Below are 57,671 nucleotides of genomic sequence, written 5' to 3' on the forward strand. Positions count from 1 at the left end.
TGCGCCACGAGCGCCGCTGCCGCCGACCTGATCCCGACGGCTGATTTTGCCCGTCGGCTGCCGATGACCATGCCCCGCCTGTCGCCGGACGGCAAGCATTTCTCCGTGGTCTACCACGATGCCGACGGCAAGACGCACGCCATCGCCATCTATGCCATCGAAGACCCAACCAAGCCGGTGGGCCTGATCCGGATGCCTCCGTACGAGCTGCCGGCCAATATCGTCTGGGCCAGCTCCACGCGCCTTGTCGTAGCCCGTGGCAAACAGGACGGCTCGATCGGCAACACGTCGTACACCGGCGAAATCATGGCCATCGACATCAATGGCAAGAATCCCGATTACCTCTACGGCTACGAGGCCGTCGGCAAGCGCTCGGGCACGCGCCAGACCGACTCGGGCTGGGGGGAGATCGAGGGTGCGCCGGTGCAGAGCAACGGCCACTTCTACATGCGCGCCACATCGTGGTCCGACAAGGATCGCAGCACGCTGTTCGACGTCGACGCCACCACGAGCACCCGCAAGCAGATGGCCGACATCGGCATCGGCGACATGAGTTTCCTGATCTCTCCCGAAGGCGTCGCCAAGTTTTCCTACGGGACGGACTCCGACTTCAAGTACGTAGTTTTTCACCGCGAAGGCAGTGGCTGGGCCAAGGTGCCGGAGAACGGTGAACTGCAGCGCTTCGTGCCCATCGCCTCGGTAGCCGGCAGCAATCGCATCTACGCGCGCTACAGCCCCAACGGCATGGGCGGTGAGTTCGTCGAGCAGGACGAAGACGGCGGCAACCGCCGCGTCATCAGCAAGGATGATTTCAGCCTCGTCACCTCCAACGGACTGTGGACGCCCGTTCCGCTGCGTCCGTTCGGAACCTATGCCGAGAGCGGTATCCCCAAAGTGACTTACGTCGATCCGGAGGAGCCGATCTCGAAGCTGCATCGGGCGCTGTCGCTTAAATTCCCCGGCAACTTCGTCAACTTCATCGACTTCAGCGAGGACGGTAGCCAGCTCATGTTCGGCGTCTCGGGTGATCGCGACCCGGGCCGCTACATGCTGATCGACACCAAGACGTACAAAGTGCGCAACCTGTTCACGGTAGCGCCCTGGATCGATCCAGCGAAGATGGCAGAACGTCGCCCGGTGCGCTTCAAGGCCAGTGACGGCACCGAACTCGAAGCCATCCTAACGTTCCCCAAAGGCAAGTCCGAGGCCAGCCTTCCGATGGTTCTGCTACCGCACGGTGGGCCGATCGGCATCAAGGACGACTGGTTCTACGACGAGGACGCCCAGTTTCTGGCAAACCGTGGCTATCTCGTGTTGCAGGTGAATTATCGCGGCTCCGGAGGCCGCGGCAACGGCTTTGAGCAGTCCAGCTACCTGAAATGGGGCACGCGCGTCCAGCAGGACCTCACCGACGGCGTGAAATGGGCCATCGACCAGAACTACGCCGATCCCAGGCGCATCTGCGTCTACGGGGCCAGCTTCGGCGGCTACTCGGCCATGATGACCGCCATCCGGGAGCCGGGGATGTTCAAGTGCGCCGTGGGCTACGCCGGCATCTACGACCTCGACATGATGTTCAACAAGGGGGACATCAAGACGACCAAGTTGGGCCGCAGCTACCTGACCACCGTGATCGGCCGGGACGAGGCCGAGCTTGCAGCAAATTCGCCGGACCACCTTGCCGACAAGATCACCGTACCCGTGCTGCTGGTTCACGGCGAAGACGACGAGCGTGCGCCGTTCGCCCAGTTCAAGGCCATGCGCGCCGCCATGGACGCCGCACACAAGCCCTATGAGGTCCTGACCAAGTCCGGTGAAAAGCACGGTTTCGTCAAGCCGGAGAACGTCGAGGAGTTCTATAACAAGCTGCAGGCATTCCTCGACAAGAACATCGGTGGTGGCGAGAGCACCACCGCGTCGAACTAAGCGATGGGTTGGCCGGCGGGGGTCCCATGACTTCCGCCGGTTGCCCCCGTCACGCCCCCCGCGTTATCTTCGGCGGATCGTCGACCCCGGGTGGGGTATGGCGGGGCTTGGGAGGCTTCAGGGTATGCACGTCAGTTCCGGGCACAAGCGCCTCGTCGCAGGGCGACGCGTAGCGCTTGCCGTAGCGCTCGGAGCCTGCTTGCCCACGACCTGGGTGCATGCCCAGGAGGCCAGCTCATCGGCGGAAATGCTGGCGCCGGTAAATGTCAGCGTGACGGGTTCGCGCATCCGCGGTACCGACGTCGAAACCGCGCAGCCCGTTTTCACCATGGATCGCCAGGCGATCCGCGATACGGGGCTGACCAGCCTGGCCGATATCATCGGCCGCATCCCGTCCGCCGGGACGCCGGAAGTCACCCCGCAGGACACACTTTCCTCCAGCACCGATGCCGGCGGCCGCTACGCGAACCTCCGTAACCTCGGCGCGGTGCGTACGCTGGTGCTGGTCAACGGGCGCCGCTGGGTCACCACGCTCAACGGCCTGACCGATCTCTCGACCATTCCCGTGGCGATCGTCGAGCGCATCGAAGTGCTCAAGGATGGCGCCTCCTCGATCTACGGCTCCGACGCCATTGGCGGTGTGGTCAACATCGTGACGACCGAGCGCTTCGAGGGCGCATCCGCAGACGTGTTGTACGGCGTGAATGGCAAGGGCGACGGCAGCCAGAAGAACGGCACGTTCACCTGGGGAAAGAGTACGGAGCGATCCTCGATCATCCTCGGTGCCAGCTATGAGGACGCCGACGACATCGACGACAGCAAGCGCGCGCTCACGCGCACGGACGATGGCCCGCGGCATCCGGACGATGGTTTCGGCATGGGGCCGTATGGCGGCGTTGTCGATCCCAGGGCGCCCGGCAACCGCTACGTCATCAACCATCCCGGTGGCGTGGTCGGCAACACCGCCGATCTGGCCAACTATCACCTCTACGACGTCAACAGCAACGCGGATAAATATTCCACGGCGCAGGACATGACGTTCCGCGCAGGCAGCAAGCTACGCAACCTGTTTGCGACAGGGCGCTACAACATCACCGACGATATCGCCCTGCGCGGCATGGCGAGCTATGGCGTGCGCGATACGCGCAGCCAGGCCGCCGGGTATCCCTTGCAGAGTGGCGCGGCCCGGAACAGCGACCTCGTCATCGACGCCGACAACGCGTACAACCCGTTCCCCGGCTACGACACGGACTTCTTTCGCCGCACGACGGAAATGCCACGCATCAGCTGGGCGAAGAGCAAGACCTTCCACGTGGATGCCGGTGCCGAAGGCAGTTTCCTCTGGAACGATCGCACCTGGAACTGGGATGTGACCTACGGTTATTCCGAGGCGAGTGACAGCCGGACCGACAGCGGCAACATCAACCTGGTCAATGCGGCGAAGGCGCTCGGACCCACGGCGGTCGTTAATGGCAATGTCGTCTGCGCCAACGCAGCGGACCGCGCCGCGGGTTGCGTACCCTGGAATATTCTCGCCGGTCCGGGCGGCACGCCCGACGCTGTCTGGAACTACGTGCAGTCGACGACGACCGCCCACCAGGTGACGCGGACCAACGACATCGTCGCGAACCTTACCGGGGGTGTATTCGACTTGCCCGCGGGTACGGTGCGCGTGGCGGGTGGCCTTGAGCATCGCGATGAGAATGGGCGTTACGAGCCCGATCCCTCCGACTCCGCCGGCCTGACCACCCAGCTGGCAAGCAATCCCACCAACGGTGGCTATATCGTCAACGAGGCTTACCTCGAGCTCGACGTTCCCTTGCTGGCGGACCTGCCGCTGGCGCGCGAACTCGCGGTGAACGCTTCGTCGCGTTACTCGCACTACAGCGCGTTCGGCGGTCGTACCAACAACAAGTACAGCTTCCGCTGGAAGCCGTTCGATGACCTTCTGCTACGCGGCACCTACGCCGAGGGTTTTCGCGCTCCTACCGTCGCGGACCTCTACGCAGGCTCGGCCGAGAGTTTCGAAAGCTTCCTCGATCCGTGCGATAGCGCCTATGGTGCGGCGGCTTCCGACGCCGGCGTGCGCGGGCGCTGCGCTGCCGCTGGCGTGCCGGCGAATTACCGGCAGATCGACCAGTCGGGCGCGCAGGTCAATTCTTCCACTGGCGGCCAGAACCCGGTCGCGTTCCGCACGGGCGCCAATCCCGCGTTAAAGCCGGAGTCGTCAATCACGCGTACCGCCGGCCTCGTCTATAGCCCCAGCTATCTCGATGGCCTCGACGTCACGCTCGACTATTACAAGGTCGATATCCGCGATGTGATCACGCCGCTCCTTGCCGGTGACATCCTCAACTTCTGCTACGTGAGAAACGATCCGACTTACTGCGGACGTTTCACGCGCGCAGCGGATGGACACATCACGTCGCTGGACGAAAGCCTGGCCAACCTGGGCTCGCTGCGTACGGAGGGCTACGACCTGGGCGCGCACTATCGTTTTCCAGAGACACGCTACGGCGAGTTCACGCTGCTCTCCGATAGCACGTACCTGAAAGACTTCACCCAATCGAGCAGCCCCGGCAGCCCGCCGCGTCAGCTGGCCGGCTACATGAACGGTGTGCAGGGGCTGTACCGCGTGCGCTCCAACCTGTCGCTCGACTGGTCATGGCGGCGCTTCGGTGCGACGTGGACCGTGCGCTATTTCGACGGGCTGAAGGACTCGTGCTGGTCATCGACGGTCGAGTGCAATCGCCCCGACGAAATCAACGCGATCACCGGCGTCACCGGCGTGAGCCGCAAGGGTTCGGTCGCCTTCCACGATGCACAGCTGCGTTGGCAGGCGCCGTGGAACGGCAACTTCCGCCTGGGTATCAACAACGTGTTCGCTCGCAAGGGTCCGTTGTACTACAACGTGTCCAGCGCCGGCGGTGGCAGCCCGCCGTACAACCCGGGCTTCGACATCGACCGCTACTTCTACTTTGGGTACCAGCAGAAGTTCTGACGGGTGCTTACCTGTCTCAGCGTCCCGAAGAGGCAGGGGAAGCCTCAACGCGACGAAGCATTCTCAGCAGTTCGCCCCCTACGCCGCCTTCCGCCCCGAACATCGCAACCTGTACCCCGATGGCCAGCGGCATCGCCTGGCCAAGGGAGCGCAGGCCCAAGCGCGTCAGCGCGATGACCTTTGCGCGCACGTCGGTCTGGCTGCGCGTTCGCGAAATCATTCCTTTCTGCTCGAGAGCCTTGAGCATCAACGAGACCTGCATGGGATGCATTTCGGCCGCCGACGCGACCGCCGCCTGGGTCGTTGGCTCGCCTGACTGGCAGAGCCAGGCCGCCATGGCCAGGGTCGTGAACTGCAGATGGGTCAGGTCGACCGGTGCCAGCACCCGGTCGATCTCGCGTTGGTAGCGGTGCACGACCCGCCACAAGACGAATCCGACAGCGCTCTCCGGTGCGCCAAGCGACACGTTTGCGAAGAGCTTCTTGAGGGCAGCGGCGTCTGCATTCATGGACGGAATCGTAACACCGTCTTTATATAAATGTATTTACTATTAGCGCACCTTCCTTCCGACTCGCGAGGAACCAGCGCATGACCGCAACGAAGCTCGATATAGCCTTCTGGAACTACGACCGCACGCGTGCACTGGCCGATGGCACAGTGGCGATCGACGGCGCGGATGCCACCTTTCACAGTTCACGTATCGTCACCGATATTTTTGAAGGAATGATTCGAAAGCGCAGCTATGACGTGTCGGAGCTGGGCATGACGTATTTTCTGCGTACTTTCGACGCTCAGCACTCGCCATTCCTGGCGCTGCCTGTCTTTCTGGTCCGATCGTTTCGGCACGGCGCCATCTACATAAACAAAGCGAGCGGTATCAAGCGGCCTGAAGATCTCGCGGGCAAGCGCATTGGCGAACTGGCTCTTTACGGGCACGACGCTGGTGTGATGCCCAAGGGCATCCTCTCCGACGAATTCGGTGTGAAACCGGAACAGAGTCGCTGGCTTGTCGGCGGTATCGACTTCCCGATGGATCCGGTGGACTTTGTCGCTCGCCCGGTGCCGCCGGGCGTGGAGGTCGAGTATGCCGCGGCGGGCACTGATCTGGGCAAGATGCTGGAGGCGGGCGAGATCGATGCGCTCATCTCGGCGGATATTCCTAAATGCGTGCTCGATCATTCGCCTCGGGTCGGCCGTCTGTTCGAGAACTATGAGCACGTCGAACGGGATTATTTTCGTCGCACCGGCATTTTCCCGATCATGCACGCGGTGGTGGTGAAGCGGGAATTGGCCGAGGCCGAGCCTGACCTGGTCAAGTCCATCTACAAGGGGTTCTGTGACGCGAAGAATCACGCGATCGACGGGTATAGAAAGGGAATGACGTTCAACAACATGGACATGATGCACCCGTGGCTGACGGGGCTAATCGGCGAGAATCGCGAGTTGATGGGGAGCGATTGGTGGCCCTACGGGGTTGCGTCTAACCGTGCGGCGATCGATGCCGTGCTTCGTTACCATCATGAGCAGGGGCTCACGGAGCGCCGGTTCCGCGTTGAGGACATTATCGCCCCCGGGCTACTGGACACCTGATCCGGTCGCGCACCGAACGTTCACGGTGCGTGCGCTCCGGCTTGATGCGGTTCATTCCATGGTGCACGGATTCCAGGGAGACCGACCATGCCCGCGACTGCCACCCAATCCTTTAAGCGCACGGTGATGTCCGCCGTCAACGGCTTCAGTGACGATGAACTCATGACGCGTGCCGCGGCGCTAGCCTTCTTCGCCGCACTCTCGTTTGCACCGGTCCTGCTGTTGCTGGTCTGGATCATCTCGATGCTGCACGCCGGTTGGCAGGATCAGTTGTCGGATGCGCTCGCGAGCGTGGTCGGAAGCAAGGCCGCCGAGGCACTGGATGGCGTGATCAAGAGTGCGAAGGAACACCCGCGCCTGGGCGACATCGCGGGGATCATCGGGCTGGGGGTAACCATCTTCGGTGCGTCGGCGGTATTCGCCCAGTTGCAGGGCACCCTGGACCGCGTCTGGCGCGTGAAGCCTAAACCGGGCGCGGCGGTCACCGCGTGGTTGCGAGCGCGCGGACGTGCCTTCGCGCTGCTGGGTGGCCTCGCTTTCGTGCTCGTGGTGTCGTTCATCGTCAGCGCGGTGATCCAGACCTTGATCCGCGGCGATGGAACCACATGGAAAGTCATCGAGTACGCCGTCTCGGTTCTGGTCTTCGTTGGCGCGTTCGGCATCATGTACAAGGTGCTGCCGGACGCCGTGATCGACTGGAGCGATGCCGTCATCGGTGCCGTTTTGACGACTGTGTTGTTCCTTGGCGGAAAGTTCGTCATCGGTCTCTATATCGAGCACAGCAACGTGGGCGGCGCCTATGGTCCGGCCGGAGCTTTTGTCGTGCTTTTGACCTGGATGTATTACTCCTCGCTCATCGTGCTGATGGGCGCGGAACTGACACGTGGAGTAGCAGACGCGCGAGGCAAGCCGATCCGGCCGAGTGTGCATGCAGTGGAAATTGAAGCGGCTCCCGCAGAGGTGGGGAACGTTCAACGCCCCGCTGCCACCGCGGCGGCGCGTACCGGTCGCCGGGCAGTCTCCCGCACCGTCACGCCGGTAGGCGCGGCCGCTTGCCTGGTTGGCGCGGGAGCCCTGGCTGGTGCGATTGTCGCTGGCCGGCTGCGTCGCCGCTAGTCAGGAGACGGCCGGGCAGCGATCAAATCGTCCGCGTTGCCTCGACGGGTGGCACACGCGACGCACGCCGTGCTGGTGACAATACCGAGAGCTGGCCGAGTAGCAGAAGAATCAGCATGCCGCAGCCGACATAAAGCAGTGAGAGGCGCGAGGTCTCAAAGGCACGCATCATCCACGCATTCAGGACAAAGGCGAGCACGACGCCGGCAAGGGCGCCGGCCGCGCTGATAAGCCCGTTCTCGGTAAGGAAGTACACGAGGATGTCGCGCCGCGTCGCGCCCAGCGCACGACGGATGCCGATCTGCCTACGTCGCTGACCCACCCAGAAACTCGTAAGTCCGACGATGCCGGCGGCCGTCACGATAAGCAACGTAACGCAGATACCGGCGAGCATCCAGGCCAGGCCGCGATCGCTTCGGTAGGCGATCTCACGGACTTCGCTGAAAGGCATGACGCCGTGTGGCTGCGGGATCACGCGGCGGGTGCTGAGTGCCTTGAGTGCATCGGGCACGGTGTGCAGCAGTGGCTGAAGTCGGCCAGGCTGAGCCCGGATCACGAAGAATGCGCTGTTATCGGTGATCCGCAAGGGGACGAAGATGGCGTCCTGCCAGCGAATGTCCTCGGTGGCGTTGGTTTCCGGTGTTTGCACGTGCTCGACGATGCCGATGATCGTACTCGGCCGCGCGTCGCTTGCGCCGATGTAGATCGCTTTGCCCAGGGGCATGCCCGTCGGGAAACGCGCGCTGCGCGAGTGCCCGCGTCACGATGATCGTCGGGCTGTCCGCGCTGGAGCTGATGGCTAGCGCGCCGATTTCATCCGACCGGAAGTTGCGTCCTTCGGCAATCCGGACGCCCAGGGTGTTCAAGGCATGGTCGTCGACGAAATAGAGCGAAGCGCCGTCGCTGACGAAATGCTTGCTCGTCGGGTCCAGCCGGATGCCGCTCTGCCAGCTTGCACCGAGTAGCGGAAAGGCGTTCGTCGCATAGGCATCTGCCACGCCAGGCAGTGCGCGCAGCATCGCCACATCGGCCGCCTGGCGTGCGGGCACTTCCGCAGCCGGTGCGACCCATTTGTTGTTGACGACCATGAGCTCGCTTTCGGCGATGCCGGTGTCGCGCGAGAGGCGTTGCAGGCGCTGCTCGATGACGAAGAGCGCATTGCAGACCACGGCAAGGGTCAGGGCTATCTGCAGGGCGATGAGAATGGCACCGGCCTTGTGATAGCGCAGTGCGGCGAGGATCGGGCGGAAAGGTGGCATGAGGGGCTCCGGGTCAGCTGGCTTTGAGCTGCCATGCCGGCTGCACCCTAGAGGCGCGCCAGGTGGGATAGAACGCCGCGACCAGGGTGCTGGCCAGGGCGACGAGGACGGTGAGACCAAGCAAGGGCAGGCTCATGTGGACGAGGTCGGCAATGGCCGGGTCAAATACGACGCCGATGCATAAGGTGCCCAGGCCGGTGAGGATCACGCCGAGGACGCCACCGGCAAGGCCGACTGAGGCGGCCTCGAGCAGGAACTGCGTGTAAATGGCGCCGCGTGATGCACCGAGTGCGCGGCGGATGCCGATCTCCGGCGCACGGCGCATGAATTTCGCCAACAGGAGACCGATCACGTTGACCAGGCAGATGACGAGGAAGGCGGCGGAGACCAGCAGGCTCATGCGTGCCTCCGGCGGTACGACATGGCGGACGTCCAGCCATTCCATGACGTTACGCAGTCGTACGTTGGGTGGCCATGAGAATCGGCCGCTACGCGTTTGTTCGGCCGAGTAATCGTGCAGGAATTGCCGATACGCCGTAGCGCTCGCCGCATCGGGCAGCTCGGCCCAGAACGTCACGAAGATGCACTCGGAATGGTAGAAATTCTCCCAGCCGGGCTTGAACGGCGTGTTGCATATGTTGCCGCCCGCCGGCCGGAGGCCGTCGGCAATCGCACGTGCGAACGGCATGTAGATCTCACCGAGATCACCGAAGCCGCGCTTTGCGTCGAGGTCGAAGAAGCGTGGACGTGCGTCCCAATGGTCGGTGACGCCCACGATGCGGAATCGCTGGCCGTCGAGGTCGATGTCGCGCCCGACGCTGTTGGCACCGCCGAACACGCGATCGTTAAGGCTTTTGCCGATCACCACGACACGGGCGCTTCCGGCATCGTCGGCTGCGGACCAGGGGGCGCCGAAGAGGAAGGGCACGTCGAACATGGGAAACATGTCCGCCTGCACGGCATAGCCACGTGCAGGCGAGGCCATCGCGTTCGGATCGTCGGGAATGATCGAGACGCCGATCGGATAGAGCGCTGTCTGCCGCTTGGCTTTGTGCGCATCGACCAACGCCGTCGCGTCGCGCCAGGTGAGCCAGTTGAGTAGCTCGCCATCGCCAACTCCGGGGCCATAGTTGTCGATCTGCGCGATAAACAGTTGAGACGACTTCTCCGGAATGGGATCCCCCGACGTCGCGCGGAAGACGGCGTAACTGGTCATCGACGCCGCGACGCCCACCCCGATCACCAGCACCATCAACAGGGTGAGGACCGGATTGCGCCTTAGGCTGCGAAGCCCGAGTTGCACGTAATAACCGAACATTGTTGGCGATCCCTGTGGTGTCGTTCCCAGGGGAGGGTAGCAAGGTGCATGCCACTCACTTTGCGGGGCCGTACGGTCATCGGCGCCCCGGCGGCCCTGTCCGCGGACAAAAAGCCGGCGGACAGGCCGGACGTGGCGCCCGCTCGGGAGCGAATCAAACGGCCGTTAGTTTCTTCATCACACGCGGAGGACTACTATCCGGTCCGCAAGGGCCGCCGTGTGCGCCCGCTTTACCTCTCATCCGAAGGAAGCTACATGTCCGTTCACCTGGTTGCCGCGCTCGACGAAAACTTTGCCATCGGCAAGCAGGGAGGCCTGCCCTGGCACCTCCCCGAAGACCTGCGCCACTTCAAGCGCCTGACCACCGACAAGTCCGTGCTGATGGGCCGCAAGACCGCCGAATCGATCGGCAAGGCCCTTCCGGACCGGGTCAACTACGTGCTGTCGCGCAAGGGCGAGGCGCCGTTCCCGGGCCAGATCACCGTCCGCTCGGTCGCCGAAGCACAGGCCAGCTGCAACCACGCCGGCCTGATGGTCATCGGCGGCGGCGAAGTCTTCCGTGAGGCGCTGCCGTACGCGCGCACCCTTTACCTGACCTGGGTCTACGCTGCCGTCGACGGTGCCGACGTGTTCTTCCCGGGTATCGACTTCAAGGAATGGGCCGAAGTGTCGCGCGTGCACCACAAGGCCGACAAGGAACACGCCCACTCCTTCGACATGGTCGAATACGTCCGCAACGTATGATGCATGTGGTTGCCGGCGTCCTCGTCGACGGCGCCGGACGCATCCTCATCGCGCAGCGACCGCCGGGCAAGCACCTGGCGGGCATGTGGGAGTTTCCCGGCGGCAAGCTGGAGCCGGGAGAAACGCCGCTCATGGCGCTGGAGCGTGAACTCGACGAGGAACTCGGCATTGCCGTGGATCCGCTGTCGTTCGAGGCGCTGATTCGTATTCCCTGGAACTACGGCGAGCGCGGGATGCTGCTGGAGGCGATCCTCGTGCGCGCCTGGACGGGTGAGCCGAAGGCGCTGGATGCGGCGGAGATTCGCTGGCTGGATCCCCGGGACATCGATCCTGCCTTGCTTGCCCCGGCCGACCGGCCGATTCTGGCCGCGACGCGACTGCCATCGCACTATCCGATCACGCCGCCCGAGGTGTCGGCCGATGAGGCCTTGGGCCTGCTGACGAGCGCGTTGGCTCGGGGCGAGCGGTTGCTTCAGCTGCGTGTGCCTGGATTACCCGTGCATGTGGCGCGCGCGGTGGCTGCCGGGGTGCTGCCGGCGGTGAGGGCCCACGGCGCGACCTTACTGCTCAATCGGGATATCGAAGGGGCCCTCGAACTTGGCGAAGGCGCAGGCGTCCATCTGACGGCATCGCAACTTCACGGGCTTGAGGCCAGGCCCTTGCCGCTGTCACAAATCGTCGCGGCGTCCTGCCATGACGCAGCGGAGCTTGCGCGCGCCTCCGCGCTGGGTTGCGACTTCGCCACGCTATCGCCGGTGAATCACACGGCGAGTCATCCCGATGCCGAACCGCTCGGATGGCCGCGCTTCGCGCAGCTGGCGGAAGCGGCCTCGTTGCCGGTGTATGCGCTGGGTGGGCTGGGGCCGGAAGACGGGATGGATGCGCAGCTGCATGCGGCGCAGGGGGTTGCGGGGATTAGTGGGTTTTTGTGAGGCGATAGGATCGCGAAGCGATCCTTACTTCGACTTCAACCGAGCCACCAGCGCCTTCAACACCCCCTGCGTCTCCTCCGCAAAGAAGTCGTCGATGAACCCCGGATCGAGCAGATCGGTCGTATCGCCCCAGACCTCGACCAGATCCGCCCGCGCGATCGCTCGCGTGCGCAGCATGGCCTTCGGCGGCAGCTTCAGCATGTCGGTCATCCAGATCACCGCGCGCTGCACCACCTGCTCGACCGTGGCCAGTTCGTCTACCAGACCGATGGCGTGCGCCTGCTCGGCATCGACCATGGCACCGGCGACAAGCAGGCGCTCGGCCCGGTAATTACCGACAATGCGGCGCATGGCGAACTGAATCGGCTCGGGTACCGACAGGCCCACCTGCACCTCGTTGAGGCCGATCTTGTATGGCCCGTGCGCCATGATCCGGTAGTCGCAGAACAACGCGACCACGGCGCCACCGGCAGGGCTGTGCCCGGTAACGGCGGCAACGGTAGGAATGGGTGACGCAGCGATCGCGCCGCAGAGCGCGAAGAATTCGTTCCAGAACTCCTGCACGCCCGCACGATCGCGCTGGATCAGCGCAGGTACGTCGACGCCCGCGGAAAACATGCCTTGCGCGCCCGAGAGCACGATGCCGCGCGCACCGCTGGATGGTGCTTCGACGATCGCTTCGCGCAGCGCGCGCACGAGGTTGATGTCGAAGGCATTGACCGGCGCGCGTGCCATCCGGATTTCATGGATGTCGCCGTCGTGGGGAAGGATGTCGAGCATGGGCACGTGTCCGTGATGGTGTTGAGGCGATTATGACCGGGCAGTGCGGCAAGGGCATGCCGCACTGCGGTCGTGCCGGGCCTTACGGGTGCGGAAGGTCGGCGTCCGCCCAGATGTAGCGCAGGGCGTAATCGAGGTTGACCGAGCCGTTCGCGGGTACGTCGACCTGAAACTCCAGCAAGTCCGGCGTCGACTTGGTCGGTTTGACCGACGAGGACGTGACGGTCCACGCACGCCAGCGGCTCGGGTGCTCTCGCACCGTGATCGTGCGCTTGCTATCCCCTGCATTGGTGAGGGTCAGGCGGGTGCCTTCGTCGATCCGGCGGGAGGCAGCGTCCGCGCTGAACGAAGTCTGCTCGCGCGTGGCGGTGAGGTCGATCGCGTTCCCGAGTGAGATGGTCGCGTCCTTGTTCTTCGGCGTGTCGTCCAGGCGACCCTCGCCGAGCAGCTCGGCATTGCCGTCGCGGTCGGTGGTCAGGACGCGCACGTAACCCGACGGCAGGGTATCGAACGCCTTGAAGCGCAGGTTCGAGACAATCTGCGTGGTCGGCGGCATGCCGATGTCGCGCTCCATGCGCGGCTGGTTGCCGTAGTAGCGCATGTTGGTGTCGTACACGGCCTCGCGTTCGCAATCGAGCACGCGACTGTCGTACAGCGGTGTCTGCGTCACGCTGCCGTCGGGCAGGTCGACCGCGGCGGGAAGCGTGTATGTACGCAGGTCGCCGAGCGTTGCCTGGTGCGGTTCCGCGTAGCCGGCATCCATGGCCATCGGCGCCGGTGCAGCGCGGGCCATGAAGACCTTCGGCTGCGGTGGGGCCTTGGCGCGTTGCGCATCGCCGGCAACCAGCTTCAGGGAGACATCTTTCCAGTCCCGGCCGCTGCGGTTGGCGATGCTCGCCGAGGCGTCGAAATTCATCTTGCAGGTGGCGCCGGGAGCGATGGTCGCGACGTACGCACCGCGCCAGCCCAGCCCGGAGGTCGGATAGTCCAGCTGTGCGGTGGTGTTGCCTGCGCTGCCGCCGGTCACGCGCACCTGCAGCGTGGAGCCGCGGGCGAAGTCGGTGGCGTCCGCCGCGCGCAGTGCCGAGTAGTTCTTGATCAGGCTGGCCTGACCGCTGGCTTCGCGGATCACCAGCGTGTCGCCACCGCGTACCAGCGTGCCGCTGGCGATAGGTTGGCCCGTACTGCCGATGGCTGTCACGTTGTGGCCGACGAGGCCAGCGACGGCGCCCTCGAAGCCCTGGCCGAGCAGCAGGCGCTGCGAAACCACCCGCGTGCCCTTGCCAGGGAAGCGCAGGGAGAGCGCTTCGCTGTCCAGGGCGGAAGGGAGGCCGTCGATGGAAAGGTCCTGCGCGCCGCCTTTCAGCTCGAAACTGCGGCGTTCATGGACGACGGCGTAGCCGTCGCCCGATACCGCTTCGCCGTTGGTGGCGAAAAGCTGGTCGCCCTCCGCGCGGTAGAGGGTGAGCGCGGTGCGCTCGTCGGTGGCGGCGAAGGCCGGCAGCACGATGGCGCTGGCGATCGCGAGAACGAGTAGGCGACGCGACATAAGGTCTCTCTCCGTGATGAACCCGCAAGATCATACCGGGGAGAAATGAACGCTGTAGCATCGGGCAATGTGGGAGCCGCTTCAGCGGCGAAAAGCAATGTGGGAGCCGCTTCAGCGGCGAAAAGCCAACGAAGCGGTGACGCCGTAAGGTCTATCGCCGATAAATCGGCTCCCACAGAAAACTCTCAGCCGCCCTGCGCTTCGGCGACGGCGTCGCGGATCACCTGCGGCAGCGGTACCGGCCGGCCGGTCTTGGTGTTGATCCAGACCATGGTGACGCTGCCGTCCGCGTGGATCTTCGTCGCATCTTCGGAATTGACGATACGGTGGCCGACGGTCATCGAGCTTGTGCCGAGACGGTTGACGAACAGCTCGATCTGGATATCCGCCGGCCATTCGATCGGCAGGCGGTAGTTGATCTCGCTGTGCGCCATCACTGGCGCGCTCTCTTCGCTGTACCAGCTACCGGGCAGCGTGCGCAGCCACTGCAGGCGTGCTTCCTGCAAGTAGACCAGGTAGTTCGCGTTGTTGACGTGGCGGTAGGCATCCAGGTCCTGCCAGCGGACGTCCATGGGCGTGATGAAGAGCGGAACAGGCGTGTTCGAGGCGTCGGTGCTCATGCGGTTTTCTTCTTCTTTGCGGCCGGAGCCGTCTTCGCTGTGGATTTGGCAGGTGCGGCTTTCTTCGCGGCAGCAGGCCCGGCTGCCTTGGCTGGCGCCTTAGCGGCTGCCTTAGCTGGCGCCTTGACGGAAGCCTTCGCGCCGGCCGCCTTTGCAGGCGGCTTGCCGCCACCCTTCGCCACCGGCGCGGCAATCGGCACCAGATGTGACTTCAGGAAACGGCCGGTGTGCGATTCCTTTGTCGCCGCGACCGTTTCCGGCGTGCCGCTGACCAGGATGCGCCCACCGCCAGAACCGCCCTCGGGGCCGAGATCGATCAGCCAGTCCGCCGTCTTGATGACGTCAAGGTTGTGCTCGATGACGACAACCGTATTGCCGTGCTCGACCAGCTTGTGGAGCACGTCGAGCAGCTGTTCGATATCGTGGAAGTGCAGGCCAGTCGTCGGTTCGTCGAGGATATAGAGCGTGCTGCCCGTGTCGCGCTTGGACAACTCCTTCGACAGCTTCACGCGCTGCGCTTCACCACCGGACAGCGTCGTCGCACTCTGGCCGAGCTTGATGTAATCCAGACCGACCGCGCGCAGGGTTTCCAGCTTGCGTGCGATCACCGGCACAGGCTCGAACAGTTTGAACGCGTCTTCCACGGTCATGTCGAGCACGTCGGCGATGGTGTGGCCCTTGTAGAGCACCTCCAGCGTCTCGCGGTTGTAGCGCTTGCCGTGGCAGACATCGCAAGGCACGTACACGTCCGGGAGGAAGTGCATCTCCACCTTGATCATGCCGTCGCCTTCGCAGGCCTCGCAGCGGCCACCGCGCACGTTGAAGCTGAAGCGACCCGCCGAGTAACCGCGCTGCCGCGACTCGGGCACCTGCGCGTATAGCTCACGCAGTGGCGTGAACAGGCCGGTGTAGGTGGCGGGATTGGAACGCGGCGTGCGGCCGATCGGCGACTGGTCGATGTCGACCACTTTGTCGAACAGCTCGAGGCCCTCGATCGACTCGTACGGTGCCGGCTGCTCGCCCGCGCCGTTGAGTTCCATCGCCGCGAGGCGATAGAAGGTGTCGTTGATCAGCGTGGACTTGCCCGAGCCTGAGACGCCGGTGACGCAGGTGAACGTGCCGACCGGAATGCGGACGTCGACGTCCTTCAGGTTGTTGCCCGTCGCGCCCTTGAGCTCGATCCACTGGTCGTCGCGGGGCTGGCGGCGTGTCTTCGGCACGCGGATGCCGCGCTCGCCGGTCAGGTACTTCGCCGTGACCGACCGCGGCGAGGCGAGGATGTCTTCCAGTGTGCCCTGGCCGACGATCTCGCCGCCGTGCACGCCCGCGCCGGGGCCGATGTCGAGGACATGGTCGGCCGCGCGGATGGCATCCTCGTCGTGTTCGACCACGATCACCGTGTTGCCAAGGTCGCGCAGGCGGGTGAGGGTGCCGAGCAGGCGCTCGTTGTCGCGCTGGTGCAGGCCGATCGACGGCTCGTCGAGCACGTACATCACGCCCACGAGGCCGGCGCCGATCTGGCTGGCCAAGCGGATGCGCTGCGCCTCGCCGCCGGACAGCGAGTCCGCCTGGCGATCGAGCGTGAGGTAGTTGAGGCCGACATCGTTGAGGAAGGTCAGCCGCTCGCGAATTTCCTTGACGATCTTCACCGCGATCTCGCCGCGCCAACCGGGCAGCTTCAGGCCTTCGAAGAAGCCCAGCGCGTTGTCGATCGCCAGCGAGGTGATCTCGGGAATCGCGCGGTCGGCGACGAACACATTTCGGGCCGACGGGTTCAGTCGCTGGCCGCCGCAATCCGGGCAGGGATGATCCGCGATGTAACGCGACAGTTCTTCGCGCACGGCCGCCGACTCGGTTTCGCGATAGCGACGCTCGAGGTTAGGCAGGATGCCCTCGAACTTATGCTCGCGGGTGACCTTGCCGCCACGGTCCGTGATGTAGCGGAACGGAATCACATCCTTGCCCGATCCGTTCAGCACCGCGTTCTGCATCGGCTTGGCCAGCTCGCGCCAGGGGGTCTCGGGATCGAAGCCGTAGTACTTCGCCAGCGAGATGATCAGCTGGAAGTAGTGCGCGTTGCGGCGATCCCATCCACGAATGGCGCCGCCAGCGAGGCTGAGCTCGGGGTGGCCGACCACGCGCGACGGATCGAACACCTGGGTCACGCCCAGGCCGTCGCAGGTCGGGCAGGCGCCGACCGGCGAATTGAAGGAGAACAGGCGCGGCTCGAGTTCGGGCAGCGAGTAGTCACACATGGGGCAGGAGAAGCGCGACGAGAACACCTGCTCCGGCGCCTTGGCATCGTCCATGTCGACAAGAACGACAATGCCTTCACCGAGACGCAGCGCGGTCTCGAACGACTCGGCCAGACGCTGCTTTATGTCTTCGCGCGGACGGAAGCGATCGATGACCGCTTCGATCGTATGTTTCTGACGCAGGGTCAGTGGCGGCACGGCATCGAGGTCATACACCTCACCGTCCACGCGGGCGCGGACAAAACCCTGGGCACGGAGCTGGTCGAAGACCTGCACATGCTCGCCCTTGCGCTCACGGATCACGGGCGCCAGGAGCATCCAGCGCTTGTCGGCGTCCAGCGCCATCGCGGTGTCGACCATCTGGCTGACGGTCTGTGCTTCCAGCGCGATGCCATGGGTCGGGCAACGGGGCGTGCCGACGCGCGCATACAGCAGGCGCAGGTAGTCGTACACCTCGGTGATCGTACCGACGGTGGAGCGAGGATTATGGGAAGTCGACTTCTGCTCGATCGAGATGGCCGGGGAGAGGCCTTCGATCGTGTCCACGTCCGGTTTTTCCATGATCGAGAGGAATTGCCGCGCGTAGGCGGACAACGACTCGACATAGCGACGCTGGCCTTCGGCATAAATCGTGTCGAAAGCCAGCGAGGATTTACCGGACCCGGACAGCCCCGTGATCACGATCAGGCGATCGCGGGGCAGGTCGAGGTCGATATTCTTGAGATTGTGCGTGCGGGCGCCGCGGATGCGTATGCTGTCCATGTGCCGACATAAATGGGGGAAGCCGCTGACTATACCAAGGGTTTTCCGCCTTCATTCCGCCTCGACTTGTGACGGTTCAGCACAGGTGATTTGCGGGATCGGTACCCGGCCGTGAAGGCGTACCCGGATGCCCCTGACGCGGCTACCATGGCCGTCACCCCGGGGAGGGGTGTGCCATCCATCCCAATGAGGAACGTGACGCATGCGTAAGTGGACAGGGATCGCCGCCGGCCTGGTGCTGGCGGGTTGTACGGGACAGGCGCTCGCGGCGCAGCCCAGCGATCAGCAGGTACGCCAGCTGATGGACGCCGTGGGCATGGGCCGCATGCTCAGCCAGATGAACAGCCAGATGGCGGGCGTCATGCAGAACGCGCTGCCCTGCGTGCCGGCCAGCTACTGGCAGGGCTTCGTGGACGCCAACGCCACCAACCAGCTGATCGGCCGCATGGTGCCGGTGTACCAGAAGCATTTCACCGCCGAGGACATCGACGGCCTGCTCAAGTTCTACCGTTCGCCCCTGGGCCAGAAGGTGATCACCCAGATGCCGGCGACCATGGCCGAAGGCATGCAGATCGGCAAGGCGTGGGGCCAGGAGCGCGGCCAGCACATGATTTCCCAGCTGCAGAGCCAGGGAACGCTGAACCCGCAGGGGCAGTGCCCGGCGACCGGCACCGCCGCAAAGCCGGCGGGTTCCGCCCCGGCGCCGGCCCCCGCACCCGCGAAGAAGAAGTAAGTACACACCTTGTGGGAGCCGCTTCAGCGGCGATCCGCGGCAGCGGGCCGGGTTGAGGTGAACCCTGTCGCCGCGGAAGCGGCTCCCACAGAAATCGATACCTGAGTATCCTGTTGATCTATATGGAATTATGGCGAGTCGTCGACCGGCCGCAGAGCCGGCTCCGCTTCGCCTTAACCATCTGATTGACCTTGCCTTTTCCCCTTGGCTATAATTCGCAGTTCGCAACACCCGCAAGACCCTAAAAAGAACTACATAATCAGCAACAGGAAACAACCATGAGCTACGCAGTCATCAAGACCGGTGGCAAGCAGTATCGTGTGATGGCAGGCGAAATCCTGCGCGTCGAACTGCTCACCGCCGAAGTCGATTCCACCGTCCAGTTCGACCAGGTCCTCCTGGTAGGCGAAGGCGAGTCGGTCACCATTGGTGCCCCCTTGGTCGCCGGTGCCACCGTCAGCGCGACGGTTCGCGCCCACGGCCGCGCGGATAAGATCCGCATCGTCAAGTTCCGTCGTCGTAAGCACTACAAGCGTACGCAGGGACATCGTCAGCATTACACCGAAATCCAGATCACTGGCATCAACGCCTGATCTGCGGAGGATATGAGTCATGGCACATAAAAAAGGCGTAGGTTCCAGCCGCAACGGTCGCGATTCGAACCCGAAGTATCTCGGTGTGAAGATCTATGGCGGCCAGGCTGTTGAAGCCGGCAACATCATCGTTCGTCAGCGTGGCACCAAGTTCCACGCTGGCGTGGGCGTCGGCCTCGGCCGCGACCACACCCTGTTCGCCCTGATCGACGGCACGGTTGCCTTCAAGGTCCGTGGCGAAAAGGGTCGCAAGTTTGTCGACGTCGTCACGGCGTAAGCCTGTTTCGACGCGATGACGAAGGCCCCGCCCACGGCGGGGCTTTTCGTTTGTAAAGCAGTATCACTTCTTCACCAGGTTCCCTTCCCATGAAATTCGTCGACGAAGCACAGATCAGGGTCACGGCCGGTACCGGCGGCAACGGCTGCGTCAGCTTCCGTCGAGAGAAATTCATCCCCTTCGGCGGCCCCGATGGCGGCGACGGCGGCAATGGTGGTTCGGTCTGGCTCGTTGCGGACGAAGGCCTCAATACGCTCGTCGACTTCCGCCACATGCGCGCCTTCAAGGCTGAGCGCGGGCAGGGTGGCATGGGCAGCCAGATGTACGGCAAAGGCGGCGAAGATTCCGAAGTCCGCGTGCCGGTCGGTACGATCGTGATCAACGTCGACACCGACGAAGTCATCGGTGACCTGACGGCGCATGGCCAGCGCCTCAAGGTGGCGCAGGGCGGTCGCGGCGGCCTCGGCAACATCCATTTCAAGAGCTCGGTAAACCGTGCTCCGCGCAAGTTCACGCCCGGCACCCCCGGTGAAGTGCGTGACATCAAGCTCGAGATGCGCCTGCTCGCGGATGTCGGTCTGCTTGGCTTCCCCAATGCGGGCAAGAGCACCTTCATTCGTGCGGTATCGGCAGCGACGCCGCGCGTGGCGGACTACCCGTTCACCACGCTGCACCCGAACCTGGGTGTGGTGCGTATCGGCTACGACCAGAGCTTCGTGATCGCAGATATCCCGGGCATCATCGAAGGCGCGGCTGAAGGCGCGGGTCTGGGCATCCAGTTCCTCCGCCATGTGTCGCGCACCAGCCTCTTGCTGCACGTGGTCGACATCCAGCCGATCGACGGTTCCGATCCGGTGGAGCAGGTGCGCACCATCGAGAAGGAGCTGGCTGAATTCGATGCCGAACTGGTTACCCGCCCCCGTTGGCTGGTCATCAACAAATCCGACGTATTCTCCGACGAGGCCGAACTCCATCGCGTGGCTGACGACATCGTCGCTCGTCTGGAGTGGAAGGACCCCTGGTTCCTCGTATCCGCCGCCGGTGAACTCGGCACCTGGGACGTCTGCCTCAAGGTGCAGCAGTTCTTCGATGCGGAGCGCGAAAAGCAGCGCGAGAACAAGGAAATGTCCGACGACGTGCGCATGCGCGGCGAATAAGTAAATGTAGGAGCCGCTTCAGCGGCGAAAAGCCAACGAAGCGGTGTATCAGGGGCTATTGTTCCCCTCGTGTGGGAGCCGCTTCAGCGGCGATGGGGTGCTTGCCACAGACTGGCCCGCTGCCGCGGGATCGCCGATGAATCGGCTCCCACAAAAATCGGGTGCCCCAGAAATCGGCTCCCACAAAATCGGAAGCAACAAAAAAGCCGGCTTGCGCCGGCTTTTTTGCGAACAACGATGTCGCGCAGGCAATTACGCCAGGTCGCGGATCTTCGCGTTCAGGCGGCTCTTGTGACGGGCAGCCTTGTTCTTGTGGATGAGGCCGCGTGCAGCATAGCGGTCCATCACCGGCACGGCGACGGCGTAAGCCGTGACTGCGCTGGCCTTATCCTTGGCGTCGATCGCCTTGACGACCTTCTTCAGTGCGGAACGCACCATGGAACGCGCGCTGACGTTGCGCAGACGGCGCTGCTCCGACTGACGCGCACGCTTCTTCGCGGACTTGATGTTGGCCAAGGTGAAGCTCCAGAGTTCTGTTGGTTTTAAGAAAGACGCCCATTTTGAGGCCAAAGACGGGTCGCGTCAATAGCTTAGAGCCCGCGTGAGCGGGTCTGTTGGGCGGGGCGGGCACACTGCCCGTGAAATTCCAGACCGCAGACTGTCCTCCGCTAGGCCGCCGCTGTCAAACTAGGGGTTTGCAGTCACCCGGACACGGATGAAAACCCCCAGCCTTCTTCGCGGCGCGCTGTCTTTCAGCGGCATGACCATGGTTTCGCGCGTGCTCGGCCTGGTCCGCGACATGGCGATCAACCACTCGTTCGGCGCCAACGCCGCCACCGACGCTTTCTGGGTGGCCTTCCGCATTCCGAATTTCATGCGCCGGCTGTTTGCCGAGGGCTCTTTTTCCACGGCGTTCGTGCCGGTGTTTACCGAGGTCAAGGAGACTCGTCCCCACGACGACCTCAAGCAACTGATGTCGCGCACGGCGGGCACATTGGGCGGGGTGTTGCTCCTGGTCGTGGCACTGGGCGTGATCTTCGCGCCGCAGGTGACCGCGCTGTTTTCGCCGGGCGCTGTGGAAACACCCGAGAAATTCGAGCTCACCGTCAACCTGCTGCGGCTGACTTTTCCTTTTCTCCTGTTCGTCTCGCTGACGGCCCTTAGCGGCGGCGCACTCAACAGCTTCCATAAGTTCGGGCTCCCAGCGCTCACCCCCGTGATTCTCAACCTGTGCATGATTGGCGGCGCCCTGTGGCTCGCGCCGCGGCTGCACACGCCGATCATGGCGATGGGCTGGGCCATCCTGGTCGCCGGCATGCTCCAGCTGGCCTTCCAGTTGCCCACGTTGCGCCGCCTCGATCTGCTCGCGCTCCCGCGGTGGGGCTGGAGCTCGCCGGACGTGCGCCGGATCATGCGGCTGATGGTGCCGACCCTGTTCGGTTCCTCAGTGGCGCAGATCAACCTGCTGCTGGATACGGTGATCGCCTCCCTGCTGGTAGCCGGCTCGCAGAGCTGGCTGTCCCAGGCAGACCGTTTTCTCGAGCTGCCCCTGGGCGTGTTTGGCGTTGCGCTCGGCACCGTGATCCTTCCCTCGCTGTCGCGGCATCACGTGGGTTCCGACAAGGAGGGCTTTTCGCGCGCGCTGGACTGGGGCCTGCGCACGACCCTGCTGATCGCGGTGCCGGCGATGTTCGCCTTGATGATTCTTTCGGTGCCCCTGGTAGCGACGATCTTCCAGAACGGCGCCTTCACCGCCTTCGATACGCGCATGGCCTCACTGTCGATTTCGGCCCTGAGCTTCGGCCTGCCTGCCTTCGCCCTGGTCAAGGTGATCCTGCCGGCGTTCTACGCCCGCAAGGACACCCGCACCCCTGTCCGTGCAGGTGTCGCCTCGCTGGTGGCCAACATGGTGTTCAACGTGGCCTTCCTGGCCCTACTGTTCTACCTGTGGGCGAGCCCGGCGCAGAAGGCTGGTTCCTGGTTCGAGGCGATCTCCACCATTCCCGGCCTGCACATGGCCCTGGGTATGGCTAGCGCGCTAGCCAGTTACCTCAACCTGGTGCTGCTCTGGCGCTGGTTGGGCAAGGCAGGTGTCTACGAGCGCCAGCCCGGATGGGCACGCCATCTGCTTCGCCTGGGCGTAGCCTGCGCGGCGATGATTGCCGTCCTGCTGGCCGGTCTGGTCCTGTGGCCGGAGTGGACCGATGTCGAGAAATGGCACCGTGTCTGGCGTCTCGTCACACTGGTCGCGGCCGGCGGCGGCACCTATGTCGTGGCGCTGCTCGCGATGGGCTTCCGCCCTCGCGACCTGCGCACCCGCTGAGCCACGCAAGGCGAGCCGGCGCGTCGCATTGTGCGGCGCAATGGCCCGGCTATACTGGCCCGATGGCTTTTATTCCGCATCGCATCCAGGACGCCCACGCATGACGCTGCGACTCCATCGCGACGTCGACGGACCCTGCCTTGCACCCGAGGGCAGCATCGTCGCGATCGGCGCTTTCGACGGCCTGCACCTGGGCCACCAGACCATCCTCGACGAGGTGCGTCGCCGCGCCGAGGCACGGGGTTTCGTGCCCGCCGTGATCACCTTCGAACCCCTGCCGCGTGCCTTTTTCTCGAAGGAACCGGTGCCGCGCCTGTCTGGCGTGCGCGAAAAAGCCGAAGGCATGGCCGCCGCGGGCATCCGTGAGCTGCTGTCGCTGCGCTTCGACGAGGCACTCACCGCGATGTCCGCCGAGGACTTCGTGCGCCGGGTGATCGTCGGCCGGCTCGCTGCCCGCGAAGTCTGGGTCGGCGAGGATTTTCGCTTCGGTCACCGCCGCGGTGGGGATTTCGCGTTGCTGAAGAGCATGGGTGCCGAGCTGGGCTTCACGGCCCACGCCGTGCCGCCGGTGCTGGTCGACGGCGAGCGCGTGTCCTCGTCGAAGGTGCGCACCTTGCTCGGCGAGAGTCGTTTCGCCGAAGCGGCGCGCCTGTTGGGTCGGCCCTTCGTGATCGACGGTCACGTCGAACACGGCCAGCAACTCGGTCGCACCCTTGGATATCCGACTGCTAACGTCCATCTCAGTGAGAGGGTCAGCCCGGTGCAGGGCATCTTTGCCGTGCGCATCGGCGTCGGTGAGGGTCCCTGCAGCTGGCCGGGCGTGGCCAGCCTGGGCTATCGGCCCACGGTGAACGAGGTGCGCGAGCCCCTGCTCGAAGCGCACCTTTTCGACTTCTCGGGCGATCTTTACGGCCAGCGTATCGGCGTGGAGTTCGTCCGCAAACTGCGTGACGAAGAAAAATTCGACGACCTCGATGCCCTGACCGCGCAAATGCGCCAGGACGAGATGGCCGCCCGGCAGGCTCTTGGGATGAACCCCATACTTGCCCCAGAAACCCACGGTTGACAGCGATGACCCAGGATTACAAGAACACCATCAACCTGCCGCAGACGGCCTTCCCGATGCGCGGCGACCTGCCCAAGCGCGAGCCGGGCTGGCTGGCCAACTGGGAGCGCGTGAACCGCTACGCGCAGATCCAGGAAAAGGCCGCCGACCGCGACAAGGTGTTCGTGCTGCACGACGGCCCGCCGTATGCGAACGGCGCGATTCACCTTGGGCATGCCGTGAACAAGGTGCTCAAGGACGTCGTGGTCAAGTCGAAGCTCATGGCCGGCTACCGTGCGCCCTACGTGCCGGGCTGGGACTGCCACGGCCTGCCGATCGAGATCGCCATCGAGAAGAAGTTCGGCAAGGCGGGCGACAAGCTCGACGCTGCCGCCTTCCGCCAGAAGTGCCGTGAGTACGCGATGGCGCAGATCGACCTGCAGCGCGTCGACTTCAAGCGCCTCGGTGTCCTCGGCGACTGGGAAAAGCCGTATCGCACGCTGGATTTCACTTACGAAGCCGACATGATCCGTGCGCTCGCACGCATCGTCGAGAACGGCCACGTCGTGCGCGGCGCGAAACCCGTCTACTGGTGTTTCGATTGCGGATCGGCGCTGGCTGAAGCCGAGATCGAATACGCCGACAAAACCTCGCCTGCCGTGGACGTCGCCTATGACGCGGTAGATCCGGTTTCCTTCGGCGCGCTGTTCGGCATCGCCGCCGGCGACGCCATGATCGCCGTGCCGATCTGGACGACTACGCCGTGGACGCTGCCGTCCAGCCAGGCCGTGTCGCTCGGTGGCGAGATCGAGTACTCGCTGGTCGAAGGTCCCGCGCGCAACGGCAAGCCGCTGCTGCTCGTCGTCGCCTCGGCGCTGGCGGAGAAGGCGCTTGCGCGCTACGGCGTGGAGTCCGTGAACGTGCTCGGCCGCGTGCAGGGCGCCGTGCTCGAGAACCAGCCGCTGCGTCACCCGTTTTACGACAAGCACGTGCCGGTGATCCTCGGCGAGCACGTGTCCGACGAAGACGGTACCGGTGCGGTGCACACCTCACCGGACCACGGTGCGGAAGACTTCACGGTCAGTCAGCACTACGGCATCGGCACGCTCAACTACGTGGATGGCCGCGGCGTCTATCGCAGCGACCTGCCGCTCGCGGGCGATGTCTCCTTCGCCGGCATGCATATCTGGAAGGCCAACGACGCCATCGTGGACCTGCTGCGCGATCGCGGCGTGCTTCTCGCGTCGGCCAAGCTCACGCACAGCTACCCGCATTGCTGGCGCCACAAGACACCGGTGATCTTCCGCGCCACGCCGCAGTGGTTCATCGGCATGGAGCAAGCCGGCCTCCGTCGTACCGCGCTCTCGTCGATCAAGTCGGTGCGCTGGGTTCCGGGTTGGGGTGAGGAACGCATCGCCGGCATGGTCGATGGCCGTCCCGACTGGTGTATCTCGCGCCAGCGTACGTGGGGCGTGCCCATCGCGTTGTTCATCGACAAAGACACCCACGAGCCGCACCCGGACAGCGTGCAGCTGCTGGAGAAGGTCGCCCAGCGCGTCGCTCGCGAAGGCATCGACTCCTGGTTCTCGCTGGATGCACGTGAGCTGCTCGGCGACGACGCGGACAAGTACGAAAAGGTCACCGACGTCCTCGACGTGTGGTTCGACTCGGGCGTGAGTCACTTCGCCGTTATCGGCGCACGCCCCGAGTTGCAGGCCGGCGACGCCAGCGAATACAAGGTGATGTACCTGGAAGGCTCCGATCAGCATCGTGGCTGGTTCCAGTCCTCGTTGCTCACCTCGGCGGCGATTCATGGCCGTGCGCCTTACGACCACGTGCTCACCCACGGTTTCACCGTGGACGCGCAGGGCCGCAAGATGTCGAAGTCGATGGGTAACGGCATCGAGCCGCAGGACATCATGAAGACCCTCGGCGCGGACATCCTGCGCCTGTGGATCTGCTCGACCGATTACCGTAACGAGATGTCGCTGTCGGACGAGATCCTCAAGCGCGTGGCGGACACGTACCGTCGCGTACGCAACACGGCGCGCTTCCTGCTCGGCAACCTCGACGGTTTCGATCCGGACAAGCACCTGCTGCCGACCGCCGGCTGCCTCGACCTGGATCGCTGGGCCGTGCAGCAGGCTGCCGATACGCAGGCGGCGATCGTTGCCGCGTACGAGCGCTACGACTTCCCGGAAATCATCCAGCGCGTGCAGAATTTCTGCACCAACGAGCTGGGTGCGCTGTACCTCGACATCACCAAGGACCGCCTGTACACGATGCCGACGGACAGCCGTGGCCGTCGCAGTGCGCAGAGTGCGATGTATCGCATCCTCGAAGCCATGGTGCGCTGGCTGGCACCGGTGGTCACGTTCACCGCCGAGGAAATCTGGGCGAGCATGCCGGGTTCGCGCAGCGAGTCCGTTCTGTTCGAAACCTGGTACGACGGCCTCGACGTGCGCGTCGATGGTGATGCCCGTGGCTGGTGGTCGACCCTGCTGGGTGTCCGCGCCACGGCGTCGCAGGTGCTGGAGCGCATGCGCAAGGATGGCCAGATCGGCGCCTCGCTCGATGCCACGCTGACGATTCATGCCGACATCGCCACCCAGGCGGCGCTGGCCGAGTCCGCCAGCGAACTCCGCTTTTTCTTCATCACCTCGGAAGTCACGCTTGCGCCGTTGGAAGGTCGCCCGGCCTCGGCGGAACGCGTCGAGCTCGATGGTGGCGAGGTTTACGTCTCGGCAGCGGTGAGCGACGCCACGAAGTGCATCCGCTGCTGGCAGCATCGCGCGGATGTCGGCGTGGATCCCGCACACCCCGAGATCTGCGGGCGTTGCGTCGAGAACGTGACAGGGCAGGGCGAAGATCGCCGCTGGTTCTGAGGAAAATACCTGAATGACCGTACGCCCCAAACCCAACGCGCTTTCGTGGCTCTGGCTTGCCGCCGGGATGATCGTGCTCGACCAGCTCACCAAGTGGTGGGCCCTGAGGGCGCTGCAGCCGGCGGAGACCCCGCACCCGGTGATCCCGGGCATCCTCAACTGGACGCTCACCTTCAACACCGGCGCGGCTTTCAGCTTCCTGGCCGATAGCGCCGGCTGGCAGCGCTGGTTCTTCGTGCTGCTGGCGGTGGCGATCAGCGGCACCCTGAGCGTGTGGCTGTCGCGCACCCCGCGCGGCGACTGGCGTACGGCAGCCCCGCTGGCCCTGATCGTGGGCGGCGCGTTGGGTAACGTCATCGACCGGCTTCATGCGGCCAAGGTGACGGATTTCATCCAGGTGTTCCTGGGGAGCTATCCGTTCCCGGTCTTCAACGTGGCGGATTCGGCGATCAGCGTCGGGGCGGTTTCGATGATCTTGTTCAGTTTGCTCAGTGGGCAGGACAAGCCGGCGACAACCTGACGGTTGAGCATTCGGGCCGCGCTGGCGCGCGGTTCGCCGCTGAAGCGGCTCCCACAGAAAGCCGGCTCTTTGTGGGAGCCCCTTCAGCGGTGATGCTCTTGCCTGATATGAGCCGATTCATCGGCGATGGCCCCGCAAACGCGCCCACCTGCCACCCATGCGATAATTCCCGGGTCCCGGCGCCCAGGCGCCACAGCTCATTCGAGGTCCCCCTTGGACATCCTGCTCGCCAATCCCCGCGGTTTCTGCGCCGGTGTCGATCGCGCGATCGCCATCGTGGAGCGCGCTCTCGAGTCCTACGGTGCGCCGATCTACGTGCGGCATGAAGTCGTGCACAACCGGTTCGTCGTCGAGCGCCTGCGTGCCGATGGCGCCGTCTTCGTCGAGGAACTGGACGAAGTGCCCGATGGCTCCACAGTCATCTTCAGCGCACATGGCGTGCCGAAGGCCGTACGCGAGGAAGCCGATCGTCGCCGCCTCAACGTGTTCGACGCGACGTGCCCGCTGGTCACCAAGGTGCATATGGAAGTCGCACGCCTCGGCCGTGCGGGCCATGACGTCATCCTGATCGGCCACGCCGGGCATCCGGAAGTCGAAGGCACGATGGGGCAGTGGAACCCGGCCAACAGCGGCAATATCTATCTGGTCGAATCGGTAGAGGATGTAGCCGCCTTGGCGCCGACGCAGCCCGGCAAGCTGGCCTTCGTTACGCAGACCACTCTGTCGGTGGACGATACGATCGCCATCATCGGCGCACTCCGCGCGAAGTTCGTCGCCATCGAAGGCCCGCGCAAGGACGACATCTGCTACGCCACGCAGAATCGCCAGGACGCCGTGCGTCGTCTCGCCGAAGCGGTGGATCTGGTCCTCGTCGTGGGTTCGGTCAATAGCTCCAACTCGAACCGCCTGAAGGAACTGGCTGAAAAGCAGGGCGTCACGTCCTTCCTGATCGACGGTGCGGAGCACATCGAACGCAGCTGGCTCGAAGGCAAGACGCGCATCGGCGTGACCGCTGGCGCCTCGGCGCCGGAGAAACTGGTGCAGGAAGTGATCGCGCGCCTGCAGTCGTGGGGTGCCGGCAACGTCCGCGAACTCGACGGCGAGGCCGAAAACATTACCTTTGCGCTGCCTAAAGAGCTCCGTCTGGCCGGTTAAGGCTTGCGCCCCGCTCCAAGCTTCCCTAAAATCCCCGTTCTCGCCGAAATAGCTCAGTTGGTAGAGCGCGTCATTCGTAATGATGAGGTCGTAGGTTCGATTCCTATTTTCGGCACCACCATTTCTCCCGAACTGCCGTCGAGCGGTCCCGGAGGCACAAAAAAACCCGCCGATGCGGGTTTTTTTGTGCCTCTCATCCGGGAAACATCAGGCAGCGAGTCGCGCGTCCTCCGCGAGGTAGCGCAGCCCGATGGACAACGCCATGTCGTAGCCGGCGCCGGCATTACCGGGTACGACCACGCTGACCAGGGACGGATGGCCCGGCACCAGCGCCGACGCATCGGCCTCGTCACTGCCGTCGTGAATTTCGATATAGGGCACGCCGAGGTGGGCGAGGGCATCGCGCAGCGCGGCGACGTCTTCCGCTGGCACGTCGTTGGCGTCGACATCGAGCAGCACGAGTTCGGCGTGATCGCCGGTTGAACGGTCAAGGTATCCGGTGAGCTCGACGAAGTCGTGGCAGGGTCGCCAGAGCAGGTCGATGCCCGCGGCTTGCGCCCGCTCCCACAGTCGCCACATGGCATCGTCCGCCAGGGTTGCCTCGACCGCGTCATGACGCGGGCCCGTGATCACGACGATCGACATCGTTCGCTGCTCCAGTAAGTCGGGAATGCAGTATCGGACGGCGATGCGTAAAAACGCTGCGTCAATCGGGCGCTTTCGGGGTAACGACGGCGTAAAGAAATGCTAACGTCCTTTGGAAATCCATCAGGGAAGCATCGTGGACGGAGCACAGGACATCGCCATCGTTACCGCACGCCTGCGGCTCGATCGGCTCGTCGAGGCGGACGCGGCCGCACTTTTCGCTTATCGCGGCGACGATGCCGTCGCCCGCTATCAGGGCTGGAAACCCGCGGATGTCGCAGCAGCCGCGGCCTTCATCGCCGATCAGGCGCTGCTCGCCTTCGGCACCGCCGACAGCTGGTGCCAGCTGGCAATCAGGGACAAGGCCACCGGCGAGTTGTTCGGCGACTTCGGCGTGCATTTTCCCACCAGTACGGACGATCCGATCGAATTCGGGATGTCGCTGCGGCCCGAGCGGCAGAGCCAGGGTTTCGCCCGCGAGGCCATGGCAGCCGGGCTCGAACTGGCCTTCGGGGAATGGGGCTACCGGCGCGCTGTCGGCTCGGTCGACCCGCGCAACGTGTCCAGCATGGCCCTGCTGCGGTCTCTGGGTTTTCGGCAAGAAGCCCACCACGTGGAGAGCTATTTCTTTCGGGGTGAATGGGTCGACGATGTCATTTTCGCCATGTTGGCGCGGGAATGGCCGCCAGGCGGCTGAGTCTGGCGCCACCGGGGGCGCCCGCTGTTGCACACACGGTCTTCATCGGCAGGGTGCGACATAAGCCGGAGCCTTGCGCGGAAACCACCATGAGCGAGCGGTACGTGCGCATCTATGTCGTCCAGCCCCCCGAAGTCGGGGCGGAGTGGGCGGTGCGTGTCGACTCGGACAAACCCGTGCGTTTCCGCCACGAGAAAGACGCCTTGAGCTATGCGCTTCGGCAGGCGCGGTCCCACACCGGGCAGGGTGTGTCAGTGGAACTAAGGGTAGAAGACGACCATGGCCACTGGCGGTCCATGGCGCTCTGACCGACAGGAACGGACATGCACACACCAGTTGAGCACTACAGGGGTTACGACATCCTCTGCAGCGCGAGTGGCTACACGCTCCTGCGCAACGACGTTGAAGTCCTGACCGTCGGCCACCATGACGCGAGCAAACCGTTGCAGGACTGTGCCCACCTCGCTCGCCTGCTAGAACAGGCCAAGCTAAGCGTGGATCGCCTTCTCGAACGAGCCTGACGGATGCCGTCGGTCAGGCCGCCGCGAGGCGGGCGAGGGCGGCGGCGCTGGGTGGTGCCAGATGGCCGAGCGCGGCAGCGGGCAGGAAGCGCCAGTCGGACAGGCGGCGTGGCAACCGCGCGCTGGCGAATGCTTCGCGCAGGCCGGCTACGGCAAGGTCCGGGGATTCGAAGCGACCGACCTCGACATCACTGCGCAGCGCGCGCCAGCGATGGCCGTGGTGAACGATGCGGAACAGACCTTCCGTCGATGTAAAGACATATTGCGCAAGCACCGGAACACTCCTTCGTGACCGGTGTATTGTCGCCGCGCGGTCGTGACCGCTTTGTTATCCCGAGGCTACGGTGTGGTGTCGGTCGTGGCCACACTGAGCCGAAGGTTATTTCGCCGACGCTGCCATCACATTGTTGATGGAGACGAGCACTTCGCCACAGCTGCTCTGCGCCAGCTCAGTGAGGTCGTCGTTGTTGTTACGCAGCTTCTGAACGAGGTCGCGGGCATTCTGCTGCCCTCTTACGTAATCGCCACTGCCGGTGCCGCCGGGCACCAGCACGTTCACCTTGGCCCGGAAAGCGTCGATGGTCGAGCCGGGGAGACCGCAGACGAACTGGCCGATCACGTCGGTGCGGCCGGCTTCGCCCAGGGTCAGGCCTGGCAGGGTTCTCGCGGAAACGGAAGCGACGGGAGCGAGCAGGCAGGCTGCAATCAGAAGTGCGCGAACGGAACGCATGAATTTTCCCCTTAGAGAAGCTGGCGGCGGCTGAAGCATGAGACCGCGCCGGGCGCCGCGCAAGCCCGGCCCCGTGGGGAATGTGCGCTGCTCCACAGACCGCTCCGCTTGTCGGATTTCGCCTACCGCTCGTCGTCGGGCGCTTGATTGACGCCCCCGGGTTGCTAGCCTGAAGGTAGGGAATAGTAGGGGGACGCCTTCGTGGCAAAGATGCAATTCCCGTCGCGCCGAGCGCGGCGTGTCGCTGATCGAGGTTCTGATGGCCGTGCTGATCTTCAGCATCGGACTCATCGGCTTGGCCGGGTTACTGATTGTTTCGACCCGGTCCAACCAGTCGGCCTTCGTCCGTACCCAGGTGACCTTCCTGGCCAATAGCATGGCCGACCGTATGCGTGCCAATCCTTACGGCCTGTGGGAGGGCGACTACACGGATACCTTTCCTGTGACAGGCACCCTACCCAAGTGCGACGCGACGAACGCTTGCGTTCCTAAGGATGTGGCCCTGCGCGACAAGATGCTTTGGGGTACTCAGTTGCAGACCTTCCTACCCGGCCTGGGCACGACATCCATTGCCTGCACGGCTGCCTCCGGCACGTCATACAACCCTACCGCGCAGATTGGCCTTCGGCCTCCCTACGGCGGTAAGTGCACGATGATCATCACCTGGGCCGAACGCGGCACCAGCGGTGCCGACGACAACACGGACAGCGCCAGCCTGCAGTCCTTCACCTGGGTGTTCGAGCCATGATGACGCGTTCCCTTTTTCGCCGGGCCGCGCGCGGCGTCACCCTTATCGAACTGATGGTCGCGATGGTACTGGGCATACTGGTAGCGGGCGGCATCATCACCATCTTCCTGTCGACCTCCAGCAGCAACCGCGTGCAGACCCAATTGGCGCGTATGCAGGAGGACGGTCGTTTTGCCATCGGGCAGCTCGACGACGACCTTGCGATGGCCGGTGGCCTTTATTGCAACAACACGGGCGGTATCGCGCAGGTCTCCTCGTCGAATGTTGCCCTTGACGGCCTGCGTGCGCCGAAGATTTTCGCGTCGAAGTTCATATCGGCGCTGTACGAGAACACGACGAGCTGGGGCGCTACTTCGGGAAAGAACACGTATCCCGCCGCGCCCACGACGCCCTATACGATGCCGTCGTTCATGTTCATGCGCGGCTACAACTGCACGGGTAGCGTCGCTTGCACGCCGATCCCGGTGGGCTTCCTGGGCGGCACGCTGAACACGGCCGGTACTGCGGTCGGCAATCGCGTCGTGGGCACTGACGTACTCACCGTGCGCTATCTGAATGCGGCACGTGGCTGGCGCCTCGGTGCGACGAGCACCGTGCAGGCCAACACTGACGGAACCTTGAAGACGATCACGCTGAGCCCGGCGGCCGGCGAGCCCCCGAAGTCGCAGTTCGTGGGGCCGATGGCGATGATGGCGGACTGTTCGACATCCCAGGTCTTCCAGGTCACCGGTGCGGGCACTAACACTCTCACGCCGGACGCGACCAATAACATGGCAGCGCCGCTCGCCCTGCAGCCCCAGTCGGCGCCGCGGCTGTACGACTTCAACACCGACATGCAGAACGTCACTTACTACGTGCAGGTCGTGACGGACGACGGCACGGCGACGGGCGTGAAGACGGGTGCGCTGATGCGTCGCATCAACGGTACGACCTCGACGGTGCCTGACCAAGAACTTATTCGCGGTGTCGAGCGGCTGACCTTCCGCTACGGTATCGAAGATACGACCGGTGGTGTGCGCTTTCTTACCGCCGACCAGGTCGACTCGCGCAATAACGGTGCGATCACCTGTCCTCCGACTGTCGCCAGCAGCAACCTGACGATCACCGACCCGGGTTGCCTGTGGCGGGCTGTGAAGAGCATCGAGGTATCGCTGCTGCTGTCGAGCCAGATAACGATGCCGACCATGACGACGCCGGAAACGGCCTTCCTGTACACACCCGACACGGCTAGCGGAAACCCAGCTCCGGTTTACCCGACCGAAGCCAGCACAGCCAAGCTCGCCATCCAGCCCGTGACCCAGGGCTTCGACAATAAGCGCCTGCGTCGCCAGCTCACCTCGCTGGTGATGGTACGCAACTACAACCCCTGATACCGATGCGTCACGGAGACACCATGAAACATGCCCGATTCCGGCCCCTGCAGCGCGCCCCGCGGGCGCAGCGCGGCGTCGTGCTCGTCGTTGCGCTCATCTTCCTGATATTGATCACGATTCTTGCCATGTCGGCATCCGGTACGTCGTTGATGCAGTTGCGTCTGGTGGGTGGCCTGCGTAGCTCGCAGATGGCTGACTTCGGTGCGGAATCTGCGGCACGCGGCGCCGAATGGCGGTTGTGGACAGCGAGCATCAATACGCCGCTGGCCTGCACGACGACGGGCCCCAATTGCTACATCTACGACGCATCCACCCCGAACACCACCGTGGATACGTTCCGCAATTCGCCAGGCTGGATCGCGACCGGCGGCACCACGTACTCGGCGGGCACGATGACCACCGTGAGCACCGATAAGACCTTCAAGCTAACCAAGGATCCGGTCTACGTGATCGAGGATCTTGGCGTCGAGGTGCCTCCCGGTCTTGGCTCGCAGCACGAATCCGGGCAGACGGCTGCAGGTACGGGAAACACCAGCGTCGATAGTCATGTTTACCGCATCACCGCCCGCTCGACCGGCGCGAACGACAACACCGTTCGCGTGCTCGAGACGACGTTCGCGGCCAAGGCCAACTGAGAGATTCCGTCATGAGCGCATCCCATCGCCTGCTAACGCTCGCCACCGCCATGGCCCTCACGGGCATCGGTGGATTCTCCGGTCAAGCCGCCGCCTCTGCGACCAACCTCAGCACGACGCCGCCCGACCTGACGACGTCCGTCGCGCCGAACATCGCGGTGACCTTCGATGACTCAGGCTCCATGCAGAGTTATTACATGGGTGATAACCGTCCCTTCGACCAGAAAGGCTGGAGTACTACTAGTCCCTGGATGTGCGCAGGTGTGATCGACCCGCGGATCAAGGACACCAAGAACAACGCGTCCAAGCCGATGAATGGCGTGTACTACAACCCTAATGTCGCGTACGCGACGGCGGTGAACGCCAACGGCACGCCGATGCCCAATGCCGATGCAACACTCCAGGCGGTCTGGTTGAACGGCATCGATATCAATCGCCCCGATAACAGGCAGACAGCGCAGGCAGCCGCGTTCCTTAGCAACCGTAACAGCCTGGCGGATTACAACGACGCTCGAGTCAGTAATCTCACCGGCACCATTCGGACGACGGACAAGGACGGCAACGTCACGCAGAATGACCGGTGGGGATGTACCGCCGGGGCTACAAATCCGTTCGATGGCACCCTGAAAGACCCGGATACGGGTGCCACGCCCACCGGCGGTCCTTATTACTGGCGCCTCAAGTCGGGTGTGAACATCACCAATTCGGACGGCACGGTCAACGCGTCGACTTCTGCGCTTTACAAGGCGAGCAACTGGGAGGCGGTATCGGTTCCGGCCTCGCAGTACCAGAACTTCGCCAACTGGTTTGCCTACTACCGCACCCGCAACATGATGACGCGTACCGCGCTGTCGCAGGCGTTCTCGAAGATCGGTAACTCGGTGCGTATCGCCTGGCAGAACATGGCGAACGCTAACGGTAACTCCACCGACGGCACCAAGGCCAACGCCGATTACGACACAAAGTTCGGCTCCACGGCCGTCCTGCAGGATATCGGTGACCTCAATTCCCCCGTGCGCGCCAGTTTTTACCGGTGGATGTTGCAGGTCGTCGGCGGCAATTCCACGCCGGCACGTGCGGCCACGATTCGTGCGAGTGACGTGTTCCGCCAGCCCCTCACGAAAGACAAGAACGATCCTTATTGGAACGGGCAGACCGCTTCGTCCGACTCGGCCGACCTTGTGTGCCGGAAGAATTTCCACATGCTGGTGACCGACGGTTACTGGAACGAAGGCGATCCCTCGCTTCCGGCAGCCGTCAACGGTACGCCAGCGCTGACCGACGCCAATTCCGCGGTACAGTCGCAGACCCTTCCGGACGCGCGGTCGTACTCGCCGGGCGATAGCTTCTCGAAGATTTACGGCAACGTCGCCGGGGATCTGTATACCTCGTCGATGGCGAATATTGCATGGTTCTATTGGGCAACAGATCTCCAGCCGACGTTGACCAACGGCGTGAAGCCGTATTGGAAAGACCTTACCGCCAGCACGCCGGTTGTCGTGACCAACCCCGGCGCGAACGACACGGTGTACTGGAATCCGGTCAACGATCCCGCCATTTGGCAGCACGTCTCTCAGTTCTTCGTCACCCTTGGCGTGGCGGGAACCCTGGATTATCCGGGAGATTACCCGGCGCTCCTGGCAGGCACGAAGTCGTGGCCCCGACCGGTGAACAACTCGCCGGAAGGTGTCGACGATACCTGGCATGCCGCTATCAACAGCCGTGGCGGGTTCTTTAATGCGTCGGATCCGACCACGCTCGTCAGCAGCCTCGTCAACATCATCAATTCGGTGATTGCCACCTCATCGAGCGCTGTGGCTCCGGCGCTGAGCGCTGGCGTGCTCGGCCCTAATGCACTTACCTACGTACCGAACTTTTCGTCGGTCGACTGGTCGGGCACGCTGACAGAGTACCCGCTGACCTCAACGGGTGGTCGCGGGACCTCTGACTGGGAAGTTTCAACTCTGCTCAAGGGGCGCACGAATCGGGCGATTGTGACGAGCGCGGGCCCTGGCGAAGGTAACGGTGTGGAGTTTCTTTACACCAACCTCACGTCCTCGCAGAAGCAGATCATGGATTCCAGTGACGGCAGTGCTACGACTGCCTCCAGTGACGGCAAGGGCACGAACCGCGTCAATTGGGTTCGTGGCGTGCAGACCGATGAGGGTAGCCTGCTGCGGACGAGGGCCTCGGTGTTCGGCGCTGTTGTCAACGCTCAGCCGCTTTACGTCGCCTACCCCTCCAGTGGTTATCGCGACTTTTTCCCGCCGGATCCGACCAAGCCGACCGTGCAGTCGCCGGAAACAGCAGCCTATAACGGCAGCACGCCGGATCCGACGAAGAGCTATTCGGCCTTCGTCGCTGCGAATATCAATCGTATGCCGACGATTTACGTCGCGGCAAACGACGGCATGCTTCACGCGTTTGATGCCCAGTCCAAGGCGCAATCGACGACGGCCGGCTCGGAGCTGTGGTCGTATGTTCCGGACGCCGTGTATCGGAAGCTTTGGTTCTTCTCACAGAAGGACAACTTCAAGTACCGTCCGACCGTGGACTCGACGCCGATCGTGCGCGATGTCTATTTCAGCCAGAACGCCAAGTCGGCCGTAGGCTGGCATACCATCCTCGTCGGCGGCCTTCGCTATGGCGGTCGTGGCATCTATGCCCTCGATGTCACCAAGTCGGGTACGACTGACGCAGCGGGCGCCTCCAAGAAGGTGCTGTGGGAGTTCAACGCTAACTCGCTGAACGACAACGGTACCGCCAACATCGGCAGTAATCTCGGCTACACCTTTGGGCAACCAAATATCGGGCGACTTTCGACGGGCCAGTGGGTGGTTCTTGTGCCGGCGGGCTACTTCCCGACCGACAGTACGGATCCCGAATACGGGGCTGCGGCGGCTTCGGCCACCAACAGCTCGCTGTTCATCCTGGACGCGCAGACCGGTAAGCTCATCAAGGAACTGAAGACGCCGACCAGTTACGGCGGCGTGACCACGCCCAGCTACGGTCTCTCGTCTCCGGTGCTCGGTGACTACGACAACGACCAGATCGACGATGTCGCCTTCGCCGGTGACCTGGTCGGCAACCTATGGCGCTTCAACCTCAGCGACTTGAACACGGTGGACCTGATGTTCAGGCCGACCACGAACGAGGAGCAGCCGATCACCGTCATGCCTCGTTTGTTCCCGGACCCGAATTCGCAGAACTTCATTGTCGTGTTCGGCACGGGCAAGTTCATTGGTGACGACGACCGTACGAGCACCGGTGCGAAGACCCAGTCCGTCTACGGTATCCGTGACCTCGGACAGACAGTCAAGACAGGCCTTCCGTGGACGAAGGACAAGCTCGTCCAGCAGATCCTCGACCAGACCTCCACGGGCTTGCGTGGTCTCACGACCAACGCGGCTCCGACCAGCTCCAAACCGGGTGGGTGGTATTTCGACCTCATATCTCCCGGTGAGAAGGTGGTGGTCACGCCGACGGCTCTGTTCAACACTAACCGTGCAATCATCACGACCCTGATTCCGACGACGCCCGATCCGTGCAACCCGGGCCGTGCGGGCGCCATCATGGTGGTCGACTCGTCGACCGGCGGTGCGGGTGCAGGCGTCAGCGGCGGCTCCTACCCTGCAGGCTCGCCATATACGGTGGCTGGTTCGCGAGTGGACAATCCGCCCGCTACTGGTGGCTTGCCGGCAGCGACGGGGCTTGGTGGCGGGAGTGTCATCGTGCCGGGCGTCACTGTCACAGGTAGCGGCGGCACGTCATTCTCGGCAGGTTCGCCCATCTGGCGCCGTCGTTCCTGGAGGATTCTCAATGATCAGTAACATTCGCCGGACGCGCGGTTTCACGCTAGTCGAGCTGATGGTCGTGGTGTTGGTCATGGGTATTCTCGCCGCCATCGCGATCACCTCGTACTCGCGCTACGCCTATCGCGCTCGCCGCGCCGATGGGCAGGAGCTGCTCATGCGCGTCGCCAATGCGCAGGAGCGTTACTACGCCACGTTCAACAAGTACGGCGACGATCCGGTCACGGGCGATCTGAAGCTCGGTAGCGCGACCTCCGAGAAAGGGTATTACACAGTCGCGATTACGAAAACAGACCTGACCAAGGACTACACGGCTACGGCGACTCCTGTGGCGGGAAACTTGCAGCAGAAAGATGTGTGCGGTGCCCTCAGCATCAACTCGCAGGGCGTGAAGCTGCCGGCATCTACCGATACCGCGAAGAACAGCAACGGGCGTTGCTGGTGATGGTCCGCACGGGGGGAAGGGTGATGACTCATCGTTCGCGCATGGCGGGCCTGTCTCTGATCGAGTTGATGGTCACGATTTTTGTCGTCGCCATTCTCATGGCTGTTGCTGTTCCAAGTTTTCGTGCAGTGATAAATCGTGGCACCGTGGCTTCAGCGGTGAACTCGCTCAGTGCGGACATGCAGTTTGCCCGTGGGGCGGCATCGAGCCAGCATCGTTTCGTCTCCATTTGCCGCAGCACGACGGGTACACAATGTGACATCCCGACGGGTACGACGTTCGACTACGACGTGGGCTGGATCGTCTATTCCTATGACGTGAGTTCCACGGGCGCGAACCAGGTGTATACCGCCGGCTCGTCCAACATGACGATCCTGCGGGCCACACCGCAGCGCGCGGGTGCATCGATTCGCGCAACGGACGGGAATGTCTTCACCTTCAACCAGACCGGACAGTTCGTCACGGCCACGGGCCGTACCACGCTGACGTTCATCGCCTGCCCGCGCAAGTCGCCAAGCGACATCACCAACACGGTAGGCACCAATGCGGCCGGCCGGCAGGGGTCTTCCCTGGTGCTCCGCCAGTCTGGGTCGCTGACCGTCACGACGCTGCCGCTTACCGCGACGACCTGCCTGCCCTGATCTGCAGGCATTGACGGGAGGGAGCGCCGGCCTTAGAATGCCGCGCTCGATGGGCGGTTAGCTCAGCGGTAGAGCACTGCCTTCACACGGCAGGTGTCACAAGTTCGATCCTTGTACCGCCCACCATCAGATCCCTCGAAAACCCGGCCTTGCGCCGGGTTTTCGTTTTTTCAGGCTACCGTAAGACCTCCCCAGTACAATGCGCCGGCTGACTCACCGGATACCGCCATGCACGAAGTCCTCGCTAACCTTCACGTGTTCATCCTGACCCCGTGGAAGATCATCGGCTTGCTGGGCACGCTGCTCTTCACCGCACGCTGGTTCGTCCAGTTTTACGCCACGAAGAAGAACAAGAAGGTCACGGTGCCCATGTCGTTCTGGTACCTGTCGTTGAGCGGCAGCGTGTTCACGCTGGCGTACTTCATCTGGGGCAAGAACGACTCGGTCGGCATCATCCAGACCGCCTTCCCGATGCTGGTGTCGTTCTACAACGTATTCGCCCACCTGAAGCACCACAACAAGGAAGAGATCAGGCCCGGCGGTCCCGAAGAGACCTGATCCCCCGGGTAGCTCGTCAGTCCGGGTCGTAGTCGAGGTAGGGCGCGAGCCACCGCTCGGCCTCGGTCCGGTCCCAGCCCTTGCGCTTGGCGTAGTCCTCGACCTGCTCGCGGCCGATACGGCCGACCACGAAGTACTGGCTGTCCGGGTGCGAGAAGTACCAGCCCGAGACCGCCGCGGTGGGGTACATGGCGAAGCCTTCGGTGAGCTGCACCGTCGTATGCGTGGTGGCATCCAGCAGTTCGAACAGCGTGCCTTTCTCGGTGTGCTCGGGACAGGCCGGGTAGCCGGGGGCAGGGCGGATGCCGCGGTAGCCTTCGGCGATCAGCGTGTCGTTGTCCAGGGCCTCATCCGGCTGGTAGCCCCAGAACTCCTTGCGCACGCGCTCGTGCAGCCGCTCGGCGAAGGCTTCCGCAAGACGGTCGGCCAGGGCCTTGAGCAGGATGGCTGAATAGTCGTCGTGCTCCGCCTCGAAGCGGGCTACGTGTTCGTCGATGCCGATGCCGGCGGTGACGGCGAAGCCACCGACCCAGTCCTGCACGCCGCTATCCTTCGGTGCGATGAAGTCGGCGAGGCAGAAGTCCGGGCGCTCCACGGGCTTGTCCACCTGCTGGCGCAGGTGGCGCAGCGCCGCGATGGGCTTGCGCTTCGCCGTAACGGTCTCCGCATACACCTCGATGTCGTCACCCGTCTGCGCGGCGGGCCAGAATCCGATTACGCCCTTGGCGGTGAGCCATTTCTCAGCGATGAGTTTGTCGAGCATCGCCTGGGCGTCGTTATAGAGCTCGGTGGCCTGCGTGCCGACCACGTCGTCGGTGAGGATGGCCGGGAACTTGCCCGCCAGTTCCCAGGCATTGAAGAACGGCGACCAGTCGATATAGGTCCGCAGTTCGGCAAGGTCGTAATCCTCGAAGGCGGTGATGCCCGGTGTCTTCGGCGTCGGCGGTACATAGGCCTGCCATTCACCGACGTAGCGCTGCGCACGCGCTTTGGCCAGCGTCACGAGCTGCTTGCCGGTGCCGCGGCCTTTATGGCGCTCGCGCACCTCGGCGTAGTCGGCACGGACCTTGATCATGAAGTCGTCGATGAGATCCTTGCTGACCAGCGACTGTGCGACGCCCACGGCGCGCGAGGCGTCTTTCACCCACACGGTGGGCGACTTATAATGCGGCTCGATGCGCAGCGCCGTATGTGCGCGCGACGTGGTCGCTCCGCCGATCATCAGCGGCACGTGGAAGTTCTGGCGCTGCATCTCACGCGCCACCTGGCTCATCTCTTCCAGTGACGGTGTAATTAACCCGGAAAGACCGATGATGTCGGCGCCGACTTCGCGCGCGGTGTCGAGGATCTTCTGTGTCGGCACCATGACGCCGAGGTCGAATACCTCGAAGTTATTGCACTGGAGCACCACGCCGACGATGTTCTTGCCAATGTCGTGGACGTCGCCCTTCACCGTAGCCAACACGATCTTGCCGTTGTTCTTCGCGCTGTCGCCGGAGATCTTCTTCTCCTCCTCGATGAAGGGAATCAGGTGGGCCACGGCCTTTTTCATCACGCGTGCGGACTTCACCACCTGCGGCAGGAACATCTTGCCGGCACCGAACAGGTCGCCGACGATGTTCATGCCGGACATCAGCGGGCCTTCGATCACGTCGAGCGGACGCTTCGAAATCAGGCGCAGTTCTTCCGTATCCTCGACCACGAACTGGTCGATACCGTGGACGAGCGCATGGCTCAGGCGATCGATTACCGGCTTCTCGCGCCAGGCGGCGGTCTCGACGGCGACCTCGGCCTTGCCGCCCTTGTACTTGTCGGCAATCTCCAGGAGGCGCTCGGTGCCATCGGCACGGCGATTGAGGACCACGTCCTCGACGCGCTCGCGCAGCTCTTCGGAGAGGTCGTCGTAGATCGACAGGCCACCTGCGTTGACGATGCCCATGTCCATGCCCGCGGCGATTGCGTGGTACAGGAACACGGAGTGGATCGCCTCGCGAACGGGGTTGTTGCCGCGGAAGGAGAACGATACGTTGGAAACGCCGCCGGAGATGTGCGACGACGGGAACCGCTTCTTCAGCTCACGGGTGGCTTCGATGAAGTCCACCGCATAGTTGTTGTGCTCTTCAATGCCCGTCGCGATGGCGAAGATGTTCGGGTCGAAGATGATGTCTTCGGGTGGGAAGTTCACCTCGTCGACCAGCAGCTCGTAGGCGCGTGAGCAGATCTCGATCTTGCGCTCCTTCGTGTCCGCCTGGCCTACTTCGTCGAAGGCCATGACGACGACGGCGGCGCCGTACTGGCGCACCTTGCGCGCATGTTCGAGGAACAGTGCCTCGCCTTCCTTCATCGAGATGGAGTTGACGATGCCCTTGCCCTGCATGCAGCGCAGGCCGGCCTCGATCACGCTCCACTTGGAGGAGTCGACCATGATCGGCACGCGCGCGATGTCCGGCTCGGAGGAGATCAGGTTCACGAAGCGCGTCATCGCGGCTTCGGAATCGATCAGGCCTTCGTCCATGTTGATGTCGATGATCTGCGCGCCGTTTTCCACCTGCTGGCGCGCGACGACCACCGCCTCTTCGTAACGGCCTTCCTTGATCAGTTTGCGGAACTGCGCCGAGCCGGTGACATTGGTGCGCTCGCCGACGTTGATGAAGTTCAGGTCGGGCGTGAGGATCAGCGGCTCGAGGCCGGAGAGTCGGGTATGGCGAAGAGTGGTCATGCGGCTTGCGTGGCGTCCTGGCGTACGCGCGGCGGGTAGGGCGCCACGGCGGCGGCGATGGCCGCGATATGAGCGGGCGTGGTGCCACAACACCCGCCAACGATATTGAGCAGGCCTTCGGCGGCGAAGCTCTCGATAGTGGACGCCATGGCCTCGGGCGTCTCGTCGTACTCGCCGAAGGCATTGGGCAGGCCCGCATTGGGATGGGTGCTGACCGCGCTGCCTGCGATGCGCGAGAGCATCTGCACGTGCGGGCGCAGGTCCTCCGCGCCGAGCGCGCAGTTGAGGCCTACCGACAGCGGCCGGATGTGTTCCACCGAGTAGAAGAACGCCTCGGCCGTCTGGCCGGAGAGCGTCCGCCCGGAACGGTCGGTGATCGTGCCGGAGATCATCACCGGCACGCGTGCGCCGAGCTCGTTGAACAGCTCGGTGAGCGCGAACAGCGCCGCCTTGGCGTTGAGCGTGTCGAAGATGGTCTCGACCATGATCGTGTCGGCGCCGCCTTCGATCAGCGCGCGCGCCGACTCGATGTAATTGGCGGTGAGCGCCTCGAAGCTGATGTTGCGGAAGCCCGGGTCGTTTACATCCGGCGAAATGGACGCCGTGCGACTGGTTGGCCCGAGTACGCCGATGACGAAGCGCGGTTTGTCCGGCGTGAGCGCGGTCATGGCATCGCAGGCTTCGCGCGCGATCCGTGCGCCTTCGCGATTGAGCTCGGGCACCAGGTGTTCGAGGTGGTAGTCGGCCTGGCTCACACGCGTGGCGTTGAAGGTGTTGGTTTCGACGAAGTCCGCGCCGGCTTCCAGATAGGCCGTGTGCACGCCGCGGATAATCTCCGGCTGGGTGAGCAGAAGAAGGTCGTTGTTACCCTTGAGGTCGCACTCGCCCGGATGGTCGTGGTGGTGCTGGTGCAGACTGTCGAGGCCGCCGGAGAAGCGCTCGCCGCGGTAGCCGGACTCGTCCAGCTGGTGACCTTGCAGCATGGTGCCCATGCCGCCGTCGAGAATCATGATCCGCTCGGACAGCGCCTTCTCTATGAGGGCGACGCGGTCGGGGTGGAGCCAGGGTAGGGTGCTCATGGCGGTCTCCGGTCAGGGCTTGCGTGCGAGCAGGCTGATCACTTCGAAGTGCGGCGCGCGGCGCTCACGGCTCAAGCGCTCACAGCTGACCACGTCCAGCCCGGCGGCCGTCGCCATGGCGACCAGACCGTCGCAGGTAAAGCCGAGGTTGCGGTGGTCGAAGGGCTCGATCACGGCGCGGTGTTCGTGTTCGCCAAGGGTAGACACGAGAAGCCGTCCACCCGGCTTGAGGACACGGGTCACCTCGGTGAAGACCGCTTCGGGCCGTTCCGCATAGGTGAGGGCGTGGAGCAGCAGGACAAGATCGAAGCGGTCGGCTTCCAGGTCCAGCGCGTGCATGTCGCCGGTGCGCACGTCGACATTGGTGAAGCTGGCCAGGCGCTGGCGTGCAGCGTCCACGACGCGCTCGGAGCTATCCACGCAGACGATCGAATGCGCGTGCGGCGCGAGGAGCTCGGCGGTGACGCCATCGCCCGAGGCGATGTCCAGTACGTCGCCCGTGGCGAGCAGCTGCAACAGGGAGCGCGCCAGGGTTTCCCAGGTACGTCCCGGCGAATAATGGCGCTCCATGTCGCCGGCCACCGTGTCCGCCCAGCCCTCGGTGCGTGCACGCTGGGCAAGGACGGCCGGCAGGCGCTCGGCATCCTCACGGAGCAGCGCATCGCTCAGGGTGTCTCGTAGGGAGGCGACCAGCGCGGCGAGGGTAGGGTCGGCCTCGGCGTTGGCGCGATAATAGGCGGACACGCCTGCCCGGCGGTCGCGCACCAGCTCGGCTTCCTTGAGCTTGGCAAGGTGGGTCGAGACGCGTGGCTGGGCCAGGTGCAGCACGGCGGCCAGCTCGGCCACGGTCAACTCCTCGCGGTCCAGCAGGGCGAGCAAGCGAACCCGGGTCGGGTCCGCCAACAGGCGAAGCACGGTGGAGGCCGTCGACAAATCCATGCCGAATCCTTTTATCGCGATAGAGAGATACATAAGGATGATGCCCCGCCGCCCCAGCGTCAAGGCCGATGTTGCAGTGCATGGAGGCAATGACTCGAACGGCCGTTAGAATGGGCGGCTTGTCTCTACCCCAAGACTTGCCGACCTTCCGGGCCGGCCCGAGGAATGCTCATGGATTTCCGTTTTACCGACGACCAACTGTCGATTCAGTCCATCGCCCGCGACTTCGCCCAGAAGCGCATCGCCCCCGTCGCTGCCGAGCACGACGCCAAGGGTGAATTCCCCCTGGAGAACATCCAGGAGATGGGCCAGCTGGGCCTGATGGGCATCGAGGTGCCTGAAGAGTACGGCGGTGCGGGCATGGACCCGGTGGCCTATGTACTGGCCATGGTCGAGATCGCGGCGGCCGACGCCGCCACCTCGACCATCATGTCGGTGAACAACTCGCTGTTCTGCAACGGCATCCTGAAGAACGGTAACGAAGAGCAGAAGCAGAAGTACGTGCGGGCCATCGCCTCGGGCGAAGCCATCGGCGCTTACGCGCTTACCGAGCCGCAGTCGGGTTCGGATGCCTCGAACATGCACACCCGCGCGGTGAAGAACGCCGAGGGTGACTGGGTGATCAATGGCAAGAAGAGCTGGATCACGTCCGGCCCGGTGGCTCGCTACATCGTCCTGTTCGCCGTGACCACGCCGGGGATGGGTGCTCGCGGAGTGTCCGCTTTCATCATCGACACCAAGCGCCCGGGCTTCATGGCCGGCAAGACCGAGCCGAAGCTCGGCATTCGCGCCTCGGCCACCTGCGAGATCGAGTTCCACGACTACGTGTGCCCGGCCGAAGACATGCTCGGTGCCGAGGGCAAGGGCTTCGGCATCGCCATGGGCGTGCTGGACGCCGGCCGCATCGGTATTGCTTCGCAGGCCATCGGTATCGCCCGCGCTGCGTATGAAGCGACCCTGGTCTGGTCGCGCGATCGCAAGGCCTTCGGCCACCCGATCGGCACGTTCCAGATGACGCAGTCGAAGATTGCCGACATGAAGTGCAAGCTGGACTCGGCCCTGCTGCTGACCCTGCGTGCCGCATGGGTGAAGGGCCAGGTCGAGAAGACCGGCGGTCGCTTCGGCACCGAAGCCTCGATGGCCAAGCTGGTCGCCTCGGAAGCGGCGATGTGGATCACGCACCAGGCCGTTCAGATCCACGGTGGTATGGGTTATTCGAAGGAAATGCCGCTGGAGCGTTACTTCCGCGATGCCAAGATCACCGAGATCTATGAGGGTACGAGTGAGATCCAGCGTCTGGTGATTGCGCGTGCGGAGACTGGGTTGCGCTGAGGCACTGCCTGCCCACCGGCTTCAATACGAAAACCCCGGCATTGCCGGGGTTTTCCTTATATCGATCAAGCGGCGGTGAATGCGAGCTTGCGGGCCTCCGGCATGAGAGCCTCAAGGCTGGGACCGCAACCGGTTATCAGTGTGACCGCGTAAGGAGCCATGTCCGGCATGTCGCTGAAGTCGAGGAAGTTTCCTTGCATGGCGGCGATCCTTGCGATGAATTCTGGAAGGCAGTGTTCAACGTTGTCGAGGATGCCGCCAGTGAGTTCACGTTCTCGCGCTTCAGCCATCAGGCGGCCGAGCAGGTTGCCGGGTCCCAGCCTCATCCAGAGAGCGTCCGGAGGGGTTGCTGGGATGTCGCTGAAGTCGATTTTGCTTTCATCAATGGCAGCGATTCTGGCGAGAACTTCCGGAGGTAGATCTTCCTCGGTATGCGTGGTGGCACCTGCGAATGCATGTTGCCGTGCCTTTGTCATCAGGAAGCTGAGAGGCGTATCGGCCTCAAGCTCGTAGATGACGAAGCTTCCAGTATTCAAGGGATTCATGACGGTTTGCCTCCCGGGCGGAGATGAGTCGGATGGTTTGGCCTCGCAAGGTGTAGACGACGAAGAGCTCTCTTCCGTTCGCGAGTCCAACGGCTGCGAATCGGACTTCGCGGCCGTGATAGTGGTGTCGGATATCGATGTAACTGAGGTCAGAAAAGACGTCGCAAGCCTGAGCGAACGAGACGCTATGCTTGAATGAGTTCTTGCGGGCCTTTGCGGCGTCCCACTCGAAGGTCAGGGCCATGGCCGGCCCCGCACGCACATGGAACAACGTTTGAGGCGCGCATGGGAATAGAAGGATTCTGAATTTTCTTCCATGGTGAGATCCGCGTGTCGGGATCACCAAGGGTTGATTCAGTGGGTTTTGCGTTATGTCGGGTGAGGGAGGCGGGGAGGGTAGGTGGGTTCTTTGGGAGTGTGAGGCGGTTGGGTGGAGAGCATCGCCGATGAATCGGCTCCCACAACAAGCAAAAAAGGCAAAAAAAAGGAGCCCGGCGTTTGCCGGGCTCCTTCGTTTTCCATGTAGTGCTCTTACGTTCGATCCGTTCCGCGATGCGTGTCCGAATCGAAGGCTCTTACATCGCCGACATTCGGTGCGTGCGGCTGGAGGTTGGTCGGTCCACCATCGTGCGGGCCGTTGCCATCACCACCGCCGTGCGGATCGCTGTCGTCGTGACCGACGTGCGGCATCTTGGTCGAGACCTCGTCCAGCTTGTCGCCCAGCATGCGGCGAACGCTGACGTAGAACACCGGGATCAGCAGCAGGCCGAGGAAGGTGGCGAAGAGCATGCCGCCGATAACGCCCGTACCGATCGCATGACGGGAGTTCGCGCCAGCGCCGGTGGAAATCGCCAGCGGGAACACGCCGAGGATGAAGGCCAGCGAGGTCATCAGGATGGGGCGCAGTCGCAGGCGGGATGCTTCGACCACGCCTTCGCGCAGCGTCTTGCCTTCCTGCTGTTTCTCCACCGCGAACTCGACGATCAGGATGGCGTTCTTCGCTGCCAGGCCGATGACCGTGATCATGCCGATCTTGAAGTAGATATCGTTCGGCAGGCCACGAAGCATGGAGGCGACCACGGTGCCGAGGATGCCGAGCGGCACCACCAACAGCACGGCAACCGGGATGGACCAGCTTTCGTACAGGGCGGCAAGGCAGAGGAACACGATCACGATGGACAGGGCCAGCAGCATCGTCGACGAGTTACCTGAGAGGATTTCCTGGTACGACTGGCCAGTCCAGTCATAACCGAAGCCCTTCGGCAGCTTGTCGTTCACGATGCCTTCGACCACACCCATCGCCTGGCCGGTGGAGAAGCCCGGCGCTTCGTTGCCGACGATTTCCACCGCCGAGTAGCCGTTGTAGCGGTTGAGTGTTGGCGCCGCCATCGTCCAGTTCGAATGCACCACGGTGGATAACGGGATCATCGAGCTGTCGGTCGCGGTGGAAGCGCTGGCGACCGAGCCACCTGTCGTGCTTGTGCTGGTGGAGGTGGACGTCAAAGTGCTGGGCGTGAAGATATGCGCGAACGCATCCGTGCCCATGCGGTAAGGCGCGTCGGCCTGCAGCATGACGCGCTTCACGCGGCCGCCGTACTGGAAGTCGTTGATGTACACCGGGGCCAGCGTGAGCTGGATCGCGGTATAAATATCGCTGACATTCAGGCCCATGGTCTGTGCCTGCGTGCGGTCGACGTTCAACTGCAGCAGGGGGGCGTCTTCGAGCGTGTTCGGACGAATGCCGACAAGCGCCTTGTTCTGCGCGGAGGCGCCGAGCAGGGCGTTACGTGCCTGGGTCAGCTCGGCACGGGATTGCCCCGCACGTGCCTGCAGGTACATGTCGATACCGCCGAACTGCGAGAGGCCGCGGATCGTTGGCAGGTTGACCACGAAGATGGTCGCGTCGCGAACCGCCTGCATCTTGCCATTCAGCTGGCCGATGATCTGGGTGGCCGTGTAGTCACGGGTGTCCCAGTCCTTCAGCTTGATGAAGGCCATGCCGACGTTTTCACCGGTACCCACGAAGCTGAAACCGGAGATCGCGAACACGCCTGCGATGGAGGGATCCTTGAGGACGATCCCGCGCACGCTGCCCATCACGCTTTCCGTGCGGGCAATGCTCGAACCCGGCGGCAACTGCACGATGGCCAGTGCGTAACCCTGGTCTTCGTCGGGGACGAAGCTGGTCGGCAACCTGGCGAACAGGAAACCGCAGACGACGGCGATCAGCACGAACACGATCATCCAGCGCGGGGCGTGACGAATCGCGCTGCCGATGTGGCCGGAGTAGGTGTGCTGGACCTTGTCGAAGCCCTGGTTGAACTTGCGGTAGATGATGTTCTTCCGCTCGCCATGAACCGGCTTGAGGATCGTTGCGCACAGCGCCGGCGTGAACGAAAGCGCGAGGAAGGCCGAGAAGCCCATCGACACCGCGATCGTCAGCGCGAACTGCTTGTAGATGATGCCCGAGGCGCCAGGCTGCAGGGCCGAGGGCACGAACACCGCCGCCAGCACCACGGTGATCGCCACGATGGCGCCGGTGATCTGGCCCATGGCTTTGCGTGTGGCTGCCGGGGGATCGAGCCCCTCTTCCGACATGATGCGTTCGACGTTCTCGATCACCACGATCGCGTCATCGACCACGATACCGATCGCCAGCACCATGCCGAACAGGGTGAGCTGGTTGATGGTGAAGCCGAGCGGCGAAAGACCCAGGAACGTGCCCAGCAGGGCCACCGGGATGACCAGGGTCGGGATGATCGTCGCGCGGAAGTTCTGCAGGAACAGCAGCATCACGAGGAAGACGAGGATGATGGCCTCGACCAGCGTGTGCACCACTTCCGTGATCGAGATGACCACGAACTGCGTCGTGTCGTACGGGGCGAACCAGGTGACGCCGTCCGGGAAGCTCTTGGCCAGATCCGTCATCTTGGCGCGCACGGCGTTGGCGACGTCCAGCGCGTTCGCGCCGGGCAGCAGCTGTACACCGAACGAGCCGGTGGCCGTGCCGTTCCACTGGGCGTTGAAGCCGTAGGTCTGCGGCCCGAGTTCGACGCGTGCCACGTCCTTCAGGCGGACCACGGTGCCGTCGTTGTTCGCGCGCAGGATGATGTTGGAGAACTCTTCCGGCGACGTGAAGCGACCTTCCGCGGACACCGTCGCGCTGAAGCCCTGGCCGTTCGTGGCCGGATCGGTACCGATGGAGCCGGCGGCGAACTGTACGTTCTGCGTGCTGAGAGCATCACGCAGGTTCGTGGCGGAAAGACCGTAACCACGCAGCTTGTCCGGGTTGAGCCATACGCGCATGCCGTACTCGGCACCGAGCTGGCGCGTGCTGCCCACGCCCGGGATACGGGCGATCTGGTCGAGCACCTGCGACGAGACGATGTCGGTCAGGCGGTTGCCGTCGATGGCCGGATTGTTCGAGGTGAGGGCGACGAACATCAGGAAGTCGGGGTTGGACTTGGCCACCACGACGCCCTGCTGGGTCACTTCCGAGGGCAGGCGAGGGGTCGCGAGCGACACCTTGTTCTGCACCTGCACCTGGGCGATATCCGGATCGGTACCCGTTTCGAACGTCAGCGTCACGGTAGCCGTGCCGCTGGAGCTGGAAGCGGAGCTGAAGTAGAGCAGGTGATCGATACCGGTCAGCTGCTGCTCGATCACCTGGGTCACGGTTTTTTCGGTCGTGTCCGCGCTCGCACCCGGGTAGGTCGCCGTAACGACGACCTGTGGCGGGGCGATGTTCGGATATGACTCGATACCCATGTTCAACAGGGAGATCGTGCCGCAAAGGCTGATCAGGATCGCCACGACCCACGCGAAAATGGGGCGGTCGATGAAGAAAGTCGGCATGAGGTAACTCCCTTACTGCTTACCGGCGGGGGCGGCCGACGAGGCTGCCTTTGCCGGAGCAGGGGCGCCGGGGGCACCGGCGTCCTGTGTGGCCTTGGCCGGGGATGGATTCACCGGCGCGTTTTCTTTCGCCTTGGCCAGGCCGTCGACGATGATCTTGTCGCCCGGCTTCAGGCCACCGGTGACAACCCAGTTCGAACCGCTGATGCGGTCGGTGACGATCGGGCGGCGCACGGCGGCGGAGGGGATGGTCTTCTCCTCGCCCGTCTGAGGGTCCTTTGCCTTGGCGTCGCCGACGACCAGCACGTAAGCGCTGCCCGGATCGCGCAGCACGGCGGCCTGGGGCACCAGGTAGACGTTGTGCAGGTTGCCCAGGTTGGCCTTGACCGTCACGAACTGGCCGGGAAGCAGGCGGATGTCGGGATTGGCGAGCTGCGCGCGCAGGTTCACCGTGCCGGTCTGCGGGTTGACGGTGGCCGAGGAGAAGTCGAGCTTGCCCTTCTCGTTGTAGTCGGAGCCGTCCGGCAACTGGATGCTGACCGTGGACTGGTCCGTGGCAGACAGCGTGGCATCGCCCGACGCGGCGGCGCGGCGCATGGTGTCGAGGTCCGTGACCGACATGCTGAAGTTCACGTAGAGCTGGTCGATCTGGTCGACCTGGGTCAGCAGCGTGGTGTCACTCTGGCCGACGAGCGCGCCCTCGGTGACCTGCTGCTGGCCGGCACGGCCGTCGATCGGCGAGACCACGTCAGTAAAGCCGAGGTTGATCCGGGCCGACTGGACGTTCGCTTCCGCCTGCTTCACCGAGGCGTCCGCGGTGCGCTGGGCGGCTTCGGCGGTGTCCAGGTCCTGACGGGAAACATAGTTCTTGCCGATCAGGCCGCGGTTGCGGTCGGCGGTGGCCTTGTTATTGGCCGCCGTCGCCTTGGCCGAAGCGAGCAGGGCGAGCTGCGAGTTCAACTCGGCGGTGAGCGGCTGCGGGTCGATCTGGAACAGCTTCTGGCCGGCCTTCACGTCCGTGCCTTCGGCATAGAGACGCTTGAGCAGGATGCCGGGGACGCGGGCGCGTACGTCGGCGGTCCGCAGGGCCGAGATGCGACCGACCTGATCCTGGATCAGGGGAACGGTCTGCGGCTGGGCGCTGATGATGCCGACAGGTGCCGGCGGCGGTGCAGGCGGTGCCTCCTGCTTATGGCAGGCGGCGAGCGCCGCAGCGAGGCTGAGGGCCAGCAGGGGGGTGCGCAGGGGCAGGGGATTCATGAGAACTCCGTTCCTATTCCAGGTTTCTTGTTCGTAAGCGCCGGGGCATCCGGGAGGATGTCGTACGCATGCATAAATACAGTTACCGCGTGTCGCGCCCAGTCGTCCTGTGCCTTTTGTCCCCTGGCGTGCATGCCGAAGAGGCGACGATCCCCTTCGAGCCCGTGAAGCATGGACAGGAATAGCTCCGCGGCGACCTCGGGGTCTTCGCGGCGCATCGTTCCGTGGTCCATGGCTTCAGCCATGCAACCGGCCAGCCGGGCCGCGACGGTGTCTATCGCGGTCCGGAAGAACGTACGCGCCGCGGCCGGGAATCGCGGGGCTTCCGCGATCAGCATCCGGCCAAGGGCCACGTGTTCCTGATCCATCACGTAGGTCTGGTGCGCCCTGGCCAGCGCGAGAAGCGTGTGGCTCAGACCGCGACTTTCCGGGGTGAGGGTGGCATGCAGGGGTAAGACGAGTTGTTCGACGGCGGCGTGGAACAGGGTGTCCTTGTTTTCGAAGTGCGCATACACAGTTTGCTTGGACACGCCCGCCTCGCGTGCCACAGCGCCCATGCTGACGCGGTATCCGTCACGCAGGAACAGCGCGCACGCCGCCTGGAGCACCCGTTGCTGACGATCGGAGGTCGGCCGGGGATCCAGATTCGACATTTCGTGTACCTGCTGGACTATACCGTCCAGTTTAGAATCTCCCTTCGACCAGCGTCAACGGTCATGAACAACATTCGCGTGCGAATTGTTGCGTTGCACTTGGCCGCGGGTGGGGAGCATGCCCGCTTCACCTCGTGAGAGGGTGCGCAATATGTCGCGGCGCACTGAAAAACAGGCAACGGGCAACGCGTGATGGTGTGGCTACATGCCATGGGTGAGAGCTATGCTTTGACGGTTTTCCTCTCTCTCCCCACATCGATATTTGCCCATGAATGCGATTCGCGCCGCAGCAGACGGCCAGTTTCACGCCGTTGTTTTCGATGAACTGAAGAAGATCAGCTACCCGGCGGAGCGCCTCAATGAGGCCCGCTTCTTTATCGAAGCCTTTTTCGAGCGCATTGCGCCGGCCGATTACGCGCTGCACGCGCCCGATCGTTGGGCCGCCCTGATCGCCGACCTGCTCACCTTCGCGCGTGAGCGCCAGGTGGGTAAGGCCAAGGTTCGGGTCTACAACCCAGGCGTGTCAGGCAGCCGCGCCGTGATCGAGGTCGTCACCGACGACATGCCCTTCCTGGTGGACACCGTCTCCATGGTGGCCGCCGCCCACGCCGACATCCAGGTGATCATCCACCCGGTCGTCCCGGTGGTGCGCTCATCCGCCGGCGTGCTGGAGTCGATCGGCTCCGGTGAGCACACCGAGTCGATCATGCGTTTCGAGGTCGATCGCCTCGACGATACGGAGTTGGACACCGTCAAGGCCAACCTCGAAACCGCCCTTTCGGACGTACGCGAAACCGTGGACGACTGGCGCGCCATGCGCGCCAAGATGAACGAGGTGGCCGACGACCTTGGCAAGCGCTCCCTGCCGTATACGGCGGACGAAGTGCGCGAAGCCACGGAATTCCTCCGCTGGGTGGCCGATAACCACTTCACCTTCATGGGCTATCGCGAATACGAGGTAGCCCACGGTGTGGGCGACGACGTGCTGCGTACGGTCGAAGGCTCCGGGCTGGGCATCCTGCGCGCTGCCGAGCGTTCGCTCGCCCCACGGTCGCTTCGGACCCTGGTTGCCAGCGAACTGCCGCGATCGGGTTCCACCGACGCCATCATCCTGACCAAGACCAATGCGCGCTCGCCAATTCACCGCGCGGGCTACATGGATTACATCGGCGTCCTCAAGTTCGACGAAAAGGGCCGCCCGGTTGCCGAACAGCGCTTCCTCGGCCTGTTTTCCTCCAATGCGTACATGGCTCACCCGCAGCACGTGCCGCTGGTTCGCGACAAATGCGAAGCGGTGATGACGCGATCCGGCCTGAAGCGCGATTCGCATTCGGGCAAGGCGCTTCGGCATATCCTCGACACCTTGCCGCGCGATGAACTGTTCCAGTGCAGCACCGACGAGCTCTACGCTCTGGCCATCGGCCTGCTCGAGCTGGCCCAGCGCACGCGGACGCGCTTGTTCATCCGTCGTGACAGCTACGGCCGCTTCTTCTCGTGCCTGGTGTTCATTCCGCGCGACCGCTTCAATACGGCCGTGCGCGAGCGCGTGGAAGGCGTGCTGCGCGAAGCCTTCCATGGCGAGCACGTGGACTCCGCGGTGCTCATGGGTGAAGCCGCACTGGTTCGCCTGCACGTGGTCGTGCGTCCGCGCATCGGTGACCATCCGATCTACGACGCCGCTTCCATGGAAGCGCAGATCGCTTCGATCGCCCGTAACTGGAACGACGAGCTGCGTGACCGCCTGATCGAAACCGCCGGCGAACAGCAGGGCATCATCCTGGCCAATCGCTACGGCAAGGTGCTTCCCGCCGGTTACGTGGACGAAGTGACACCGCAGGTCGCTGCGGCCGACGTGCGCGCACTGGCTGGACTCGATGGCCCCGACGCGATCAGCATGTCGTTCTATCATCCGCAGAATCGTCCGGAAGCGCTGCGTTTCAAGGTGTATCGCTCCGGTTCGGATATCGCCCTGTCCGAAGTGCTGCCGCAACTGGAGAACCTCGGCCTGCGTGTGCTCACCGAGCACATGTACGAGCTGAAGCTCGCCGACAGCGCGCTGTTCATCCAGGACTTCGAAGTGCAGCCGGTCGACCGCCTCGCGTTCGACGTGGAGCAGGTCGGTTCGATCTTCGAAGATGCCTTCGAGCAGATCTGGCGCGGCAATGCGGAGAACGACGGCTTCAACCGTCTCGTCCTCGGTGCCAAGCTCGGCTGGCGTCAGGTGGCCATCCTGCGCAGCTACACCAAGTACCTGCTGCAGACCGGCGTAGCGTTCTCGCAGGCGTACATGGAAGACGCGCTCAACCACTATCCGGCCATCGCCGGTCTTATCGTGGAGCTGTTCAACGCGCGCTTCGATCCACGCCGCGAGAGTCTGGCCGCCGCCGAGCGTGAACGCGCCGAAAGCCTGCTTTCGCACGAGATGCATGCGCTCATCGGTCCGGAAACGCTCGCTGCGCAGCCCGGCCTGATCGGCAACCTGGTGGCCTCGCTCGGGCGTCCGCGCGACGAGCAGGCCAAGGCGGTCGAGGAGGCGCTCAACGCACTGCTGGACAATGTGTCGAGCCTCGACGAAGACCGCATCCTGCGCAGCTTCATCTCGTTGATCCATGCCACGCTGCGTACCAACTTCTTCCAGTCATGGGACGGCGCCTATCGTCCGTACCTGAGCTTCAAGTTCGACTCGCACCAGGTCCCCGAGCTGGCCAAGCCGGTGCCGTTCCGCGAGATCTTCGTCTACGCACCGCGCGTGGAAGGCATTCACCTGCGTTTTGGCTCCGTCGCTCGCGGCGGCCTGCGCTGGTCGGACCGCCGCGAAGATTTCCGTACGGAAGTCCTCGGCCTGGTCAAGGCACAGATGGTCAAGAACACGGTCATCGTGCCGGTCGGTTCCAAGGGCGGCTTCTTCGTGAAGCGTCCGCCGGTGGGTGGCGACCGCGATGCACAGCTGGCCGAGGGTATCGCCTGCTACCGGATGTTCATCAACGGCCTGCTCGACATCACCGACAACCTTGTCGAGGGCAAGGTGGTGCCGCCGCACGACGTGATCCGTCACGACAATGACGACCCGTACCTGGTGGTTGCCGCGGACAAGGGCACGGCCACGTTCTCCGACATCGCCAACGCGATCTCGACCGAACACGGTTTCTGGCTCGACGACGCGTTCGCTTCGGGCGGCTCCAACGGCTACGACCACAAAGGCATGGGCATCACGGCGAAGGGCGCATGGGAGTCGGTCAAACGCCACTTCCGCGCACTGGGTCGCGATTGCCAGACCGAAGACTTCACCGTGGTCGGCGTGGGCGACATGTCGGGCGACGTGTTCGGCAACGGCATGCTGCTGTCGGAGAAGATCCGCCTGTTCGCCGCGTTCGATCACCGTCACATCTTCCTCGACCCGAACCCGGATTCGGCGAAGTCCTTCGTCGAGCGCGAGCGCATGTTCGCGCTGCCGCGTTCCTCGTGGGACGACTACGACAAGTCGCTGATCTCGGCGGGCGGCGGCGTGTATGCGCGCAGTGCCAAGTCGGTTCCCGTCTCGCCGGAAATCAAGGCCGTGCTCGGCATCCGCAGCGATGCTACGCACATGGCACCGACGGACCTGCTCTCGGCCATCCTGAAGGCACCGGTCGACCTGCTCTGGAACGGTGGTATCGGTACCTACGTCAAGGCCACCAGCGAAACGCATGCGGATGTCGGCGATCGTGCCAACAACGCCCTGCGCGTGAACGGCAACGAGTTGCGCTGCAAGGTGGTGGGCGAGGGCGGTAACCTGGGCATGACCCAGAAGGGTCGCATCGAGGCCGGCCAGGCCGGCGTGCTGCTCAACACCGACTTCATCGACAACTCCGCCGGTGTGGACACCTCCGATCATGAGGTGAACATCAAGATCCTGCTCAACGATGCCGTGCAGCGCGGCGAGCTGACCTTCGAGGGCCGCAACAAGCAGCTCGCCGAGATGACCGATGAAGTCGGTCGCCTCGTGCTGTGGGACAACTACCGCCAGAACCAGGCGATCACCGTGATGGAGCACCAGTCGGTTCGCCGCCTCGGCTCGATGGCTCACTTCATCAGCACGCTGGAATCCGAAGGCATGCTCGACCGTGCCGTCGAGTCGCTGCCGACCGCTGCCGAACTCACCGAGCGCAAGCTGCGCGGACAGGGCCTGACGCGTCCGGAACTTTCGGTCCTGCTTTCGTACGACAAGATCCGCCTGTTCCAGCAGCTGCTGGATTCGGATGTGCCGGAAGATCCGTACCTCTCGCGTGAGCTGGTGCGTTACTTCCCCGTGCCGTTGCACGAGAAGTATGCCGAGCACATGCAGCGCCATCGTCTGAAGCGCGAGATCATCGCCACCGCGGTGACCAACTCGACGATCAATCGCATGGGCGCCACCTTCATGATGCGGATGCAGGAAGACACGGGCCATGGCCCGGCGTCGATTGCAAAGGCGTATACGGCTGCCCGTGAAATCCTCGATGCCCGCGAGCTCTGGGCCGAAATCGAGGCGCTCGACGGCAAGGTCGCCGAGGACACGCAGATCGACGCGATCCTGCAGATCTGGTCGCTGCTGCGTCACCTGACCCGCTGGCTGCTCAATCGTCCGGGCGGCACGCTGGACATCGCGGCCAATGTCGACCGCTACGCCAGTGAAGTGACCGTGCTGCGCAAGGCCCTGCCGGATGCGCTCACCAACACCGGCCGTGGCGACTTCGACGCAAGCCGCGAGAAGTGGGAAGGACTGGGCGTGCCCGACTCGCTGGCGGTGCGCCTGGCACGTGTCTCGGTGCTGCGTGCGGCGCTGGACATGGTCGAGGTGTCGAAGCAGAGCGGCAAGGACATCGCCACCGTCGCCAAGGTGTTCTACGAACTGGCCGAAGCCCTCGACCTCGAGTGGCTGCGTGGCCAGATCGAGGCGCTCAACGTGGAAGGCGCGTGGCATGCACAGGCCCGCGGTTCGTTGCTGGACGAGCTCAACGCCCAGCACCGTGCCCTTGCCCTGCAGGTGATCTCGGTCGCCGGCGACCGTACCGATGTCAGCCCGGTCCAGGCCTGGCTGCAGCGCGACGACGCCACGCTCAAGTACACCCGCGCCATGCTGGCGGAAATCCTCACCCAGAACGCGGACTACCCGATCGCCTCGGTCGCCGTCCGTCGCCTGGCCCAGCTGGCGCAGATCCCGGTCTGATCCGCCTGGCACCGAAGCGGCTCCCCTGCCTGATGTGGGAGCCGCTTCAGCGGCGATGGGTGCCAGCGCACCCGTTGCACCCTAGCCGCCGTCCATCCCGAAGGACTAAGCTCCCGGCTGGTCCTTCAAGCCGACATCCATGCGCCTAGCCTTTGTCGCCAGCGAAACCGACGTCGCCCAACGTGCGCGCACCGCCCTGGTGAAGCGTTACGGCAGTGTGGAACCCGGTGACGCCGAAATTATCGTCTCACTCGGCGGCGACGGCTTCATGCTGCGCACGCTGCACACCTATCGAACCCTCGGCGTGCCGTTTTACGGCATGAAGCTCGGCCGCCTCGGTTTTCTCATGAACCAGCACGACCTCGATGCACTCGCCGAGCGCATCGAGCGGGCGCATCCGGCTGTGCTCCACCCGCTGGAAATGCACAGCACCTGCTGCGATGGCGCCGAGCACCGCGCACTCGCCTTCAACGAAGTGGCCATGCTCCGCCAGAGCAACCAGGCCGCGCACATGCGCGTCAGCCTCAATGGCGAGGTGAAGCTCGAGGAGCTGGTCTGCGATGGCATCCTCGTGAGCACGCCAGCCGGGTCTACTGCCTATAACCTCTCGGCCCATGGCCCGATCCTGCCGCTCGACGCGAACGTGCTGGCGCTGACCCCGATCAGCCCTTTCCGCCCGCGCCGGTGGCGGGGCGCCATCCTCCCGCATGCCACCCGCGTGGGGTTCGAGACCAAGGACCCGAACAAGCGCCCCAT

48 protein-coding genes and 2 tRNA genes (2 of these 50 only partly in view) are annotated in these 57,671 nt (G+C 63.9%); 30 read left to right on the forward strand and 20 right to left on the reverse strand.

Annotated features, from left to right (window positions below; genetic code table 11):
- On the forward strand, positions 1-1,926 hold the 3' portion of the coding sequence (locus ACVWWJ_RS06335; RefSeq protein ID WP_456967123.1) for an alpha/beta hydrolase family protein. The gene continues 51 nt to the left of window position 1, outside the view; 1,926 of the gene's 1,977 nt are visible here — the last part of the coding sequence; the start codon falls outside the window, past its left edge; it ends in the stop codon at positions 1,924-1,926.
- A 199-nt stretch (positions 1,927-2,125) separates the two neighbouring features.
- Positions 2,126-4,927: a TonB-dependent receptor domain-containing protein gene (locus ACVWWJ_RS06340; RefSeq protein ID WP_456967124.1), complete on the forward strand. Its 2,802-nt coding sequence runs from the start codon at positions 2,126-2,128 to the stop codon at positions 4,925-4,927.
- Between the two features lie 16 nt (positions 4,928-4,943).
- Here ACVWWJ_RS06340 and ACVWWJ_RS06345 read toward each other — a convergent pair whose 3' ends face one another.
- Positions 4,944-5,435 (reverse strand): MarR family winged helix-turn-helix transcriptional regulator, encoded by a 492-nt coding sequence (locus tag ACVWWJ_RS06345; protein ID WP_456967125.1) that lies wholly within the window; start codon positions 5,433-5,435, stop codon positions 4,944-4,946.
- Between the two features lie 80 nt (positions 5,436-5,515).
- Between ACVWWJ_RS06345 and ACVWWJ_RS06350 the strand changes: the two genes are divergently transcribed.
- Positions 5,516-6,517, forward strand: coding sequence for a hypothetical protein (locus tag ACVWWJ_RS06350; RefSeq protein ID WP_456967126.1), 1,002 nt, complete (start codon positions 5,516-5,518; stop codon positions 6,515-6,517).
- Between the two features lie 87 nt (positions 6,518-6,604).
- The gene (locus tag ACVWWJ_RS06355) at positions 6,605-7,633 is read left to right on the forward strand and encodes a YihY/virulence factor BrkB family protein (RefSeq protein WP_456967127.1); all 1,029 of its coding nucleotides are present in this window, start codon (positions 6,605-6,607) and stop codon (positions 7,631-7,633) included.
- A 22-nt stretch (positions 7,634-7,655) separates the two neighbouring features.
- Here ACVWWJ_RS06355 and ACVWWJ_RS06360 read toward each other — a convergent pair whose 3' ends face one another.
- Genes ACVWWJ_RS06360 through ACVWWJ_RS06370 form a run of 3 tightly spaced genes read right to left on the reverse strand, consistent with a single transcriptional unit; the run spans position 7,656 to position 10,210 of the window.
- The gene (locus tag ACVWWJ_RS06360) at positions 7,656-8,282 is read right to left on the reverse strand and encodes an ABC transporter permease (RefSeq protein ID WP_456967129.1); all 627 of its coding nucleotides are present in this window, start codon (positions 8,280-8,282) and stop codon (positions 7,656-7,658) included.
- Positions 8,203-8,892 carry an ABC transporter permease gene (locus ACVWWJ_RS06365; protein ID WP_456967130.1) on the reverse strand — a complete coding sequence of 230 codons (690 nt, stop codon included), beginning with the start codon at positions 8,890-8,892 and terminating at the stop codon, positions 8,203-8,205. Before ACVWWJ_RS06365 ends, ACVWWJ_RS06360 begins: the two co-directional genes overlap by 80 nt.
- 13 nt (positions 8,893-8,905) lie before the next feature.
- Entirely contained in the window at positions 8,906-10,210 is a 1,305-nt protein-coding gene (locus ACVWWJ_RS06370) for an ABC transporter permease (RefSeq protein WP_456967131.1), read from the reverse strand.
- 255 nt (positions 10,211-10,465) lie between these two features.
- On the opposite strand from ACVWWJ_RS06370, the gene ACVWWJ_RS06375 reads away from it, so the two are divergent.
- Positions 10,466-10,954 (forward strand): dihydrofolate reductase, encoded by a 489-nt coding sequence (locus ACVWWJ_RS06375; protein WP_159892270.1) that lies wholly within the window; start codon positions 10,466-10,468, stop codon positions 10,952-10,954.
- Complete coding sequence (locus tag ACVWWJ_RS06380; protein ID WP_456969670.1) at positions 10,954-11,886, forward strand: Nudix family hydrolase; 933 nt, start codon at positions 10,954-10,956, stop codon at positions 11,884-11,886. Before ACVWWJ_RS06375 ends, ACVWWJ_RS06380 begins: the two co-directional genes overlap by 1 nt.
- A gap of 24 nt (positions 11,887-11,910) precedes the next feature.
- On the opposite strand, the gene ACVWWJ_RS06385 is transcribed toward ACVWWJ_RS06380, so the two are convergent.
- The 4 genes from ACVWWJ_RS06385 to uvrA form a co-directional block, all read right to left on the reverse strand.
- The gene (locus ACVWWJ_RS06385; RefSeq protein WP_456967132.1) at positions 11,911-12,666 is read right to left on the reverse strand and encodes an enoyl-CoA hydratase/isomerase family protein; all 756 of its coding nucleotides are present in this window, start codon (positions 12,664-12,666) and stop codon (positions 11,911-11,913) included.
- 82 nt (positions 12,667-12,748) lie between these two features.
- Complete coding sequence (locus ACVWWJ_RS06390; protein WP_456967133.1) at positions 12,749-14,215, reverse strand: DUF4139 domain-containing protein; 1,467 nt, start codon at positions 14,213-14,215, stop codon at positions 12,749-12,751.
- 185 nt (positions 14,216-14,400) lie between these two features.
- Positions 14,401-14,835, reverse strand: a complete 435-nt coding sequence (locus ACVWWJ_RS06395; protein ID WP_456967134.1) for an acyl-CoA thioesterase — start codon at positions 14,833-14,835, stop codon at positions 14,401-14,403.
- Positions 14,832-17,852 carry an excinuclease ABC subunit UvrA gene (gene uvrA, locus ACVWWJ_RS06400; protein WP_456967135.1) on the reverse strand — a complete coding sequence of 1,007 codons (3,021 nt, stop codon included), beginning with the start codon at positions 17,850-17,852 and terminating at the stop codon, positions 14,832-14,834. Before uvrA ends, ACVWWJ_RS06395 begins: the two co-directional genes overlap by 4 nt.
- 202 nt (positions 17,853-18,054) lie before the next feature.
- Between uvrA and ACVWWJ_RS06405 the strand changes: the two genes are divergently transcribed.
- From ACVWWJ_RS06405 to cgtA, 4 genes are all read left to right on the forward strand, one after another.
- Positions 18,055-18,585, forward strand: a complete 531-nt coding sequence (locus ACVWWJ_RS06405) for a DUF2059 domain-containing protein (RefSeq protein WP_456967136.1) — start codon at positions 18,055-18,057, stop codon at positions 18,583-18,585.
- Between the two features lie 278 nt (positions 18,586-18,863).
- On the forward strand, positions 18,864-19,178 hold the full coding sequence (gene rplU, locus ACVWWJ_RS06410) for a 50S ribosomal protein L21 (RefSeq protein WP_071924846.1): 315 nt from the start codon (positions 18,864-18,866) through the stop codon (positions 19,176-19,178).
- 19 nt (positions 19,179-19,197) lie between these two features.
- On the forward strand, positions 19,198-19,455 hold the full coding sequence (gene rpmA, locus ACVWWJ_RS06415; RefSeq protein ID WP_063571082.1) for a 50S ribosomal protein L27: 258 nt from the start codon (positions 19,198-19,200) through the stop codon (positions 19,453-19,455).
- A gap of 89 nt (positions 19,456-19,544) precedes the next feature.
- A complete protein-coding gene (cgtA, locus tag ACVWWJ_RS06420) occupies positions 19,545-20,612 on the forward strand; it encodes an Obg family GTPase CgtA (protein WP_159892256.1) in 1,068 nt (355 codons plus the stop codon).
- 252 nt (positions 20,613-20,864) lie between these two features.
- Here cgtA and rpsT read toward each other — a convergent pair whose 3' ends face one another.
- Complete coding sequence (gene rpsT, locus ACVWWJ_RS06425) at positions 20,865-21,128, reverse strand: 30S ribosomal protein S20 (protein WP_159892254.1); 264 nt, start codon at positions 21,126-21,128, stop codon at positions 20,865-20,867.
- A gap of 199 nt (positions 21,129-21,327) precedes the next feature.
- On the opposite strand from rpsT, the gene murJ reads away from it, so the two are divergent.
- The 6 genes from murJ to ACVWWJ_RS06455 all read left to right on the forward strand — a co-directional run bounded on the left by murJ (position 21,328) and on the right by ACVWWJ_RS06455 (position 28,658).
- Complete coding sequence (gene murJ, locus ACVWWJ_RS06430; RefSeq protein ID WP_456967137.1) at positions 21,328-22,935, forward strand: murein biosynthesis integral membrane protein MurJ; 1,608 nt, start codon at positions 21,328-21,330, stop codon at positions 22,933-22,935.
- A 100-nt stretch (positions 22,936-23,035) separates the two neighbouring features.
- Entirely contained in the window at positions 23,036-24,001 is a 966-nt protein-coding gene (locus ACVWWJ_RS06435) for a bifunctional riboflavin kinase/FAD synthetase (protein WP_456967138.1), read from the forward strand.
- A 5-nt stretch (positions 24,002-24,006) separates the two neighbouring features.
- On the forward strand, positions 24,007-26,865 hold the full coding sequence (ileS, locus tag ACVWWJ_RS06440) for an isoleucine--tRNA ligase (protein WP_456967139.1): 2,859 nt from the start codon (positions 24,007-24,009) through the stop codon (positions 26,863-26,865).
- 13 nt (positions 26,866-26,878) lie between these two features.
- A complete protein-coding gene (gene lspA / locus ACVWWJ_RS06445; protein ID WP_456967140.1) occupies positions 26,879-27,385 on the forward strand; it encodes a signal peptidase II in 507 nt (168 codons plus the stop codon).
- A 213-nt stretch (positions 27,386-27,598) separates the two neighbouring features.
- Positions 27,599-28,540, forward strand: a complete 942-nt coding sequence (gene ispH, locus ACVWWJ_RS06450) for a 4-hydroxy-3-methylbut-2-enyl diphosphate reductase (RefSeq protein ID WP_456967141.1) — start codon at positions 27,599-27,601, stop codon at positions 28,538-28,540.
- Between the two features lie 42 nt (positions 28,541-28,582).
- Positions 28,583-28,658, forward strand: a tRNA-Thr gene (locus ACVWWJ_RS06455).
- 89 nt (positions 28,659-28,747) lie between these two features.
- Here the strand turns inward: ACVWWJ_RS06455 and ACVWWJ_RS06460 are convergent.
- Complete coding sequence (locus ACVWWJ_RS06460; protein WP_456967142.1) at positions 28,748-29,185, reverse strand: hypothetical protein; 438 nt, start codon at positions 29,183-29,185, stop codon at positions 28,748-28,750.
- Positions 29,186-29,321: 136 nt separating this feature from the next.
- Between ACVWWJ_RS06460 and ACVWWJ_RS06465 the strand changes: the two genes are divergently transcribed.
- The 3 genes from ACVWWJ_RS06465 (at position 29,322) to ACVWWJ_RS06475 (ending at position 30,403) form a co-directional block, all read left to right on the forward strand.
- On the forward strand, positions 29,322-29,882 hold the full coding sequence (locus tag ACVWWJ_RS06465) for a GNAT family N-acetyltransferase (protein ID WP_456967143.1): 561 nt from the start codon (positions 29,322-29,324) through the stop codon (positions 29,880-29,882).
- Between the two features lie 89 nt (positions 29,883-29,971).
- Entirely contained in the window at positions 29,972-30,190 is a 219-nt protein-coding gene (locus tag ACVWWJ_RS06470) for a hypothetical protein (RefSeq protein WP_159892240.1), read from the forward strand.
- 15 nt (positions 30,191-30,205) lie between these two features.
- Entirely contained in the window at positions 30,206-30,403 is a 198-nt protein-coding gene (locus tag ACVWWJ_RS06475) for a hypothetical protein (RefSeq protein ID WP_159892238.1), read from the forward strand.
- A gap of 13 nt (positions 30,404-30,416) precedes the next feature.
- Here the strand turns inward: ACVWWJ_RS06475 and ACVWWJ_RS06480 are convergent, their stop codons facing one another.
- Together ACVWWJ_RS06480 and ACVWWJ_RS06485 are read right to left on the reverse strand one after the other, a co-directional pair.
- The gene (locus ACVWWJ_RS06480) at positions 30,417-30,677 is read right to left on the reverse strand and encodes a hypothetical protein (protein WP_159892236.1); all 261 of its coding nucleotides are present in this window, start codon (positions 30,675-30,677) and stop codon (positions 30,417-30,419) included.
- 105 nt (positions 30,678-30,782) lie between these two features.
- Complete coding sequence (locus ACVWWJ_RS06485; RefSeq protein WP_456967144.1) at positions 30,783-31,133, reverse strand: hypothetical protein; 351 nt, start codon at positions 31,131-31,133, stop codon at positions 30,783-30,785.
- Positions 31,134-31,302: 169 nt separating this feature from the next.
- Here ACVWWJ_RS06485 and pilV point away from each other — a divergent pair, with 169 nt between their 5' ends.
- From pilV to ACVWWJ_RS06525, 8 genes are all read left to right on the forward strand, one after another.
- Entirely contained in the window at positions 31,303-31,881 is a 579-nt protein-coding gene (pilV, locus tag ACVWWJ_RS06490; RefSeq protein ID WP_456969671.1) for a type IV pilus modification protein PilV, read from the forward strand.
- The gene (locus tag ACVWWJ_RS06495) at positions 31,878-33,251 is read left to right on the forward strand and encodes a PilW family protein (RefSeq protein WP_456967145.1); all 1,374 of its coding nucleotides are present in this window, start codon (positions 31,878-31,880) and stop codon (positions 33,249-33,251) included. The genes pilV and ACVWWJ_RS06495 overlap by 4 nt, the downstream gene beginning before the upstream one ends.
- Positions 33,252-33,274: 23 nt before the next feature.
- Complete coding sequence (locus tag ACVWWJ_RS06500) at positions 33,275-33,889, forward strand: pilus assembly PilX family protein (protein ID WP_456967146.1); 615 nt, start codon at positions 33,275-33,277, stop codon at positions 33,887-33,889.
- An 11-nt stretch (positions 33,890-33,900) separates the two neighbouring features.
- On the forward strand, positions 33,901-37,719 hold the full coding sequence (locus tag ACVWWJ_RS06505; RefSeq protein WP_456967147.1) for a pilus assembly protein: 3,819 nt from the start codon (positions 33,901-33,903) through the stop codon (positions 37,717-37,719).
- The gene (locus ACVWWJ_RS06510) at positions 37,709-38,146 is read left to right on the forward strand and encodes a type IV pilin protein (protein WP_456967148.1); all 438 of its coding nucleotides are present in this window, start codon (positions 37,709-37,711) and stop codon (positions 38,144-38,146) included. Before ACVWWJ_RS06505 ends, ACVWWJ_RS06510 begins: the two co-directional genes overlap by 11 nt.
- Positions 38,147-38,169: 23 nt before the next feature.
- On the forward strand, positions 38,170-38,787 hold the full coding sequence (locus ACVWWJ_RS06515; protein ID WP_456967149.1) for a pilus assembly FimT family protein: 618 nt from the start codon (positions 38,170-38,172) through the stop codon (positions 38,785-38,787).
- A 51-nt stretch (positions 38,788-38,838) separates the two neighbouring features.
- Positions 38,839-38,913 (forward strand) — tRNA-Val (locus ACVWWJ_RS06520).
- A 102-nt stretch (positions 38,914-39,015) separates the two neighbouring features.
- On the forward strand, positions 39,016-39,345 hold the full coding sequence (locus ACVWWJ_RS06525) for a lipid-A-disaccharide synthase N-terminal domain-containing protein (protein WP_159892224.1): 330 nt from the start codon (positions 39,016-39,018) through the stop codon (positions 39,343-39,345).
- Between the two features lie 16 nt (positions 39,346-39,361).
- Here ACVWWJ_RS06525 and metH read toward each other — a convergent pair whose 3' ends face one another.
- From metH to ACVWWJ_RS06540, 3 genes are read right to left on the reverse strand one after another with little or no spacing between them, the layout of a single operon-like run.
- Positions 39,362-42,064 (reverse strand): methionine synthase, encoded by a 2,703-nt coding sequence (gene metH / locus ACVWWJ_RS06530; protein ID WP_456967150.1) that lies wholly within the window; start codon positions 42,062-42,064, stop codon positions 39,362-39,364.
- Entirely contained in the window at positions 42,061-43,143 is a 1,083-nt protein-coding gene (locus ACVWWJ_RS06535) for a homocysteine S-methyltransferase family protein (RefSeq protein ID WP_159892220.1), read from the reverse strand. The genes metH and ACVWWJ_RS06535 overlap by 4 nt, the downstream gene beginning before the upstream one ends.
- Before the next feature lie 12 nt (positions 43,144-43,155).
- Positions 43,156-44,082 (reverse strand): ArsR/SmtB family transcription factor, encoded by a 927-nt coding sequence (locus ACVWWJ_RS06540; RefSeq protein WP_456967151.1) that lies wholly within the window; start codon positions 44,080-44,082, stop codon positions 43,156-43,158.
- Positions 44,083-44,247: 165 nt separating this feature from the next.
- On the opposite strand from ACVWWJ_RS06540, the gene ACVWWJ_RS06545 reads away from it, so the two are divergent.
- A complete protein-coding gene (locus ACVWWJ_RS06545) occupies positions 44,248-45,414 on the forward strand; it encodes an acyl-CoA dehydrogenase family protein (protein WP_456967152.1) in 1,167 nt (388 codons plus the stop codon).
- A 65-nt stretch (positions 45,415-45,479) separates the two neighbouring features.
- Here the strand turns inward: ACVWWJ_RS06545 and ACVWWJ_RS06550 are convergent, their stop codons facing one another.
- The 5 genes from ACVWWJ_RS06550 to ACVWWJ_RS06570 all read right to left on the reverse strand — a co-directional run bounded on the left by ACVWWJ_RS06550 (position 45,480) and on the right by ACVWWJ_RS06570 (position 51,727).
- Complete coding sequence (locus ACVWWJ_RS06550; RefSeq protein ID WP_456967153.1) at positions 45,480-45,959, reverse strand: hypothetical protein; 480 nt, start codon at positions 45,957-45,959, stop codon at positions 45,480-45,482.
- Positions 45,916-46,203, reverse strand: coding sequence for a BrnT family toxin (locus tag ACVWWJ_RS06555; protein ID WP_456967154.1), 288 nt, complete (start codon positions 46,201-46,203; stop codon positions 45,916-45,918). Before ACVWWJ_RS06555 ends, ACVWWJ_RS06550 begins: the two co-directional genes overlap by 44 nt.
- 287 nt (positions 46,204-46,490) lie before the next feature.
- Entirely contained in the window at positions 46,491-49,814 is a 3,324-nt protein-coding gene (locus ACVWWJ_RS06560) for a multidrug efflux RND transporter permease subunit (protein WP_159896705.1), read from the reverse strand.
- 12 nt (positions 49,815-49,826) lie between these two features.
- Positions 49,827-51,074 carry an efflux RND transporter periplasmic adaptor subunit gene (locus ACVWWJ_RS06565; RefSeq protein ID WP_159896703.1) on the reverse strand — a complete coding sequence of 416 codons (1,248 nt, stop codon included), beginning with the start codon at positions 51,072-51,074 and terminating at the stop codon, positions 49,827-49,829.
- Positions 51,071-51,727 carry a TetR/AcrR family transcriptional regulator gene (locus ACVWWJ_RS06570; RefSeq protein ID WP_456967156.1) on the reverse strand — a complete coding sequence of 219 codons (657 nt, stop codon included), beginning with the start codon at positions 51,725-51,727 and terminating at the stop codon, positions 51,071-51,073. The genes ACVWWJ_RS06565 and ACVWWJ_RS06570 overlap by 4 nt, the downstream gene beginning before the upstream one ends.
- A 268-nt stretch (positions 51,728-51,995) precedes the next feature.
- On the opposite strand from ACVWWJ_RS06570, the gene ACVWWJ_RS06575 reads away from it, so the two are divergent.
- Both ACVWWJ_RS06575 and ACVWWJ_RS06580 read left to right on the forward strand, forming a co-directional pair.
- Positions 51,996-56,915 carry an NAD-glutamate dehydrogenase gene (locus ACVWWJ_RS06575; RefSeq protein ID WP_456967157.1) on the forward strand — a complete coding sequence of 1,640 codons (4,920 nt, stop codon included), beginning with the start codon at positions 51,996-51,998 and terminating at the stop codon, positions 56,913-56,915.
- Between the two features lie 139 nt (positions 56,916-57,054).
- Positions 57,055-57,671, forward strand: partial view of an NAD kinase gene (locus tag ACVWWJ_RS06580; protein WP_159896697.1) — the 5' portion only. It continues 142 nt past the right edge of the window; only the first 617 of its 759 coding nucleotides appear in the window; the start codon lies at positions 57,055-57,057; the stop codon falls past the right edge of the window.

Source organism: Luteibacter sp. HA06 (assembly GCF_054061215.1).

Excerpts from the sequence above, each read along its gene's own strand:
- ACVWWJ_RS06345 (WP_456967125.1), bottom strand. The coding sequence starts at position 5,435 with ATGAATGCAGACGCCGCTGCCCTCAAGAAGCTCTTCGCAAACGTGTCG.
- ACVWWJ_RS06350 (WP_456967126.1), top strand. The coding sequence starts at position 5,516 with ATGACCGCAACGAAGCTCGATATAGCCTTCTGGAACTACGACCGCACG.
- ACVWWJ_RS06355 (WP_456967127.1), top strand. The coding sequence starts at position 6,605 with ATGCCCGCGACTGCCACCCAATCCTTTAAGCGCACGGTGATGTCCGCC.
- ACVWWJ_RS06365 (WP_456967130.1), bottom strand. The coding sequence starts at position 8,892 with ATGCCACCTTTCCGCCCGATCCTCGCCGCACTGCGCTATCACAAGGCC.
- ACVWWJ_RS06370 (WP_456967131.1), bottom strand. The coding sequence starts at position 10,210 with ATGTTCGGTTATTACGTGCAACTCGGGCTTCGCAGCCTAAGGCGCAAT.
- ACVWWJ_RS06375 (WP_159892270.1), top strand. The coding sequence starts at position 10,466 with ATGTCCGTTCACCTGGTTGCCGCGCTCGACGAAAACTTTGCCATCGGC.
- ACVWWJ_RS06380 (WP_456969670.1), top strand. The coding sequence starts at position 10,954 with ATGCATGTGGTTGCCGGCGTCCTCGTCGACGGCGCCGGACGCATCCTC.
- ACVWWJ_RS06385 (WP_456967132.1), bottom strand. The coding sequence starts at position 12,666 with ATGCTCGACATCCTTCCCCACGACGGCGACATCCATGAAATCCGGATG.
- ACVWWJ_RS06390 (WP_456967133.1), bottom strand. The coding sequence starts at position 14,215 with ATGTCGCGTCGCCTACTCGTTCTCGCGATCGCCAGCGCCATCGTGCTG.
- ACVWWJ_RS06395 (WP_456967134.1), bottom strand. The coding sequence starts at position 14,835 with ATGAGCACCGACGCCTCGAACACGCCTGTTCCGCTCTTCATCACGCCC.
- uvrA (WP_456967135.1), bottom strand. The coding sequence starts at position 17,852 with ATGGACAGCATACGCATCCGCGGCGCCCGCACGCACAATCTCAAGAAT.
- ACVWWJ_RS06405 (WP_456967136.1), top strand. The coding sequence starts at position 18,055 with ATGCGTAAGTGGACAGGGATCGCCGCCGGCCTGGTGCTGGCGGGTTGT.
- rplU (WP_071924846.1), top strand. The coding sequence starts at position 18,864 with ATGAGCTACGCAGTCATCAAGACCGGTGGCAAGCAGTATCGTGTGATG.
- rpmA (WP_063571082.1), top strand. The coding sequence starts at position 19,198 with ATGGCACATAAAAAAGGCGTAGGTTCCAGCCGCAACGGTCGCGATTCG.
- cgtA (WP_159892256.1), top strand. The coding sequence starts at position 19,545 with ATGAAATTCGTCGACGAAGCACAGATCAGGGTCACGGCCGGTACCGGC.
- murJ (WP_456967137.1), top strand. The coding sequence starts at position 21,328 with ATGAAAACCCCCAGCCTTCTTCGCGGCGCGCTGTCTTTCAGCGGCATG.
- ACVWWJ_RS06435 (WP_456967138.1), top strand. The coding sequence starts at position 23,036 with ATGACGCTGCGACTCCATCGCGACGTCGACGGACCCTGCCTTGCACCC.
- ileS (WP_456967139.1), top strand. The coding sequence starts at position 24,007 with ATGACCCAGGATTACAAGAACACCATCAACCTGCCGCAGACGGCCTTC.
- lspA (WP_456967140.1), top strand. The coding sequence starts at position 26,879 with ATGACCGTACGCCCCAAACCCAACGCGCTTTCGTGGCTCTGGCTTGCC.
- ACVWWJ_RS06460 (WP_456967142.1), bottom strand. The coding sequence starts at position 29,185 with ATGTCGATCGTCGTGATCACGGGCCCGCGTCATGACGCGGTCGAGGCA.
- ACVWWJ_RS06470 (WP_159892240.1), top strand. The coding sequence starts at position 29,972 with ATGAGCGAGCGGTACGTGCGCATCTATGTCGTCCAGCCCCCCGAAGTC.
- ACVWWJ_RS06475 (WP_159892238.1), top strand. The coding sequence starts at position 30,206 with ATGCACACACCAGTTGAGCACTACAGGGGTTACGACATCCTCTGCAGC.
- ACVWWJ_RS06485 (WP_456967144.1), bottom strand. The coding sequence starts at position 31,133 with ATGCGTTCCGTTCGCGCACTTCTGATTGCAGCCTGCCTGCTCGCTCCC.
- ACVWWJ_RS06495 (WP_456967145.1), top strand. The coding sequence starts at position 31,878 with ATGATGACGCGTTCCCTTTTTCGCCGGGCCGCGCGCGGCGTCACCCTT.
- ACVWWJ_RS06500 (WP_456967146.1), top strand. The coding sequence starts at position 33,275 with ATGAAACATGCCCGATTCCGGCCCCTGCAGCGCGCCCCGCGGGCGCAG.
- ACVWWJ_RS06505 (WP_456967147.1), top strand. The coding sequence starts at position 33,901 with ATGAGCGCATCCCATCGCCTGCTAACGCTCGCCACCGCCATGGCCCTC.
- ACVWWJ_RS06510 (WP_456967148.1), top strand. The coding sequence starts at position 37,709 with ATGATCAGTAACATTCGCCGGACGCGCGGTTTCACGCTAGTCGAGCTG.
- ACVWWJ_RS06515 (WP_456967149.1), top strand. The coding sequence starts at position 38,170 with ATGACTCATCGTTCGCGCATGGCGGGCCTGTCTCTGATCGAGTTGATG.
- ACVWWJ_RS06525 (WP_159892224.1), top strand. The coding sequence starts at position 39,016 with ATGCACGAAGTCCTCGCTAACCTTCACGTGTTCATCCTGACCCCGTGG.
- metH (WP_456967150.1), bottom strand. The coding sequence starts at position 42,064 with ATGACCACTCTTCGCCATACCCGACTCTCCGGCCTCGAGCCGCTGATC.
- ACVWWJ_RS06535 (WP_159892220.1), bottom strand. The coding sequence starts at position 43,143 with ATGAGCACCCTACCCTGGCTCCACCCCGACCGCGTCGCCCTCATAGAG.
- ACVWWJ_RS06540 (WP_456967151.1), bottom strand. The coding sequence starts at position 44,082 with ATGGATTTGTCGACGGCCTCCACCGTGCTTCGCCTGTTGGCGGACCCG.
- ACVWWJ_RS06545 (WP_456967152.1), top strand. The coding sequence starts at position 44,248 with ATGCTCATGGATTTCCGTTTTACCGACGACCAACTGTCGATTCAGTCC.
- ACVWWJ_RS06550 (WP_456967153.1), bottom strand. The coding sequence starts at position 45,959 with ATGAATCCCTTGAATACTGGAAGCTTCGTCATCTACGAGCTTGAGGCC.
- ACVWWJ_RS06555 (WP_456967154.1), bottom strand. The coding sequence starts at position 46,203 with ATGGCCCTGACCTTCGAGTGGGACGCCGCAAAGGCCCGCAAGAACTCA.
- ACVWWJ_RS06560 (WP_159896705.1), bottom strand. The coding sequence starts at position 49,814 with ATGCCGACTTTCTTCATCGACCGCCCCATTTTCGCGTGGGTCGTGGCG.
- ACVWWJ_RS06565 (WP_159896703.1), bottom strand. The coding sequence starts at position 51,074 with ATGAATCCCCTGCCCCTGCGCACCCCCCTGCTGGCCCTCAGCCTCGCT.
- ACVWWJ_RS06570 (WP_456967156.1), bottom strand. The coding sequence starts at position 51,727 with ATGTCGAATCTGGATCCCCGGCCGACCTCCGATCGTCAGCAACGGGTG.
- ACVWWJ_RS06575 (WP_456967157.1), top strand. The coding sequence starts at position 51,996 with ATGAATGCGATTCGCGCCGCAGCAGACGGCCAGTTTCACGCCGTTGTT.